This is a genomic window from Rhodoferax sp., assembly GCF_028715765.1.
Lineage (GTDB): Bacteria > Pseudomonadota > Gammaproteobacteria > Burkholderiales > Burkholderiaceae_C > Rhodoferax.
Genome location: NZ_JAQURE010000006.1, coordinates 57,429 through 111,801, shown reverse-complemented (window position 1 = coordinate 111,801; position 54,373 = coordinate 57,429). Strand labels below are relative to the sequence as shown.

At 56.8% G+C, this 54,373-nt stretch carries 47 protein-coding genes (1 of these 47 running past the window's edge); 10 read left to right on the top strand and 37 right to left on the bottom strand.

The features are described from left to right. Positions 1 to 109: 109 nt before the first annotated feature. The 3 genes from PHT20_RS04035 to PHT20_RS04025 all read left to right on the top strand — a co-directional run bounded on the left by PHT20_RS04035 (position 110) and on the right by PHT20_RS04025 (position 6,037). Entirely contained in the window at positions 110 to 3,610 is a 3,501-nt protein-coding gene (locus tag PHT20_RS04035) for an ATP-binding protein (RefSeq protein ID WP_301019538.1), read from the top strand. Positions 3,611 to 3,645: 35 nt separating this feature from the next. After that, positions 3,646 to 4,626, top strand: coding sequence for a response regulator transcription factor (locus PHT20_RS04030; RefSeq protein ID WP_300088040.1), 981 nt, complete (start codon positions 3,646 to 3,648; stop codon positions 4,624 to 4,626). A 142-nt stretch (positions 4,627 to 4,768) separates the two neighbouring features. Continuing rightward, the gene (locus PHT20_RS04025; RefSeq protein WP_301019537.1) at positions 4,769 to 6,037 is read left to right on the top strand and encodes an HD domain-containing protein; all 1,269 of its coding nucleotides are present in this window, start codon (positions 4,769 to 4,771) and stop codon (positions 6,035 to 6,037) included. A 21-nt stretch (positions 6,038 to 6,058) separates the two neighbouring features. Here PHT20_RS04025 and PHT20_RS04020 read toward each other — a convergent pair whose 3' ends face one another. Beyond that, positions 6,059 to 6,343, bottom strand: a complete 285-nt coding sequence (locus tag PHT20_RS04020; RefSeq protein WP_300087903.1) for an STAS domain-containing protein — start codon at positions 6,341 to 6,343, stop codon at positions 6,059 to 6,061. An 83-nt stretch (positions 6,344 to 6,426) separates the two neighbouring features. Here PHT20_RS04020 and PHT20_RS04015 point away from each other — a divergent pair, with 83 nt between their 5' ends. Continuing rightward, on the top strand, positions 6,427 to 6,855 hold the full coding sequence (locus PHT20_RS04015; RefSeq protein WP_300087905.1) for an ATP-binding protein: 429 nt from the start codon (positions 6,427 to 6,429) through the stop codon (positions 6,853 to 6,855). Here PHT20_RS04015 and PHT20_RS04010 read toward each other — a convergent pair. The 23 genes from PHT20_RS04010 to purL all read right to left on the bottom strand — a co-directional run bounded on the left by PHT20_RS04010 (position 6,852) and on the right by purL (position 33,540). Beyond that, positions 6,852 to 7,811, bottom strand: coding sequence for an MBL fold metallo-hydrolase (locus PHT20_RS04010; protein ID WP_300087907.1), 960 nt, complete (start codon positions 7,809 to 7,811; stop codon positions 6,852 to 6,854). The two genes, PHT20_RS04015 and PHT20_RS04010, sit on opposite strands and share 4 nt — an antisense overlap. A gap of 22 nt (positions 7,812 to 7,833) precedes the next feature. Further along, positions 7,834 to 8,490: a polar amino acid ABC transporter permease gene (locus PHT20_RS04005; RefSeq protein WP_300087909.1), complete on the bottom strand. Its 657-nt coding sequence runs from the start codon at positions 8,488 to 8,490 to the stop codon at positions 7,834 to 7,836. Beyond that, a complete protein-coding gene (locus PHT20_RS04000) occupies positions 8,487 to 10,118 on the bottom strand; it encodes a transporter substrate-binding domain-containing protein (protein WP_301019536.1) in 1,632 nt (543 codons plus the stop codon). The genes PHT20_RS04005 and PHT20_RS04000 overlap by 4 nt, the downstream gene beginning before the upstream one ends. Beyond that, the gene (locus PHT20_RS03995; protein ID WP_300088636.1) at positions 10,115 to 10,978 is read right to left on the bottom strand and encodes a class I SAM-dependent methyltransferase; all 864 of its coding nucleotides are present in this window, start codon (positions 10,976 to 10,978) and stop codon (positions 10,115 to 10,117) included. The genes PHT20_RS04000 and PHT20_RS03995 overlap by 4 nt, the downstream gene beginning before the upstream one ends. 17 nt (positions 10,979 to 10,995) lie before the next feature. Beyond that, complete coding sequence (locus PHT20_RS03990; protein ID WP_301019535.1) at positions 10,996 to 11,913, bottom strand: transporter substrate-binding domain-containing protein; 918 nt, start codon at positions 11,911 to 11,913, stop codon at positions 10,996 to 10,998. A gap of 5 nt (positions 11,914 to 11,918) precedes the next feature. After that, positions 11,919 to 13,862, bottom strand: a complete 1,944-nt coding sequence (locus PHT20_RS03985) for a SpoIIE family protein phosphatase (protein ID WP_301019534.1) — start codon at positions 13,860 to 13,862, stop codon at positions 11,919 to 11,921. Between the two features lie 258 nt (positions 13,863 to 14,120). Continuing rightward, the gene (locus PHT20_RS03980; RefSeq protein WP_301019533.1) at positions 14,121 to 14,906 is read right to left on the bottom strand and encodes an RNA methyltransferase; all 786 of its coding nucleotides are present in this window, start codon (positions 14,904 to 14,906) and stop codon (positions 14,121 to 14,123) included. Further along, positions 14,903 to 15,508 carry a ribonuclease HII gene (rnhB, locus tag PHT20_RS03975; protein WP_300083302.1) on the bottom strand — a complete coding sequence of 202 codons (606 nt, stop codon included), beginning with the start codon at positions 15,506 to 15,508 and terminating at the stop codon, positions 14,903 to 14,905. Before rnhB ends, PHT20_RS03980 begins: the two co-directional genes overlap by 4 nt. A gap of 73 nt (positions 15,509 to 15,581) precedes the next feature. Further along, positions 15,582 to 16,730 (bottom strand): lipid-A-disaccharide synthase, encoded by a 1,149-nt coding sequence (gene lpxB, locus PHT20_RS03970; RefSeq protein WP_300083292.1) that lies wholly within the window; start codon positions 16,728 to 16,730, stop codon positions 15,582 to 15,584. A 16-nt stretch (positions 16,731 to 16,746) separates the two neighbouring features. After that, positions 16,747 to 17,541, bottom strand: a complete 795-nt coding sequence (lpxA, locus tag PHT20_RS03965) for an acyl-ACP--UDP-N-acetylglucosamine O-acyltransferase (protein WP_300083290.1) — start codon at positions 17,539 to 17,541, stop codon at positions 16,747 to 16,749. 10 nt (positions 17,542 to 17,551) lie between these two features. Then, the gene (fabZ, locus tag PHT20_RS03960) at positions 17,552 to 17,989 is read right to left on the bottom strand and encodes a 3-hydroxyacyl-ACP dehydratase FabZ (RefSeq protein WP_300083288.1); all 438 of its coding nucleotides are present in this window, start codon (positions 17,987 to 17,989) and stop codon (positions 17,552 to 17,554) included. 16 nt (positions 17,990 to 18,005) lie between these two features. Next, entirely contained in the window at positions 18,006 to 19,007 is a 1,002-nt protein-coding gene (lpxD, locus tag PHT20_RS03955; RefSeq protein ID WP_300083286.1) for a UDP-3-O-(3-hydroxymyristoyl)glucosamine N-acyltransferase, read from the bottom strand. 30 nt (positions 19,008 to 19,037) lie between these two features. Beyond that, positions 19,038 to 19,547, bottom strand: a complete 510-nt coding sequence (locus PHT20_RS03950; protein ID WP_300083284.1) for an OmpH family outer membrane protein — start codon at positions 19,545 to 19,547, stop codon at positions 19,038 to 19,040. Further along, on the bottom strand, positions 19,547 to 21,847 hold the full coding sequence (gene bamA / locus PHT20_RS03945) for an outer membrane protein assembly factor BamA (RefSeq protein WP_301019532.1): 2,301 nt from the start codon (positions 21,845 to 21,847) through the stop codon (positions 19,547 to 19,549). Before bamA ends, PHT20_RS03950 begins: the two co-directional genes overlap by 1 nt. Positions 21,848 to 21,890: 43 nt before the next feature. Then, positions 21,891 to 23,255: an RIP metalloprotease RseP gene (gene rseP / locus PHT20_RS03940; protein WP_301019531.1), complete on the bottom strand. Its 1,365-nt coding sequence runs from the start codon at positions 23,253 to 23,255 to the stop codon at positions 21,891 to 21,893. Between the two features lie 19 nt (positions 23,256 to 23,274). Then, positions 23,275 to 24,486, bottom strand: a complete 1,212-nt coding sequence (dxr, locus tag PHT20_RS03935) for a 1-deoxy-D-xylulose-5-phosphate reductoisomerase (RefSeq protein ID WP_301019530.1) — start codon at positions 24,484 to 24,486, stop codon at positions 23,275 to 23,277. A 7-nt stretch (positions 24,487 to 24,493) separates the two neighbouring features. Beyond that, positions 24,494 to 25,339 (bottom strand): phosphatidate cytidylyltransferase, encoded by an 846-nt coding sequence (locus tag PHT20_RS03930; protein WP_301019529.1) that lies wholly within the window; start codon positions 25,337 to 25,339, stop codon positions 24,494 to 24,496. A gap of 7 nt (positions 25,340 to 25,346) precedes the next feature. Then, positions 25,347 to 26,075 carry a polyprenyl diphosphate synthase gene (uppS, locus tag PHT20_RS03925; protein ID WP_301019528.1) on the bottom strand — a complete coding sequence of 243 codons (729 nt, stop codon included), beginning with the start codon at positions 26,073 to 26,075 and terminating at the stop codon, positions 25,347 to 25,349. A gap of 6 nt (positions 26,076 to 26,081) precedes the next feature. Next, positions 26,082 to 26,642, bottom strand: a complete 561-nt coding sequence (gene frr, locus PHT20_RS03920) for a ribosome recycling factor (RefSeq protein ID WP_301019527.1) — start codon at positions 26,640 to 26,642, stop codon at positions 26,082 to 26,084. A gap of 39 nt (positions 26,643 to 26,681) precedes the next feature. After that, a complete protein-coding gene (gene pyrH / locus PHT20_RS03915) occupies positions 26,682 to 27,404 on the bottom strand; it encodes a UMP kinase (protein WP_301019526.1) in 723 nt (240 codons plus the stop codon). Between the two features lie 54 nt (positions 27,405 to 27,458). Further along, entirely contained in the window at positions 27,459 to 28,382 is a 924-nt protein-coding gene (gene tsf / locus PHT20_RS03910; RefSeq protein ID WP_301019525.1) for a translation elongation factor Ts, read from the bottom strand. A 90-nt stretch (positions 28,383 to 28,472) separates the two neighbouring features. Next, positions 28,473 to 29,225, bottom strand: a complete 753-nt coding sequence (rpsB, locus tag PHT20_RS03905; RefSeq protein ID WP_301019524.1) for a 30S ribosomal protein S2 — start codon at positions 29,223 to 29,225, stop codon at positions 28,473 to 28,475. 169 nt (positions 29,226 to 29,394) lie between these two features. Then, complete coding sequence (gene purL, locus PHT20_RS03900) at positions 29,395 to 33,540, bottom strand: phosphoribosylformylglycinamidine synthase (RefSeq protein ID WP_301019523.1); 4,146 nt, start codon at positions 33,538 to 33,540, stop codon at positions 29,395 to 29,397. A 185-nt stretch (positions 33,541 to 33,725) separates the two neighbouring features. Between purL and PHT20_RS03895 the strand changes: the two genes are divergently transcribed. Continuing rightward, positions 33,726 to 34,004 (top strand): hypothetical protein, encoded by a 279-nt coding sequence (locus tag PHT20_RS03895; protein ID WP_301019522.1) that lies wholly within the window; start codon positions 33,726 to 33,728, stop codon positions 34,002 to 34,004. Positions 34,005 to 34,043: 39 nt separating this feature from the next. On the opposite strand, the gene PHT20_RS03890 is transcribed toward PHT20_RS03895, so the two are convergent. The 3 genes from PHT20_RS03890 to PHT20_RS03880 are packed head-to-tail and all read right to left on the bottom strand — an operon-like array spanning position 34,044 to position 36,507. After that, entirely contained in the window at positions 34,044 to 35,471 is a 1,428-nt protein-coding gene (locus tag PHT20_RS03890) for an ATP-binding protein (RefSeq protein ID WP_301019521.1), read from the bottom strand. Continuing rightward, complete coding sequence (locus PHT20_RS03885) at positions 35,468 to 36,130, bottom strand: response regulator transcription factor (RefSeq protein ID WP_301019520.1); 663 nt, start codon at positions 36,128 to 36,130, stop codon at positions 35,468 to 35,470. Before PHT20_RS03885 ends, PHT20_RS03890 begins: the two co-directional genes overlap by 4 nt. A gap of 29 nt (positions 36,131 to 36,159) precedes the next feature. Beyond that, positions 36,160 to 36,507: a PepSY domain-containing protein gene (locus tag PHT20_RS03880; protein ID WP_301019519.1), complete on the bottom strand. Its 348-nt coding sequence runs from the start codon at positions 36,505 to 36,507 to the stop codon at positions 36,160 to 36,162. Positions 36,508 to 36,658: 151 nt separating this feature from the next. Here PHT20_RS03880 and PHT20_RS03875 point away from each other — a divergent pair, with 151 nt between their 5' ends. The 5 genes from PHT20_RS03875 (at position 36,659) to PHT20_RS03855 (ending at position 42,273) form a co-directional block, all read left to right on the top strand. After that, positions 36,659 to 37,150: a diheme cytochrome c gene (locus tag PHT20_RS03875; protein ID WP_301019518.1), complete on the top strand. Its 492-nt coding sequence runs from the start codon at positions 36,659 to 36,661 to the stop codon at positions 37,148 to 37,150. Between the two features lie 72 nt (positions 37,151 to 37,222). Beyond that, positions 37,223 to 37,360 carry a hypothetical protein gene (locus PHT20_RS03870; RefSeq protein WP_301019517.1) on the top strand — a complete coding sequence of 46 codons (138 nt, stop codon included), beginning with the start codon at positions 37,223 to 37,225 and terminating at the stop codon, positions 37,358 to 37,360. 19 nt (positions 37,361 to 37,379) lie between these two features. Beyond that, positions 37,380 to 38,687 (top strand): ferric reductase-like transmembrane domain-containing protein, encoded by a 1,308-nt coding sequence (locus tag PHT20_RS03865; RefSeq protein ID WP_301019516.1) that lies wholly within the window; start codon positions 37,380 to 37,382, stop codon positions 38,685 to 38,687. A 140-nt stretch (positions 38,688 to 38,827) separates the two neighbouring features. After that, entirely contained in the window at positions 38,828 to 39,637 is an 810-nt protein-coding gene (gene map, locus PHT20_RS03860; protein ID WP_300083250.1) for a type I methionyl aminopeptidase, read from the top strand. A gap of 44 nt (positions 39,638 to 39,681) precedes the next feature. Continuing rightward, positions 39,682 to 42,273: a [protein-PII] uridylyltransferase gene (locus tag PHT20_RS03855; protein WP_301019515.1), complete on the top strand. Its 2,592-nt coding sequence runs from the start codon at positions 39,682 to 39,684 to the stop codon at positions 42,271 to 42,273. A 146-nt stretch (positions 42,274 to 42,419) separates the two neighbouring features. On the opposite strand, the gene PHT20_RS03850 is transcribed toward PHT20_RS03855, so the two are convergent. The 10 genes from PHT20_RS03850 to hemN all read right to left on the bottom strand — a co-directional run. Then, on the bottom strand, positions 42,420 to 43,733 hold the full coding sequence (locus PHT20_RS03850; protein WP_301019514.1) for a hydroxyacid-oxoacid transhydrogenase: 1,314 nt from the start codon (positions 43,731 to 43,733) through the stop codon (positions 42,420 to 42,422). A 14-nt stretch (positions 43,734 to 43,747) separates the two neighbouring features. After that, positions 43,748 to 44,305: a peptide deformylase gene (gene def, locus PHT20_RS03845; protein WP_301019513.1), complete on the bottom strand. Its 558-nt coding sequence runs from the start codon at positions 44,303 to 44,305 to the stop codon at positions 43,748 to 43,750. Further along, positions 44,302 to 44,829, bottom strand: coding sequence for a GNAT family N-acetyltransferase (locus PHT20_RS03840; protein ID WP_300083242.1), 528 nt, complete (start codon positions 44,827 to 44,829; stop codon positions 44,302 to 44,304). The genes def and PHT20_RS03840 overlap by 4 nt, the downstream gene beginning before the upstream one ends. Continuing rightward, positions 44,826 to 45,104 carry a DUF1778 domain-containing protein gene (locus PHT20_RS03835; RefSeq protein ID WP_300083240.1) on the bottom strand — a complete coding sequence of 93 codons (279 nt, stop codon included), beginning with the start codon at positions 45,102 to 45,104 and terminating at the stop codon, positions 44,826 to 44,828. The genes PHT20_RS03840 and PHT20_RS03835 overlap by 4 nt, the downstream gene beginning before the upstream one ends. Positions 45,105 to 45,156: 52 nt before the next feature. Next, on the bottom strand, positions 45,157 to 47,412 hold the full coding sequence (gene ligA, locus PHT20_RS03830) for an NAD-dependent DNA ligase LigA (RefSeq protein WP_301019512.1): 2,256 nt from the start codon (positions 47,410 to 47,412) through the stop codon (positions 45,157 to 45,159). Positions 47,413 to 47,421: 9 nt separating this feature from the next. Next, positions 47,422 to 48,450 (bottom strand): cell division protein ZipA C-terminal FtsZ-binding domain-containing protein, encoded by a 1,029-nt coding sequence (locus PHT20_RS03825; protein ID WP_301019511.1) that lies wholly within the window; start codon positions 48,448 to 48,450, stop codon positions 47,422 to 47,424. Between the two features lie 3 nt (positions 48,451 to 48,453). Next, positions 48,454 to 51,966 carry a chromosome segregation protein SMC gene (gene smc, locus PHT20_RS03820; RefSeq protein WP_301019510.1) on the bottom strand — a complete coding sequence of 1,171 codons (3,513 nt, stop codon included), beginning with the start codon at positions 51,964 to 51,966 and terminating at the stop codon, positions 48,454 to 48,456. 151 nt (positions 51,967 to 52,117) lie between these two features. Beyond that, positions 52,118 to 53,128, bottom strand: coding sequence for a tRNA dihydrouridine(20/20a) synthase DusA (gene dusA / locus PHT20_RS03815; RefSeq protein ID WP_301019509.1), 1,011 nt, complete (start codon positions 53,126 to 53,128; stop codon positions 52,118 to 52,120). A 40-nt stretch (positions 53,129 to 53,168) separates the two neighbouring features. Further along, the gene (locus tag PHT20_RS03810; RefSeq protein ID WP_301019508.1) at positions 53,169 to 53,846 is read right to left on the bottom strand and encodes a sulfite exporter TauE/SafE family protein; all 678 of its coding nucleotides are present in this window, start codon (positions 53,844 to 53,846) and stop codon (positions 53,169 to 53,171) included. A 9-nt stretch (positions 53,847 to 53,855) separates the two neighbouring features. Further along, a protein-coding gene (hemN, locus tag PHT20_RS03805) for an oxygen-independent coproporphyrinogen III oxidase (protein WP_301019507.1) crosses the window boundary here: on the bottom strand, positions 53,856 to 54,373 show its end. 880 nt of this gene lie beyond the right edge of the window; the window shows 518 of its 1,398 coding nt (coding positions 881-1,398); the start codon falls outside the window, past its right edge; the stop codon is at positions 53,856 to 53,858.

Sequence of the window (54,373 nt, the reverse complement as noted above, 5' to 3'; positions counted from 1 at the left end):
GAGGCCGAGCGCATGGTGATCAAAACCTGGTTTGAAACCGGCGCCAAGACCGACTGAGCCTTTGCCATGCCCTGGCGTGGCGTGGCATGAATACTGCAGTACCCAGGGGGTGAACACTGCAGCCCTTCCCCACCCACCCACGCTGCCTGAGCCTGGCGCGCCACAGCGCATCACGCTGGTGCGGCGCGACTACAACGCCTGGGTGGCTGCCGAAACGCTTGAAGACTACGCCCTGCGGTTCACGCCACAGGGTTTTCGAAAGTGGTCTGAATGGCGTGTAGCACAGACAGCGCTTGGGGGTGCTGCTGCGTTTTTGATACTAGAGGCGGTGGGTGCCACGCTGCTGGTGCAGTACGGGTTTGTCAACGCGTTTTGGGCGATATTGGCCACCGGGCTGATCATTTTTCTGGCTGGACTGCCCATCAGTATTTACGCCGCCCGCTACGGCGTCGACATGGATTTGTTGACGCGCGGTGCCGGCTTTGGCTACATGGGCTCGACCATCACCTCGCTGATTTACGCCTCATTCACCTTCATCTTTTTTGCCCTGGAGGCGGCAGTGATGGCCTACGCGCTGGAGCTGGCTTTAGGCATTCCGCCGACGTGGGGCTATTTGCTGTGCGCCTTGGTGGTGATGCCGCTGGTCACGCACGGGGTCTCTACCATCAGCCGACTGCAGGTGTGGACACAGCCGCTGTGGCTGCTGATGTGGTTGCTGCCGTTTGGCTTTGTGCTGGCCAAAGACCCGACCGCTTTTGCGGGGGTGATGCACTATGTTGGTGACAAGGCAAACTCACAAGCCTTTAGCTTGCCCTTGTTTGGTGCTGCACTGACGGTGGGGGTGGCCTTGATGACGCAAATGGGCGAGCAAGCGGACTACTTGCGTTTTATGCCCGCCCTGGCCCCTGCTAACCGGCGCCGCTGGTGGCTTGGCGTGCTGGTGGGGGGGCCTGGGTGGGTGGTGTTGGGTGTGCTGAAAATGTTGGGTGGTGCGCTGCTGGCTTACCTGGCCATCAGCCATGCGGTGCCGCCAGACCGGGCGCTCGACCCCAACCAGATGTATTTGGCCGCTTATGAGTATGTGTTTTCTGATGACAGCTGGGCGGTGGCGGCCACGGCGCTGTTTGTGGTGGTGTCGCAGCTCAAGATCAATGTCACCAACGCTTACGCCGGGTCGCTGGCCTGGAGCAATTTTTTCTCGCGCCTGACGCACAGTCACCCGGGGCGCGTGGTGTGGGTGGTGTTTAACACCTTGATTGCCTTTATGTTGATGGAAATGAACGTGTTTGCCGCCTTGGGCGACGTGCTGGGGCTGTATTCCAACATTGCCATTGCCTGGATGATGACGGTGGTGGCTGATTTGGTGATCAACAAACCGCTGGGGTTGAGCCCCAAAGGCATCGAGTTCAAACGCGCCCACCTGTACGACATCAACCCGGTGGGAGTGGGGTCGATGGCACTGGCATCGGTGTTGTCCATCACCGCGCACTTGGGTGCTTTTGGGCCGCTGGCTCAAGCCTTTTCAGTGCTGATGGCTATGGGCACGGCCTTGCTGGCCACCCCGCTGCTGGCTTGGGCCACCCGGGGCAAGTATTACTTGGCGCGGCCAGGTACCAACGACTTGCCCCAGGGCTTGCACACCTGCGTGATTTGCCAGCGCGATTACGAGAGCCCCGACATGGCGCACTGCCCGGCCTACCAGGGTCACATTTGCTCGCTGTGCTGCACGCTTGATGCGCGCTGTGGCGACCTGTGCAAACCCCACGCCAATCTGGGCGAGCAATGGCAGGGGCTGCTGCGCGGGCTGCTGCCGCAGCGCAGTTGGGTCCATCTGGACAAAGGGCTGGGTGATTTTTTGCTGCTGATGTTGGTCATCACCCCACTGCTGGCGGCCGTGTTTGGGCTGCTTTACCACCAGGAAAAACACGCCTTGACCGAGTCGATTTTCGATCTGGCCATGCGGCAAACCGCCATGAGTGCCCTGCAAGCCGGCTTTTGGAAAGCCTATGTGGCGCTGCTGTTGATTGGCGGGCTGGTGGCTTGGTGGGTGGTGCTGGCGCAGCACAGCCGCAAAGTGGCACAAAACGAGTCCAATCGGCAAACCCAGCTGTTGCTGCGAGAGATTGAGTTGCACCGCAAAACCGATGAAGCCTTGCAGTCCGCCAAGCGCGTGGCAGAGCAAGCCCGCCTGGCCGCGGACCTGGCCAACCAAGCCAAAAGCCGCTACATCAGCGCCATCAGCCACGAGCTGCGCACCCCTCTGAACAGCATTTTGGGCTACGCCCAACTGATGGGCGAAGACGCCAGCATTCCAGACCACCGCAAGCAAGCCGTGGCGGTGATCAAACGCGGCGGCGAACATCTGCTCTCGCTGATTGAAGGCACGCTGGATTTGGCGCACATTGAGGCCGGGCGGCTGAACCTGAACGTGAAACCCATGGCGTTTGCCGAGCTGGTCAACGACATTGCCAGCCTGTTTGAGCTGGAGGCGCTGGCCAAAGGCCTGTCATTCAGGTGCGAGGTCAGCGGCCAACTGCCACCGGTGGTGCGCGCCGATGAAAAGCGGGTACGGCAAATTTTGATCAACCTGCTGGGCAACGCCATCAAATTCACAGCGCAAGGCCATGTGTGCCTGCGCGTGCGCTATGCCCGGGAAATGGCGTTCGTTGAAGTCGAAGACACCGGGCCGGGGCTGACAGCCCAAGAGCTTGAACGAATTTTTGAGCCCTTTGTGCGCACCGCCAAAGCAGCTGCCACCGCAGGGGCTGGCATGGGCTTGACCATTGCCAAGATGCTGACGGATTTGATGGGCGGTGAGATGTCGGTCACCAGCACGCCGGGTAAGGGTTCGGTCTTTCAGGCCAAGCTGTTTTTACCAGAACTGCACCTGCCCGCCGCCAGCACTTTGTGGGCCAGCGGCACCCAACCGCAACACCGCATTTACCTGCGTCGTGCCCGGGTGGCCTATGCCGGTGAGCGCAAGCGCATTTTGGTGGTGGACAACGAGGCGGCCGACCGCGAGCTGATGCAGCAGGTGCTGCAACCCATTGGCTTTGAGGTGCGCACCGCCGCCAGCGGCCACGACTGCCTGGACTTGCTGGTGAGCGGCTATGTGCCCGATGTGATTTTGCTGGATCTGGCCATGCCCGGCATTGACGGCTGGGAAACCCTGCGCCGCATTCGCGAGCTGCAAACCCACATGACCAGCCTGCAGCCGGCCATGGCCATTGTCTCGGCCAATGCGTTTGAACGCAGCCAAAGCCACACCGAGGGTGTGCCGGCAGAAGACTTCATTTTGAAACCGGTTCGCCACAGCGACCTGCTTGACTGGCTTGAGCTGCGCCTGCATCTGAGCTGGCTCGACGCAGGGACGCAATCAGCCAAACCCTTGACCAAACCCGCCTTGGTGTACCCACCTGCTTCAGAGCTTCAGCCACTGCTGGATCAGGTCAATCTGGGGTTTTACCGTGGCATGCTCAATGAGCTCAGTCGCCTGCGAGCCGCAGACCCCAGCTACGCGCCATTTGTGACCCACATGCAAACACTGTCCAAACAATTTCAATTTGAAGCCATGCGTGACGAATTGAACCAAGTGATGCTGTCCGTCTGAACCCATTGCCCACTTTGCCCAACCTGCTCTCGCCCATGACCCCTGCCCTGACGCACTTGAACACCTCCCTGGATCGAGCCAACAGCAGCTTGGTGCTGATTGTGGACGACGTGCCAGACAACCTGAGCCTGCTGCACGACGCGCTTGAAGAATCTGGCTACACCGTGCTGGTGGCACTCAATGGCCCGGCGGCGTTGCAAACTGCCCTCAAAACCTTGCCCGACATGGTGCTGCTCGATGCCATGATGCCCGGCATGGATGGCTTTGAGGTGGCGCGTGCTCTCAAAGCAGAGGCGGCCACGGCACACATACCCATCATTTTCATGACAGGCCTGACCGAGACCGAGCACCTGGTGGCCGCCCTGGAGGCCGGTGGCATTGACTACATCACCAAACCCATCAAACCCAAGGAAGTGCTGGCACGCATGGCGGTGCATGTGCAAGGCGCGCGTGAAAAGCGTCAGGCACGCAATGCGCTGGACGCATTTGGCTACGCCAGCATCACCGTGCGCGTGGCGGATGGCCGACTGATGTGGCAAACCCCGCTGGCGCGTGACTTGCTGCAAAAATATTACGGCACCGACGCCCCCACCACCCCGATCCCGGTGCTGCAATGGCTGCGCCGCCATGTGACGCTGGGGGTCATTGGCATTGAGCCACCACGACTGAGCCTTGAGCAGGGCAGCACACGCCTGACGTTTCGCCTGCACCAGCAAATTGGCGACGCTGACGGTGGCGGCGACTGGCTCATCATCATGCAAGAGGTATCAGACCAAAGCGTGATTGAAGCCATTGCCCTGAGTTTCAAGCTCACCCCCAAAGAAGCCGAAGTGCTGTACTGGGTGGTCAAGGGCAAAACCAACCGCGACATTGGCGACATTCTGGGCAGCAGCCCCATGACCGTGAAGAAACACCTGGAGCGCATTTTTGCCAAGCTCGGCGTAGAAAACCGCACCGCTGCAGCCAGCATGGTGATGCGCTGCATTCGCCAACTGCAACCGCAGTTTGAGGGGTAAACCAGGCCAAAACCTCACTGACTTGGCCTGCGCATACAGGACTGCCAAGCGTTACTAAAGCAACTTACACAGCGACAGCTTTGATTGACAATGCAGATGTGTTTGACACTTTGCATTTTTAACTTTTGCCTTTGGAGTCTTGATGAATACCCTTGAATCTCAGCCCCATTTCACCGCTGATTCAGCGTTTTCACAACTGGTGCCAGCCCTGTACCAGGCACCTTGGCCAAGCGACGACATGCTGGAGAAGCTGCCTTTTGGACACGATTTAGCCGGTTTGGTTGACCACGACCGCGACCCCAAAGACAACCGCGACACACCCGGTCATGTGCGTGCCGTTGTCAAAAAAGCGCTGCAAATCAATGAGAACGGGTTGGGTGCCGTGGTGCCAACCGACAGCGATGAACTGCTTTATGAAATGGCCGAGTTGGAGTGCGATTACTTGGCCATTTACGAGTCGCCAGAGATGACGGCAAAGGGATGGTCAGCGGAAGCTGCCAAAGGCTACATTGCGGTGTGCGCGCTCTACCACGACATTGGCAAGGTGATTCAGCGCGACCGCCACCCCACCATTGGCTATTACCACCTGCAATACAGCGCCGAGCAGCCGGCGCTGCGCGGCATGTTTCGCACTGAACTGGACTACTGGCTGTTTTTGCACATCATCCGGTTTCATGATGTGTTTGGCGTGGTCAGCACCGGAGAGGGCTCGCTCTCGGCGTTGGTAGACCTGATCCCCATGCGTGAAATGTCTGAGGCCGAGCGCTTGGGCATATTGCACCTGTTTTTGCGCATCAACCTGGCTGACATCGCTGGCACTGTCCCGGTGCGTGAATCCAAAATTCGCAACATGATGAGTGACCTGCGCCGCGCAGCAGCTGCCATGCCAGCAGGTGGCAAAGGCACGCAACCCACCGAAGGTTTGGCGTTCAGAGAAGCTTTGATTGCAGCAGACATCAGCGTTGGCCGGGCTGTGGCACGCATCGGGCGCATGCTGGCTGAACCCGGTTTGCCAGAGTACCAAGATGTTGGGCTGGACATAGTGATTGAGCGTGAGCTGATGGCCATACAAGGCTCCAATGTGCGCCAATTTGCCAACACCTTCTCTCATGTGTGCAAGCTTGACTACCTGTTGCGCTTTGTGCGTGCCTTGCAAAACAATGCCAAAGAACAAGGCAAACCGGTACGCACTGTCGTGAATGCGTTTGTGGCTTTGTTGTGCCGGGTGGTGAACGAGTATGGTGACCTCACCTACCGATTGGGTGGTGACAGAAGGCGCATCGGCATTGCCCTGAAGGGCTGGACACGCGAACCCGGCACCACAACCAAGCTGTGCAACATGCTCTTTGACGACACTCACTTGGCCTTGCAGTGGGCCACCGAAGAAGCTACGGCCTGGTTTTACGACTGATTGTTTAGATGGCTCAGTCGCTCAAACTTGCACCGTGATGATGCGGTCAAATCCACTGATCTTGATGACCTCCAAGACCGTGGGTTTGAGCAACTGCACCACCAATTTGCCGCCTTTGGCTTTGGCCGCCTTGGCAACCACCAACAACACGCGCAGGCCAGCGCTGCTGATGTAGTCCAACTCCGACATGTCCATGGTGATGCTGTGAACATCGTCCATCAACAGCGCCATCAGGCTTTTTTCCACGGCACTGGCAGTTAAAGTGTCTAGCCGTCCAATGGCTTTGTAAGTGGCGATGGTGGTCATTTAAGCTCCTTTTCAACAATATGATTGTGATCTTATAGTAGCTTGCAGTCACTGCGGTATTCAAGCCAAGACCATTTCAACTTATGTCAGAGCAACTCACGCTTCAATGCAAAGCCACAGCCACAGAGTTGGCACAACTTCTTAACCAAGTGACAGGCTTGGGTCTGCGTCAAGGCTGGTCAGCGCAGGCAGTGGCTCAGGTGCAATTGGTCGTGGAGGAACTGGTGGTCAACATCATGAATTACGGCTCACAAAGTGGTGCTGAGACCCTGATTGAATTGACGCTGGTGCAAGAAGGCCAACACCTGCACCTGACACTTTCAGACAACGGCATGGCATTTGATCCTCTGCAAGTCAAAGCACCCGACTTGAGCACTGATCTGGATCAGCGACCGGTGGGCGGCTTGGGGATTTATTTGGTGACCCAACTGGTTGACGAGTTGAGCTACCAACGCGTCGGCTCATGGAATCGGCTTCAGATTCGCCAAACCCTCTTTGAGCATGGTGCTTAAAGTGTGATTTCAAGCCCGTCATAAGCGGTGCTGACCTCAAGCGCCGCACCAGTGCGGTAAATGGCTTCAAGCTGCCGTGTTTGTGCCAGAACTTCAGCAAGTTTGGCATCGTCATAAGCCGGTTCATGGTGAAACATGCACAGTCGCCGGGCGTTGGCGGCTTGGCAGAGCTCAATGCCCATCAAGTTGCTGGAATGGCCCCAGTCAGCACGCACCGAGATGGCATCAGCCAGCGAATACATGGCATCAAACACCACCAAATCTGCCTCTGAGAAAAATTTAACATACTCATCCAGCGAAGACGGGTCGTCTAACTTGTGCTCTGAATCGGTGGAATACACCATGGCTTTGCCATGTCGCTCGAAACGCCAGCCGTATGAATCGCCTGAGTGCAGTTGCAACAATGCCTGCACAGAAAAACCCGCAATGTCGTAACGCTGACCTGGCTGCAACACATCAAATTCAATGTTTGCACTTAACGCTTCAAATGGCACCGGGAAACATGGTGCAGACTGCTGGGTGCGAAAAGCCTGCTCTGCGTGGGCATGGCAGGTGTGAATAACGATGCGGTTGCCGGGAATGTAGACCGGTGTAAAAAAGGGGAAGCCCATGATGTGATCCCAGTGAACATGGGACATGAACACATGGTAAGTTTGCGGCACATGCGGTGGGAACCGTTTCAGGTAGTCACCCGCCAGTGGTCTGGCACCGGTGCCAAAATCCAAAAAAACATGTGCTGCCCCCTCTGACTCAAGCTGTACACAACTTGAGTGCCCGCCAAAAGTGCCTGAGATTTCAAACGGCAACTGGGTGCTTATGAAGGTCTCAACATCTTCTTGGCGGTTCAAACCATGGGTGACTGCCAATTGGAGAGCCGACACCAACTTGGCACGGGACTGTGCGGCGGTCAGTGAGATGGGTATTGAGCCACGAGTGCCCCAAAATCGAACTTTCATAGCGTGTATTTCATCTTATGAATCAACTGGTTTTGTGCGTGAACCGTGCAGCCAAATAGCTTCTGTAGCGCTGCATCAGCATGGTCAATGGGTAACAAAACAAAAAGAAACACAAACACGCGTACAGGTAAACCGGCAACATCAAACGGGTGTTGCCGGTGGCGTTGATGACTGTGTTGCAACGGCTCACCAGCTCACTGACGCCAATGATGGACGCGGTACTGGAAGCAATCACAATGATGAGCATGTAACTGGTCCAGTTGGGCAAAAAGAGCAAAGCGGCGCTGTGATCACCCATACGCCAAGATTTCAAGGCGTTGGTGAGGTTGTCAGAGGTAAAGCCGATCACCGCTATGGCCAAAGCCAAAGAGGCGTTCAACCAGCCAGGAAACCCCAGCAGCAGGGTTGTCCCCGGCAGCACAAATTCACTTGGCAACATGAAAGCCAGATAAAACTGGAACACGATGGTTGGCACATTGCGCGTGAATTCAGTCAACAGCAGGCTGAGTTTCACCCATGCTTTGCGCTCAGAGAGCCGTAACAAAGCCAGCCCCCAGCCCAAGCTGGTGCCCACCAACATGGCCAACAACGCTATCAAAATATTCAGGCCAAAACCGGTCAATAAAAATGGCGTCCAAACCCACAGTTCGCGCCAAACGGCTGCATCAAACAGTGTCATTTGACACTCCCAAGCAGTTTTTTCTCCAGAGCGCCAAGTAAACGAAATGTCACAAAAATCAAAATCAAGAAGGTCAACAACAGCACATTCATCATCAGCGTGACGTTGCCGTTGTCGGTCATGATGGTGGTCACGGCTGACAAAAGCTCAGGCACAGCCACCGCAGAGGCCATCATGGTGGCCTTTGACACATTGACCAATGCAGCAGTCACATGACCACTGCTCATGGCAATGACATCGCGCAGATTGGAGGCTTTCAGGTAAAAATCCGCCCGCTGCTGACGCTGCACCTCGGCCGCAAACAACAAGGCCGTCATCACACTTGAGCCGGTGTAGTAAGACAAACAGCCAACCACCACAGCAAAAGGTGACAAGCTGATGCCATAAGAAGCCATCAACGTGGACCCCACTCCAAACAACACCAGGTACATCACCAGCAAAGGGGGCGTCATGCGCCCAACCACACTGGCCATGCGGATAGTGCGGCTGATGCCCCAAAGTCTGGCCTCAGACACCATGGCACCCAGCACGCCAAAGCCCAAACTGGCCACCACACACAACACCATCAGCAGCACTGTGGTTGCCAAGCCCTTTAAAAAACGCTCGCGGTCGTAGTCGTCATAGACCAACGTCAAATCCATGCCCGTGTGTTCTTTGACCCAAAGGCCAAGGCGGCGCAAACCGCTGACATCCGCCGAGTTCAAAAACACCGGGTTGCGGCACAAACTTGGCCACTGCCCAGCGCTGTCGCGCTGACAAAGGCTATTGCCTGCTGAATCTTGCTTGGTCCACAGCGCATGTGCTTCAGCCAGAAATTTGGATGGCAACAAGCCCCATGCTTTTTCACGCTCAATGGCAAACCCGGTGCGATGCCAATCGGCGACCGCATCGCCCAGCACGCGTTCAAAGTCTGTGCCCTGCTCACGCTTGGCAATGGCAATAGCCCAAGGGGTGCCCAGCACCGGTGGTAAAGGTGCCTTGTAGCCCGACCACTCAGGCAAACGCAGGTCGCCTTGAATGGCGGTGTTGTCAAACAGGTAGCCAATGCACCGCTTGTCTTTGACCGCCAGCTTGGCGTCTCGAGCTGAGTTGAACATTTGCAAATCCAGCAAATAGCGCTGTGCCATCACCCGATTGAAATAGCTGCCTTGGGTGGCGCACACTTTCTTACCCCGGGTCTCGGTCCAGTCAGCGATGTATTGGTCTGGAGCCATGAACAGTGTCACACCAGACGAGTAGTAGTTAGGCTCAATCATGGTGACCATCTTGCGCCGGTCTTGCGTGTCTCCGGTGGTGGCCAGCACCATGTCAATGCTGCCTTCCTCCAGCTTTTGCAAGCGGTTGGCACCCGAAACACCCACCTTGACCAAAGTCACACCGAGTCGCTTGGCAATGTCCTGCGCCAAGTCGTGCTCAAAGCCTTCGGGCTGGCCAGCCGCATTGAGTTGACCAAAAGGTGGGTAGTCGGTTTTCACACCCACAATCAATTGACCACGCTGTTTGATCATGGCCCATCTTTCGCTGGCGCGTACGGGCTCTTGTGGCGCGGCCTGCACCACAGCTGCCAGCAACCAGCTGCACAGCATCAGCAGCGTTGCTATGCGGTGTCTCAATGTCTGTGAATTCATATGCGCTTTGCCACTGCTCGGATGCCGTAGCCAAAAAAAGCCGGCAAATAATGTGAAAGCTTGGCATCCAAAGCGCCAAGCCAGGCATGCTGGGTAATCAGCCATTCGGGGAAGATACTTTCTGCTTCCACCTGTGTGACCTCGAAGCCCGCAGCCAAAAGCTCAAGCTGCAAGGCCCGAACGGTAAAAAGATGGTAAAAAAACTGATGCTCCACACCTGCAAGCTTTCGGTTAAAGACAATGTTGCCAGGCTCTGCCTGCAAACCTTTGGCCTGCCCAGTCCAGCGCATCCAAGCTGCTTTGGCCAATTCAAAAGGTCTGCGCCGCCACAGGTTTGGCACAGTCAGCAGCAGTTTGCCGTCGTCAGGCATCAGTTTTCTCAGTTGAAGCAATGTCTTTTGCCGAGCTTGTTGACCCCCTACATGGCTTAAGACGCCAAACAACATCAAGACCATGTCATAGCTGCCACTGTGGTCTAACACTGCACTTTCCCCATGCAGGAGCCGCACACGCGCTTGCCCATTCAATGGCTCAAGATGACTTTTAAATTCGGCCAATGCAGTTTCAGAAATGTCGTAGCCCGTCAGTTTGGCTTGCGTCATGTGCAGCAAAGCCAAGGCATAACGGCCATTACCACAACCAAAATCCAGAATGTCTTGCGCTTGACCCGCCCCGTGTTTCAGCAAAAAATGCAGCGTGGCCTGATTCGGTTGGGGGTATCTTTTGACATAGTCATGGCTGGCGAAATAATGGTCATACAAGGCCTTCATGGCCTGATTCACCTGCCGACTGCTGGCATCCACGTCAAGCTGTGTGGGCTGTGGAGCATTGTTCGATGCAGGTGGAGTTTCAAAGCGCATGATTGAAGATATAAGGTCTACAAACATTCTAGGGGCGTGGTGGTTGTGACTTGATCGCCACAATACCAAACGCCACTGGCCTTGCGCTGCCAAATCTGCTCTTTCTCTTTCAAGTAAGCGGTGGGCGGAACGCCCCATTGGGTCTCTAACTCACGCAGCAGCCCACCGCGATGCCAACTTGCGACCAGTTTGGATAGTCTTGCTTCAAACCTGCTGCCACGCTCGGTGGGCGCAAGCGCCATCGACCATGGCACGTTGTACAAGGTGTCTAAAGGCATTTCAAAGTCTTGCGCCCACATTGGGTTTTGCAGCATGGCCACAATCGCAATGTCGTCATGCAGAAGCGCCTCACAACGCCCGTCGCGCAGGGCTGCAAACGTCAACTCATTGCCATACAACGCAATCAGATCCGTGCCATAAGTGACTGTGACCAACCGGTTATAGAAAGCCCCCCGCCGACCACAAACTCGTCGGTTTCTGAGCTCGCTCCATTGCTTGAACCCTTGTGACTTGCGTGCCAGTAAATTGACCCCCGAAGAATAGTAATGCGGCTGAACCAGCGTCATGCTGATGCGTCGCTGAGGGGTATCGGACAAAGTGGCGATCAACATGTCAACCCGGCCACTGACCACGGCCTCTTCACGCTCTGAAGTTTGCACCCCCACCAGTTGCAACTTCACACCCAGCTCTTGTGCCACCAAGCGCGCTAAATCTGGCTCAAACCCCTTGATCTGTCCGCTGGCCGGGTCCAGCATGCCCCACAGTGGCACATCTTTCTTAACCCCCACAATCAGCTCGCCACGCGCCATGATGCGGTCAAGGACATCTGCATGGACAGAAGTTGCCAACACCAGGCTCAGCAAGAGCCAGCCCATCATGTCTTTGAATAAGCGGCTGGGCAGAACTTTCGATTGAAACAAAAAAGTTGTGTGCATGGTGATTACACCTCGGCTGTGGCACGCGCCACGTCGTCAGTGCCATAGTGCAGCGCCACACAAGTGATGTCATCAGATTGCGGCGCACCGGCAACAAATTCGTCCACGGCATGAACTACCTGGTGTACTGCGGCTTGGGCTGTCAACGCAGACTCAGCGGCAAACACACCTGGCAAGCGTTCTTGGGTGAATTCTTCGCTGCTCAAGTTAAAGGCCTCGGTGACCCCGTCGGTATAAACCACCAACACATCGCCAGGTTGGAGTTGAACCTGATGCTGTGCAAACACTATGCCGTCTGCCACACCCAGGGCAATGCCGTCTGTGGTGGGCAAAAACTCACTGGTTCCAACCGCATGCGTGAGTAGCGGCGGTGGATGGCCGGCATTCACATAGGTCAGTAACCCAAGCTCAGGGTCAAACTCGGCATAGAACACGGTCACAAACATGCAAGTGTCGTTGTCCTCACACAAGGCATCGTTCACTTTGGCAAGCGTCAAGCCAGGGGTATGGGTATGTTGAATGGCAGTGGCTCTCAGCAAGGTTTTTGACACCATGCCAAACAAGGCTGCAGGCACGCCTTTGCCGCTCACATCAGCCACCACAAAACCAAATTTACCGCCATGGAGTTGAAAGTGGTCATAAAAGTCGCCACCCACTTCTTTGGCCGACCGCATGGTGCCCCACAACTCAAACTTGCTGCTGCTAGGCCAATGGCGGGGCAGAATAGCCTGCTGCATGTTGGCTGCAATATCGAGCTCTTGCCGCAATGACATCAGCTGCAGAGACTCGCGAAATGCTTTGGAAATGGTCTCAAACCAGGGTCGCCAGGCAAAAGGCACCACGGGCATGGGTAAAGGTTTGAATTCAGATTCTGCTGCCAAGTGCTGCACCAGCTTGGTGGCAGGCCCGACAAACTCACGCGCAGTCACCAGGTACATGACGATGATCAAACTGCTCAACCCAAGAAACATGACCAACATGGCACCGCCGTACTCTGTGAGCAACTTCACCCAAATCACCCGACTGGGCACCACATAGATCAGTTGCCAAGGCGCAGAAACAAAACTGTGTTTGATCAGCAGGTGGCCAGCCACCTCAAAAGGCTGATGCTCTGGCAAGTCACGAAGCGAGCCCAAAGCTGCAACCACCTCAGCAGGCAGCAGTTGGTTGATGGATTTGGTGGTTTGCTGATCCATGGCAGACTTCGCCAAGTCAGGGTGCGCCAACACCGTGCCAAAGGCATCCACCAGCAGCACAGTGCCAGGCTGGTAGCCAAAGTCTGCATTGATGCGGTTCAAATAATCCAAACTGGTTTCAATGCTGACAATGCCCCGGAAGTCATCTTTGCTGTAAATAGGCGCTCCCGCTGGCACCAGCAGCCCCACATCTTTGCCGCCAAAGTGAACCGGCCCCCAATATTTTTCACGATTGGGGTTGTGTTCGGGCTTGCCCAGCTGCCACAGTGGGCTTTCGTACCAACTTTGGTTAAATTGGCGTTTCGACGAACTTTGCCATGGCGACAAGGTGGCAAAGTTTTCTACCGAAACAAATGACGCCTCAGCCGCACTAGGCAAATTAAAAACAATAGAGAAAAATGTCTGATTCAGGCCAAGCGCCATATTGACATCTTGGTAAAACAACGAGGTGCGCCCAGTGAGCGACCCCAGCCCGGTCAGGTTACCGCCCAAATCACGGTCAGGCATGGCATCCAGATTAAAACCGTCAGCACCACTGCGCTCTCGAAGGTAGGGAAACAAGGCATGTGCACTGGCGGGCGTGCGCCCAACCGCATCGTCATGGGCATGCGCTGTTGTGCGCAAAGACTCCAAGTAATCCATCGATGAGCGCAAGATGAACTCAATGAACTGACTGTGCCGCGCCACGTGTCCCTGAATGCTGGCCAACTCTTGCGTGTGTTTGACGTTGATTTGCTGCAAAAAAAAACCCAAGAACCAGCACCATGATCGCCAAAAAGGCAGCGCCCACCACACGATTGAAGTTTTTAAAAAAATTAACACCAGCGGCTGGTTTGCTGTCTGACTCTGTCATCTGGGTGTCCAAATCATCGCCAATTGTTAGTTGTTACGCACAGTCCTTTGGGCTGTGCTTTTAAGAAGACTCGAAAGCCAATGCAAGCGGCAAGTTTGGCATCGTACAGTGCACAGACAGCTCAAGCAATCAGGGCATCTACTGACTTGTCTGGTTCATCAGGTCAAAGCGGCAGTCGCACTGGCATGAAGACAAATCGCGCAGGCAGTGGCCACGTTGAGCGACTCTTCGCCACCCGGCTGAGCGATGCGCACATGCATGCTGGCGAGCGACTCAAGCGCTGCACTGACCCCCTGCCCTTCATGCCCCAGCGCCCATGCACAGGGCATAGGCAGCTCTCTTTTTGCAAGTGACTGGTGTAAAAAATCACCCCGGTGCGAGCTGGTGACCAGCAGCGGCACGCCTAAGCGCTGCACGCTCTCCAACTCGGCCGACTCGATCAATTGCAAGCCCCAATGCGCGCCCATGCCAGCGCGAAGCACCTTGGGGCTCCACAGCGCAGCGGTGCCCTTGAGCGCCACAATTTGCTTGAAACCAAATGCCGCGGCGCTGCGCAAAATGGCACCCACATTGCCAGCGTCTTGCAGCCGGTCTAGCACCACGCTGGCCACACCAGCTTGCAGCGCCGGCGGCGCTGCCAAGTCAAACAAAAAACCCATCTTGGCGGGCGACTCCAAGGCACTGATGGCATCAAACAGCGGGTCTGAAATAACTACGTTTTTTGTAGCTATCTGCGCATATTTTACGGGCGCTAGAGGCCAAAAAAACTCTGAAAACACGGCCACTTGTGGCCGCACCCCACGCGCTTTGGCGGCACGCACCAAATGGTCTCCCTCGGCCCACACCTGGTGTTGCTTGCGGTATTCAGTGCTGCCATGTGAGAGCTTGATCAGCGCCTTGAGCCAGGCGTTGTCACGCGAACTGATGAACAAAGGCTCACTCATGCGCGCCCTTGTGCCAACACCTCGGTCACCGGCCGAAAGGTGGTGCGGTGCTCAGGGCACGCGCCCAAGTTTTGCAACGCAGCCAGGTGCACCGCGGTGCCGTAGCCCTTGTGCTGGGCAAAACCGTAGCCAGGGTATTGCGTGTCAACCGTCTCACACCAGCGGTCACGTGTGACTTTGGCCAAAATGGACGCGGCAGAAATGGCTGCCACCAGGGCATCACCTTTGACGATGGCTTGCGCACGCATGGGCAGCACGGGCAAGCGGTTGCCGTCAACCAACACCAGCTTGGGCGGCAAACGCAAACCTTCAACGGCGCGGCGCATGGCCAGTAATGTGGCTTGCAAGATATTCAAGCGGTCAATTTCTTGCACGCTGGCTTGCGCCACGCTGCAACACAAGGCTTTGGCACGAATTTCGTCAAACAATTGTTCGCGTTTGCGCACGGTCAGTTTTTTGGAATCTGCCAAGCCTTCAATCGGGTTCAAGTCATCCAAAATCACCGCGGCGGCCACCACCGGTCCGGCCAACGGCCCGCGACCGGCCTCATCCACGCCGGCAATCAGGCCATTCACCCCCCATTGCAGCGCCAAATGAGCCATGCTGGGCTGGGGCGCAGAGCGGCGTTTGGGCTTGGCAGCCCTGGGTTTGACTTTGGCCGGAGGTGCCACGGGCTTAAGGGTTAACGAGGTGCGCAATGGCATGAGCGGCAAGGGTTGGGGTGTCACGCTGCAACTCTTGGTGCAACGCGGTGAACCTATGTTCTAAAGCTGTTATTTTCTCAGGCTCTGTGCTGGCGGCTTGCAGCCATTGCAAAACTTCTTGCGCAAGGGCTTCAGGTGTGGCTGCGTCTTGCAGCAGTTCTGGCACCACAAAGTCGCGGCACAAAATGTTGGGCAGACCCACCCAGGGCTGTAATTTTTTGCGCTTCATGATGTGCCATGACACAGCGCCCATGCGGTAGGCAATGACCATGGGGCGCTTGAACAAGGCCGCCTCCAGGGTGGCGGTGCCGCTGGCGATCAGGGTCACATCACAAGCGGCTAAGGCCGTGTGCGACTGCCCCTCAATGATCTGCAAATGCTGCTGCATGCCACTGAAATAAGCCGCTTTCTCCACTTCAATTCTTAGAAACGGTACCGCAGGCACAATGAATTTTATAGCTGGTTGCGCTTTATTCATAAGCGCTGCAGCCCTAAAAAAGCATGAAGCCAAGTGACGAATTTCTGAGCTGCGACTGCCCGGCAAAATGGCCACCACCTGATCTGTGGCCGCCAGACCCAGCGCCGCGCGAGCCGCAGACTTGTCGGGCTGCATGGGAATGACCTGCGCCAACGGGTGCCCCACATAGGTGGCGGCAATGCCGCTGCGCGCCAACAATTCAGGCTCAAACGGAAAAATGCACAGCACATGGTCAACGCTGCGTTTGATTTTCTCCACCCGCTCCGGGCGCCACGCCCACACTGAGGGGCAGACAAAATGCACGGTTTTGATGCCGTGCGCCTTCAAGTCGGCTTCCAGGTCAAGGTTAAAGTCAGGCGCATCGACACCAATGAACACATCCGGCGGCTGTTGCAACAAACGCTGTTTCAGCTGACGGCGAATGCCCACGATTTCGCGGTAACGGATCAACAGCTCCCAGCCAAAGCCGTGCACCGAGAGCTTCTCGTGTGGCCACCAGGCATCAAACCCCCGGCGTGCCATGTGCGGGCCACCGATGCCAGCAGTGTGCAACACGGGCCACTGACGATTGAGCCCATCAAGCAACAAGCCAGCCAGCAAGTCACCTGAAGCTTCTCCCGCAACCAGTGCAGCAAAGGTCATAAAGCCATCGGTTTGGCTACCGAACAATGCCGCGCTGGGGCGATGTTTGATCTAGAAAAGAGAGCATCAGCTGCACATCTGGCGTGCTCTCTGGACTATTTTCATCAAGTTCTGCAATGCGCGCACGGGCACTTTGCAGGGTCAAATCGTCACGGTATAAGGCTTTGTGCATGCCTTTGATGGCTCTGATGCGCTCGGGGGAAAAACCCCGGCGACGCAGCCCTTCAAAATTCATCGAGCGGGCAGCAGCAGGCTGGCCTTGGCACATGACAAACGGGGGCAAATCGGCAAACAACAAGGTACACATGGCCGTCATGCTGTGGGCACCAATCTTGACAAACTGGTGCACCACGGTAAACCCACCCAAAATGGCCCAGTCACCCACATGCACATGACCGGCCAATTGAGAATTGTTGGCAAAAATGGTTTGGTTGCCCACTTGGCAATCATGCGCCAGGTGCACATAGGCCATCAGCCAGTTGTCATCACCCACACGGGTCACGCCCACGTCGCCCGGCGAGCCGATGTTGAAGGTGCAAAACTCGCGAATCGTGTTGCGGTTGCCAATGACCAGCTCGCACGGCTCACCTGCGTATTTTTTATCCTGCGGAATGGCGCCCAACGATGAGAACTGAAAAATCCGGTTGTCGCAGCCAATGGTGGTGTGGCCTTCAATCACCACATGCGGCGCAATCGTGGTGCCTGCACCCACTTTGACGTGTGGTCCGATGATGCTGTAAGCCCCTACGGTGACCGAGCTGTCAAGCTCTGCCGTGGGCGCCACCAGAGCCGTGGGATGAATGGCGGTCAAGGGCGCGTCCTCAAGCTATTTTGCGAATGGCGCAGGTCAGCTCGGCTTCCACAGCCACTTCATCCGCCACCAGGGCACGCGCCTGAAACTTGAAAATGCCCGCTTTCATGCGCAACAAGGCCACTTCCAAGATCAATTGGTCACCCGGCTCCACGGGGCGCTTGAAACGCACCCCTTCCATACCCGCAAAGTAGTACACCGTGTCGTCAGTCGCGGCCGAGTCCATGGCATCAAAAGCCAGCAAAGCGGCCGCTTGCGCCAAGGCTTCAAGCATCAACACCCCTGGCATGACGGGACGGTAAGGAAAGTGACCTTGGAAAAAAGGCTCGTTGATAGTGACGTTTTTCAGCGCCTTGATGGTCTTGCCTTTGTCAATCTCCAACACCCGGTCAACCAGCAAAAATGGATAACGATGCGGCAGTTTGGTGAGAATTTTGTAGATGTCCATGGATTTTTTTCCTTTGTTATGAGTGCGTGTCTGACACGGCGGCTGGGTTGAGCAAAGCCACCTGGTGTTCCAACGCCCTAATGCGGTCGCGCAAACTGGCCAATTGCTTGACCGAAGCTGCATTTTTTTCCCAAGATGCGTTGTCATCAATTGGGAACATCCCGGTGTAATGACCAGGCTTGTGAATGGAGCGGGTGGCCACCGAGGCGGCAGAAATGTGCACCCCCTCGGCCAGGGTCAAATGCCCCAACACCACCGCGCCACCGCCCACCGTGCAGTGCGCGCCAATGTGAGCGCTGCCAGCCACCCCGGCGCAACCCGCCATGGCGGTGTGTGCGCCCACGTGCACGTTGTGACCAATTTGCACCAGGTTATCGAGCTTGACGCCATCTTCAATCACGGTGTCTTGCAAGGCGCCCCGATCCACACAGGTGTTGGCACCCAATTCAACGTCGTTGCCGATGCGCACGGCACCCAACTGCTCAATTTTTTCCCAACGACCGGCAGCGGGTGCAAAACCAAAACCATCCGCACCAATGACCACACCCGAATGCAACACACAGCGTTCACCCACCACACAGTGTTCCGAGACCGTGACGCGCGATTTCAGCACGGTATGGGCACCAATGACCGCACCTGCTTCAACCACGCAGAGCGCACCAATGCGTGCGCTGGGGTGCACGCTGGCCGTGGGGTCAATCACGGCACTGGGATGACAGTTGGGCTGATCAGCCGTAGGCAAGTGCTTTTTCCAGAGTTGTGTGACACGGGCAAAGTAAAGGTAGGGCTCATCGGTCACGATGCACGCGCCGCGCGCCATGGCTTGCGCTGCCATGGCCGTGTGAACAATCACGCACGCGGCCTGGCTGGAAGCCAGTTGCTGTTGGTATTTGGGGTGACTTAAAAAACTCAATTGCCTTGAAGTAGCCACCTCTAGCGGCGCCAAGCCTTCTATGCAGAGGTTTGCGTCCCCATGCAACTGTCCGCCCAGGGCAGCCACAATGTCAGACAAACGCATGACCGCTGCTGTACCTCTGCAGCGCTGCACTTACTTGGCAACGGAATTGAGGGTTTTGATCACTTTGTCAGTGATGTCGTGCTTGGGATTGACATACACCGCGTCTTGAAAAATAAAGTCATATTTTTCAGCCACTGCAATTTCTTTGATGGCTTTGTTGGCGCGTTGAATGACCAGTTGCAATTCTTCGTTTTTGCGTGAATTCAAGTCTTCTTGAAATTCACGGCGTTTGCGTTGAAAGTCACGGTCTTGCTCAAGCAACAGCTTTTGCTTGGCTTGGCGTTGTGTCTCAGGCAAGGTGGGCGCTTCACGCTCAAACTTGTCGGCCATGCTTTTGATGCTGGCGCCTTGATCTACCAAGTCTTTTTCACGCTTGGAAAACTCCTGCTCCAACTTGGTTTGCGCCGCCTTGGCTGTGCTGGCTTCTTTGAGCACCCGGTCGGTACTGACAAAGCCCAAACGAACTTCTTGTGCCTGTGCTGCAGTCAGACAAAAGCCAACAGTGGCAGCGGTGCACAAACGACGTAATAAATGATTCATCAGAAACTGGTCCCAATTTGAAATTGCATGCTTTGAATTCTATCGCCGTCTAACTTGCGCAACGGCTTGGCAAACGCCAAGCGCAGAGGTCCCACCGGAGAAATCCAGCTGATCCCTACGCCCATGGATGACCTGAGGTTGTTGGCGTTGGCATTGATGGCCAAGCCACCATCTGGGCCGCCCACCATACCGACGTCAAAGAAGCCATACATGCGCAGTGTTCGGTCGTTCCCTGCGCCAGGGAACGGCGTCAAAACTTCCATATTGACATTCAACTTGCGTGAGCCACCAATGACCGTGCCACTGGTATCTTTGGGCCCCAAGCTGCCTTGTTCAAAACCACGAACGGAGCCCAGCCCACCGCCATAAAAGCTCTTGAATACGGGAAATGACCGTCCACCCGCTGCTGCGCCCATGCCCACTTCAGCATTGAGCGCCGCCGTGTATTGTTTGCTCAAAGGCACATATTGTTGAAATTGGTAAGTGGTGCGCAGGTATTTGGCATCGCCTGCGAAAGACCACTCGGCGTTAACGCGTTGGTACCTGCCTTGGGTGGGTGCCAGTGAGCTGTCGCGGCTGTCACGTGCCCAGCCCGCTGTGACCGGGATGGATGAGCTGGTGTAACCGTATTCGTTGGCATAGGTTTGGTACGAGGTGGGCAGCAAGGTGCCTGGCACGATGGTGGTGCGCTCTACCCCTGCACCAAAGTAAACCGTGTCAATTTCAGTGAAGGGCACACCAAAACGCACCCCTGCGCCCGAGGTCACCAACTGGTAGTAGTTTTGGTCTTGGTAGGGGCTGCTGGTCTTGTGATAGAGGTCATAGGTGCGAGACACACCATCTTCTGTGAAATAAGGGTCGGTGGTGTTGAACACAATCACCCGGTTGACTTTGCTGGTATTGACCTGCACGCCCAGTGAATTGCCTGAACCAAAAGCGTTATCTTGCTTCAAGCCAAACGACAAACCCAAACCGTCACCGCTTGAAAAACCTGCCCCCAAGCTCAAACTGCCGGTGGGTTTTTCTGTGACGTTGATGGTCAGGTCAACCAGGTCGGGCGAGCCTGCCACTTCTTGGGTTTCAATGGCGACATCGCCAAAGTAACCCAAGCGATCGACCCGGTCGCGCGACAAACGGATTTTTTCGGCGTCGTACCAAGCCGCTTCAAGTTGGCGGAATTCACGCCGCACGACCACATCACGTGTTCGGGTGTTGCCAGCCACATTGATGTTGCGCACGTAGGCGCGTCTTGACGGGTTGGCTTGAAGCACCAAGGCGACGCGGTTGTTGACGCGATCAATCTCGGGTTTGGACTCCACCCGGGCAAAGGCGTAACCAAAATTGCCAAAGTAGTCGGTGAATGCCTTGGTGGTTTTGGCAACTTGATCCGCGTTGTAGGCTTCGCCTGGTCGAATCGCCACCAAGGATTTGAATTCGTCGTCTTTGCCCAAATAATTACCTTCCAGTTTGACGCCAGAGACCACAAATTTCTGACCTTCAGAAATGTTGATGGTGATGCCAATGTCGGTTTTGTTGGGCAAGATGCTGACCTGTGTGGAGTCCACCTTGAACTCAAGGTAGCCACGTGTCAGGTAGTAAGAGCGCAGGGTTTCAATGTCAGCATTGAGTTTGGCACGCGAATACCGGTTGGATTTTGTGTACCAACTCATCCAGCCGCCAGTATCAAGGTCAAACAGCTTGCGCAGGGTGGATTCGTCAAACACCTGGTTGCCCACAATGCGAATTTCGCTGATTTTGGCCGGGTCGCCCTCGGTCACGGTAAAGGTCAAGTTCACCCGGTTGCGCTCAATGGGGGTCACCGTGGTCACCACTTCAGCCGCGTACAGGCTGCGGTTGATGTATTGGCGTTTGAGCTCTTGCTCGGCGCGATCGAGTTGCGCCTTGTCAAAGGGGCGGCCATCGGCCAGTCCCACGTCACGCAACGACTTGGTCAACACGTCTTTGTCAAACTCTTTGGTTCCGACAAATTCAACATTCGCCACCGTGGGGCGCTCTTGCACCACAACCACCAACACATCGCCATTGACTTCAATGCGCACGTCTTTGAACAAGCCCAAGGAAAACAAAGAGCGAATGGCCGCTGAGCCTTTGTCGTCGTTATAGGTGTCACCCACCCGCACGGGCATGGAGACAAACACGGTGCCAGGCTCTACACGTTGCAAGCCTTCAATGCGAATGTCCCGAACCGTGAATGGGTCAACCGCCCAGGCTGATTGAGCCACCAAAGTGAACGCGACCAACCTGGAGAGTGTCTTGAAATGAAATCGATCAAATTGCATGTTTTAAAACCATTAAAAGAGCCAGCACAACCCAAGGCCGAACTCAAGAAGCAAATAAACGGGAAATATCGTTGAACATGGCAATGGACATCATGATCATCAACACAGCAATGCCAAACTGCTGCAAACGCATCATCCAGGCCTCAGACACCGGCTTGCTGGTGACTCCCTCCCAAAGATAATACATCAGGTGTCCACCATCCAAAACCGGCAAAGGCAGCAGGTTCAGCACCCCTAAACTGACGCTGATCAAAGCCAAAAAAATCAGGTATTGGGTGAGCCCCAGGCTGGCTGATTTGCCCGCGTAATCGGCAATGGTCAAGGGGCCACTGATGTTTTTCACCGAGGCTTGCCCGGTCAGCATCTTGCCCATCATTTTGAGCGTCAACACTGAAACATCCCAAGTTTTAACCACCGCTTGGCTCACGCCATCCCACAACCCATAACTGACCATGACCATCTCAGGGTTAGCACCCACATAGGCACTGATTCGGCCAATGGACACACCCGCCTCTTGCACCAGAGCAGGTTGTACCTGCAAACTGATCTGCTGGCCTTGGCGCAGAACTTGCCAGGTTTGCGGGGCATTGGTACCTTGTGTTCCTGACTGACGAATCCATTGACGCAGTTGCTGACCATCCACCACGGCTTGCGCATTGACCGAGAGCACTTCGTCGCCCTCTTGCAAACCAGCGCGCTCTGCGGCACCGTCAGCCATGATTTTTCCGATCAAAGGTCGGCTAAAAGGCCCCACAATACCAATGTGCGCGAACATGGCAAGGTCAAGCTCGGGCTGTGCCAACCCTGAGAGAGGCAGCGTCACCTCACGCTCTATTGAAGAGCCAGCGCGTTGCACGACCAACTGAAGGTCTTGCGCTTGCAAACTAGCGCGCGTCAGTTGCCAGCGCAGCGCTTCAAAAGATGCCACATCCTGAGCTTCTTGCCCCGCCATACCGGCTCTTAACACGCGCTCGCCGCCCACAATACCGGCCTGACTGGCCAAGGTTTGTGCCGCTGGGTGGCTCAACACGGGCGCTGCAGACTCCACCCCCAACCAATTCACACAAGCATAAAGAACGACAGCCAAACCCAGGTTGGCCAAAGGCCCGGCCGCCACAATGGCTGCGCGACGACCAAGTGACTGGGTGTTAAATGCCAAGTGCCGCAACTCGGGTGCAACGGGCGCTTCACGCTCGTCGAGCATCTTGACATAGCCCCCAATCGGAAAAAGAGACAAGACAAACTCAGTGTCTGAGTTTTTGATTTTCCATTGGTAGATGGGCTTGCCAAAGCCCAAAGAAAACCGCAACACCCGCACGCCACAGGCCAACGCCATGCGGTAGTGGCCATATTCATGAATGGCAATCAGCAACGCAATGGCCACAATGAAAGCAGGCAAGGTCAGCATGTTGAGCCCTGTGCTTTGGTTAGTGGCTCAAGCCCATTACCACGGCGCTGGCAACGCTACGAGACTGCTGATCCAGAGCCAGCAAATCTTCCAAAGACTGTGGTGGACTCGGAATCAATGAAGCCAGCGTTTGAAGATTCACCGCATGGATTTGATCAAATCGAATGCGTTTAGACAAAAAAGCCTCGACTGCAATCTCATTGGCGGCATTCAAGACTGCGGTACTCCCAGGCACAGCATCTAACACCGCCCAGGCCAATGCCAATCCTGGAAACCGCTCAGGGTGACCATGGTCTTGCACCGACTCAAAAGACAAATCCGCCATGGTTTTAAAGTCCAACGCGTTAGCACCCGAGTTCATGCGTTGAGGCCACGACAAACCGTATGCAATAGGCACTTTCATGTCAGGCGTGCCCAGTTGTGCCAACACAGAATGGTCTTGGTATTGCACCATGGAGTGAATCACACTTTGCGGATGAATCACCACGTCAATTTGGCTGGGTTTGACACCAAAAAGGTAGCGCGCCTCAATCACTTCAAGCGCCTTGTTCATCATGGTGGCTGAATCCACCGAGATTTTCCTGCCCATCACCCAATTGGGATGCGCGCAAGCTTGTTCGGGCGTGATGCTGTGAAAGGTGGCGGGGTCTCGGCGGCGAAAAGGACCACCCGAGGCCGTCAAGATGATTTTGTCAATTTGCGCTGGCCAAGTGGTGGCATCGTCTGGCAGAGATTGAAAAACAGCAGAGTGTTCACTGTCAATGGGCAGCAATTTGGCACCACCCAAGGCCACAGCTTGCAGAAAATAATCACCACCCACCACCAATGCTTCTTTATTGGCAAGCAACAAACGTTTGCCAGCGCGCGCTGCTGCCAAACACGAAGCCAGACCCGCAGCACCCACAATGGCTGCCATGACCATATCGACCTCAGGATGCTGTGCCATCTCTGTCAAAGATTCAGCACCCGCAAGGACTTGAGTCGTGAGACCCAACGCTTTGCATTTTTCCGCCAAAACTTTGCTGTGTGCAGCGCTGGCCATGACGGCATAGCGAGGCTTGAAGTGAACACATTGCGCCAACAATTTGTCAACTTGAGTCGAAGCACTTAAAGCAAAAACTTCAAATTGATGGGGATGAAGTGCCAACACCTCCAGGGTGCTGACCCCGATGGATCCGGTCGAACCCAAAATCGCAACGCGTGATCGGCGCAAACTGTTTTTATCAGGCATAACAACCTTAAAGGGAATACAACATCATGGCGAGAGGCAGCGTGGGCAGCAACGCATCCACCCGGTCAAGCACGCCGCCGTGGCCTGGTAGCAAACCGCTGCTGTCCTTGATGCCTGCACTGCGCTTGACCAAAGACTCAATCAAATCGCCGACCACGCTCATGGCCGCCATAAAAACCACTGACAGCCACAAAAGCATGCCGCCTTTTTGAAACATATGGGTATAAAAACCAAGCACCTGTGCATGTGACCTTGCGTCATAGACCACCCATAACCATGCCATCAGCGCCACCCCCAGCATGCCGCCCCAAACGCCTTCCCAGCTTTTACCGGGGCTGATACTGGCAGCCAACTTGCTGCGCGTGAAGCGCCCGCCTAGGGCACGACCTGCAAAATAAGCACCAATATCGGCCATCCAGACCAAAGCCAAAATCGACAACAAAAAGTTGACGCCAATCACTTTGGCTTGACCAATGGCCAACCAAGTCAAAGACAAAGCCAACACACCACCCATCCAACGCAAAGGTTTGGCGTGTTGCTTCCAGGCATTAACACCAGAGCGCAAAATCCAGGCACCGCCCAGCACCCAAGCCATCCCCACCCACAACCAGAGTTGTGGCATGTGTTCAGTCAACCAACCCTGCTGCCACATCAAACCACACAACCCACAACACACCACCCCCGCCAACCATGACATGCCTTGCCCGTAGCCATTGGCTCTGCCCCACTCCCACGCTGCGGCCGCGATAAACACCAACGCCAGCAAACAAAACGGCCAGGGTTCACTGTAAAAGAGCGTCGGCAAAAGAATAGCCAGTAAAACCAAGGCGGTGATGATGCGTTGCTTGAGCATGGCCGCTTCAGTGATCAGACGCGAGCAACACGTCCGGCTTGACTTGATCAGAGGTTTTGCCAAAGCGGCGCTCACGTGCGGCGAAAGCGCTGATGGCAGCCTCCAGTGCCACTTCATCAAAATCTGGCCACAAGGTGTCGGTAAAGACAAACTCTGAATAAGCCGATTGCCAAAGCAAAAAATTACTGATGCGCAGTTCGCCGCCAGTGCGAATCACCAAATCGGGATCAGGTACATGCGCCAACGCCATGGCCTGATTCAAACTGGCTTCGGTAACAGGCACACCTTGTGCGCCGAGCTTGGCTGCCGCCTGCACAATGTCCCAACGCCCGCCGTAGTTGAAACACACGTTCAACACCAATCGTTGGTTGGATGCAGTGGCGACTTCAGACTGCTCAATGCCACGCAGCACTTTGTCAGACAGGCCTTGGCGTTCACCAATGAAGCGCAGTTGCACACCGTCTGCCTTGAGTTGCGGCACCTCGCGCGCCAGGGCAAAGGCAAACAAATCCATGATGCCAGAGACTTCATCGGTGGGGCGCTGCCAGTTCTCTGACGAGAAAGCAAACACGGTCAGCACCCGCACCCCGCGCGCATCACAGGCCTTGGCACAGCGCTTGAGCGAATTCACACCCTGTTTATGGCCAGCGATTCTTGGCAAGAAACGCTTGTTGGCCCAACGGCCATTGCCATCCATCACGATGGCAATGTGATGCGGCACAGTTTGTGCAGTCATGACCGCTTAAACCGCCATGATGTCTTGCTCTTTGCCGGCCACCAGTTGATCGATGGCCGCAATGTGCTTGTCGGTGACCTTTTGAATGTCGGTTTCGCAGCGTTTTTGCTCGTCTTCTGAAGCCAATTTGTCTTTGACCAATTTCTTCACAGACTCGTTGGCATCACGGCGCAAATTGCGCACAGCCACCTTGGCAGCTTCACCCTCGTTGCGAACCAATTTGGTCAACTCTTTGCGCCGCTCCTCAGACATCAGCGGCATGGGCACACGAATCAAATCGCCCATGGACGAGGGGTTGACACCCAGATCGCTGTCGCGAATCGCTTTTTCAATTTTGGCGCCCATGCCTTTTTCCCAAGGCTGCACGCTGATGGTGCGAGAGTCCAAGAGTGACACATTGGCCACCTGGCTGATGGGAACCATGGAGCCGTAATAGTCCACGTGCACCGTGTCAAGAATGCCAGGGTTGGCACGCCCAGTGCGGATTTTGGTCAGGTTGTGCTTGAAAGACTCAATGGACAAATCCATTTTGGCTTCGGCATTTTTTCTAATGTCAGTGATTGGCATACATTCCCTTTACACAAATATCAAATCATTTTGACAAGCTCAAGCGTAAACCAAAGTACCTTCGTCCTCGCCCATGACCACACGCTTGAGCGCGCCATGTTTGAAAATTGAAAACACCTTGACCGGGAGCTTTTGGTCGCGGCATAACGCAAACGCAGTGGCATCCATGATGCCCAGGTTTTGCGAGATCGCATCATCAAATGAAATCTTGCTGTAACGCGTTGCGTGTACGTCTTTTTTAGGATCTGCCGTGTAGACGCCATCCACCTTGGTGGCTTTCAACACAATTTCTGCACCAATTTCAGCACCACGCAGAGCGGCCGCTGTGTCGGTTGTAAAAAATGGGTTGCCAGTGCCCGCTGCAAAGATCACGACCTTGCCTTCTTCGAGGTACTGCAAAGCTTTGGGACGCACATAGGGTTCTACCACTTGCTCGATGGCAATGGCAGACATCACCCGCGCGGTCAAACCCGCTTTGTTCATGGTGTCACCCAAGGCCAAAGAGTTCATCACCGTGGCCAACATGCCCATGTAATCTGCCGTGGCGCGATCCATGCCAACCGATCCACCAGCTACGCCGCGGAAAATGTTGCCGCCGCCAATCACCACAGCCACCTCAACACCCAATTTGGTCACCGCAACCACCTCGTCCACCATGCGAACAATGGTGTCACGATTGATACCAAATTGGTCATCCCCCATCAAAGCCTCACCCGACAACTTCAACAAAATACGCTTGTAAGCGGGCTGAGAAGAGGACATGGAATGCTCCTAAAGATGAGAATGAAGGGGGTGTTGAAAGGCGTTGAACTGAACTCAGGCAGCTTGTTGCGCTGCTGCCACCTGGGCTGCAACTTCTGCAGCAAAGTCATCGACTTTTTTCTCAATGCCTTCACCCACCACATAGAGCGTGAACGACTTGACGGTGGTGGCTGCAGCCTTGAGCATTTGCTCAACCGTTTGCTTGTCATTTTTGACAAACGATTGGTTGAACAGTGACACTTCTTTGAGGAATTTCTGTACCCCGCCATCAATGCGCTTGGCCACAATTTCTGCAGATTGCACTGGCTTGCCCGCAGCAGTTGCCACAGCCGCATCTTCAGCCGCTTTGGCTGCTGCCACCGAGCGCTCGCGCTCAACCAGTTCGGCCGGCACGTCATTGCTGGTCAAAGCCACAGGCTTCATGGCGGCCACATGCATGGCCACGTCTTTGGCGGCAGTGGCATCACCTTCAAACTCAACCACCACACCGATGCGCGTGCCGTGCAGGTAGGAAGCGAGTTTGGCTCCAGAGGCGAAGCGTTTGAAGCGGCGAAAGCTCATGTTCTCACCGATCTTGCCAATCAAGCCTTTGCGCACATCTTCCAGGGTGGGGCCAAAGCCGTCTTGCTCGTAGGCCAAGGCGCCCAATGCAGCCACGTCAGCCGGGTCATTTTTGGCAACCAAGGCCACTGCGGCGTTGGCGAGTGCCAGGAAACTGTCGTTCTTGGTCACAAAGTCAGTTTCGCAATTGACTTCCAACATGGCGCCCACATCACCTTCAATGGCAGCCACCACCACGCCTTCGGCGGTGATACGGCCAGCAGCCTTACCCGCTTTGCTACCCAATTTGACACGCAGCAGCTCTTCGGCTTTGGCCATGTCGCCATCGGCTTCCGTCAGGGCGCGTTTGCATTCCATCATGGGGGCATCGGTTTTGCCACGAAGTTCAGCCACCATGCTTGCGGTAATTGCAGCCATTTTTATTCTCCAGATTCAATCGATTAAGTTAAAAATTTGATTAAAAAAAAGGGGCACACAAGCCCCCTTTTTTCAGGGTGAAAGAACAACTCAGGCAACTGCCTCGTTCACTTCCACAAATTCATCAGTACTCTCAGCTGCCACAGCTTTGACCACATCGTCCATCGCGTTGGCACGGCCTTCGATGATGGCATCTGCAATGCCACGGGCATACAAGGTCACGGCTTTGGATGAATCATCATTGCCAGGAATGACGTAATCAACACCTTCAGGCGAGTGGTTGGTATCGACCACAGCCACCAGCGGAATACCCAGTTTGCGGGCTTCTGCAACAGCAATTTTGTGGTAGCCCACATCGATCATGAAAATGGCATCAGGCAACACGGTCATGTCTTGAATGCCGCCAATGTCTTTTTCAAGCTTTTCCAGCTCACGAGCAAACATCAGCTGCTCTTTCTTGCTCATACTGTCCAAACCAGCTTCTTGCTGGGTTTTCATGTCTTTGAGGCGTTTGATCGAGGTTTTGACCGTTTTGAAATTGGTCAACATGCCACCCAACCAACGTTGATCCACATAGGGAACGCCAGCGCGCTGTGCTTCTTGGGCAATGGTTTCACGGGCTTGGCGCTTGGTGCCAACCATCAACACCGTGCCACGGTTGGCTGAAATTTGCTTCACAAACTTGGCAGCTTCCTGGAACATCGGCAATGATTTTTCCAGGTTGATGATGTGAATTTTGTTGCGATGGCCAAAAATGAAAGGGGCCATCTTGGGATTCCAGAAGCGTGTTTGGTGGCCAAAATGAACACCTGCTTCTAACATTTCGCGCATGGTAATTGCCATGGTTTACTCCAAAGGTTTAGTCTTAAATCCAGTTCGTGATGCGATGTCAAACGCTATATTCAGCGCTGACACCACACACCTTGTTCAAACTGGTTTGCGATTTTTGCCTGAGACCTGTCACCAAGCCTCAAGCCTGTCGAGTATAGCATTCAGGCCAGACCCCACCCATTCAACCCACCCAGCGCCTGGCATTGCGCCACAGCTGCAGCCATGGGCTGTGCGCCGCCACATCTTGGCTCGTCCAGCTCATCTGCACATTGCGGAACACCCGCTCGGGGTGCGGCATCATGGCGGTGAAGCGGCCATCTGGCGTGGTCACTGCGGTCAAACCACCCGGACTGCCATTGGGGTTAAACGGATAAGCCTCGGTGGCTGCGCCATGGTTGTCGGTGTAGCGCAAAGCGGCCATGACACGATCAACATGACCGCGCTGATGGAAATTGGCAAAACCCTCACCATGCGACACCACCACCGGCAGACGCATACCAGCCAGACCCTTGAAAAACAGCGACGGCGAGGCCAGCACTTCCACCATGCTCAGGCGCGCCTCAAACCGCTCACTCTGGTTGGCGGTGAAGCGCGGCCAATCGGCAGCACCGGGAATGATGTCAGCCAGCTCGGCAAACATCTGGCAACCATTGCACACACCCAAGCCAAACGTGTCTGGCCTGGCAAAAAATGCCTTGAACTGCGCTGCCAACGCGGGGTTGAAGGTGATGGAGCGCGCCCAACCGATGCCAGCGCCCAGCGTGTCGCCATAACTGAACCCGCCACAAGCCACCAGGCCTTTGAAATCAGCCAAATCGGCACGACCACTTTGTAGGTCGGTCATGTGCACGTCAAACGCTTCAAAACCAGCCTCGGTGAAGGCGTAGGCCATTTCCACATGGGAATTGACCCCCTGCTCGCGCAGCACTGCCACCTTCGGGCGGGTCAGCAACAAGCCGGGTGCTGATACAGATTCAATAGCTACCTGCGCTTGATTGATAAGCGCTAGAGCCTCATTTGGCATATGAATGTGCAGGCCAGGATCAGTCGATTCGCCAGCGCTGGCGTGTTCGGCATCGGCACAGGCCGGGTTGTCGCGGCGCTGGCAAATCTGCCAGCTCACGCTGTCCCACACCTGATGCAAGTCAGGCAGCTTGGCACTGAAGATGGACTTGGCATCGCGCCACACTTGCACCTCACCCACACCGGCGCTGATGCTTGACGCTGCCGGGCGCGTGGTGCCCACCACATGGCTGTAGGCGCTCAGGCCGTGGGTGCGCAGCACCTGCATCACCGCACTTCGATCCACCGTGCGCACTTGAATCAGAGCTCCCAGTTCTTCAGAGAACAAGGCTTTGAGGGTCAGCTCCTCGCGCCGGCCACTGACTTGACTGGCCCAGTTTTTGGCATCGCCACAATCCATCCGGCTGTCAGAGATGCCGTCACCTTCTAGCACCAGCATGTCCACATTCAGCGCCACACCCACGTGGCCAGCAAACGCCATCTCACACGCAGCAGCAAACAAGCCGCCATCACTGCGGTCGTGGTAGGCCAAGAGCTGGCCGCTGGTACGCAGCAAGTTGATCGCGTTGACCAGGCTCACCAGGTCTTGCGGATGGTCTAAATCAGGCACGGTGTCACCCATTTGGCCGAGCGTTTGCGCCAAGATGCTGCCGCCCATGCGGTTTTGACCCCGACCCAGGTCGATCAAAATCAACGAGGTGTCGTCCGTCGCATTGAGTTGCGGTGTCAAGGTGCCACGCACATCGGCCAAGGTGGCAAAGGCGGTGACGATCAGTGACACTGGTGAAGTGACTTTTTTATCCGCACCCTGCTCGTCTTTCCACTGGGTACGCATGGAGAGCGAATCTTTGCCCACCGGGATGCTGATGCCCAAAGCCGGGCACAGCTCCAGCCCGACAGCTTTCACGGTGTCATACAGCGCAGCATCTTCGCCCAATTCGCCGCAGGCGGCCATCCAGTTGGCAGACAGTTTGACGCGGTCTAGCTCAAACGGCGCAGCCAGCAGGTTGGTGATGCTTTCCGCCACCGCCATGCGGCCACTGGCGGCAGCATTCACTGTGGCCAGCGGTGTGCGCTCGCCAATGGCCATGGCTTCACCGGCAAAACCTTTGAAATCTGCCAGCGTTACAGCGCAGTCGGCCACCGGCACTTGCCAGGGACCCACCATCTGGTCGCGGTGCGTGAGGCCACCCACAGCGCGGTCACCAATGGTGATCAAAAACCGTTTAGAGGCCACCGTGGGGTGCGCCAGCACGTCAATGGCGGCTTGCTGGAGCGCAACGCCGGTCAGGTTGATGGGGGCGAATTCGCGCTTGACGGTGGTCACATCGCGCTGCATTTTGGGTGGTTTACCCAGCAAGACGTTCATCGGCATGTGCACGGGAAGTTCAGCTTCGGGTTGCACGACCAGGCCTTTAGCCAAATCCACATCACCCACCACCAGTTGACGCGCTTCGGTAGCCACGCCCACCACGGCAAACGGGCAGCGCTCGCGTTCGCACAAGGCCTTGAAGCCGTCCAGCGACTGCGGCGCAATCGCCAACACATAGCGCTCCTGACTTTCGTTAGACCAGATTTCTTTGGGCGCCAGGCCGCTTTCTTCCAGCGGCACGCGGCGCAGGTCAAACAGCGCACCACGTTGCGCATCGTTGGTTAGCTCGGGAAAGGCGTTGCTTAAACCACCCGCGCCCACGTCGTGAATCGCCAAGATGGGGTTTTGATTACCCTGCAACCAGCATTGGTTGATGACCTCTTGCGCCCGGCGCTCAATCTCGGGGTTGCCACGCTGCACCGAATCAAAGTCCAGATGCGCAGCATTCGCCCCGGTGGTCATGGAGCTGGCCGCACCGCCACCCATGCCAATGCGCATGCCGGGGCCACCAAGTTGAATCAGCAACGTGCCCGCCGGAAACTGGATTTTGTGCGTCTGCGTGGCATCTATCACGCCCAAGCCACCGGCCAGCATGATGGGCTTGTGGTAGCCGCGCTGCTCGGTTTGCGCCTGCGCCGCGCCGCTGGCATCCTTGACCTGGTAGCTTAAAGATTGCTCGTACTCGCGAAAGTAACCCAGTAAATTAGGCCGACCAAACTCATTGTTGAACGCCGCGCCACCCAACGGGCCTTCCAGCATGATCTGCAACGGGCTGGCAATGTGCCCCGGCTTGCCATAAATGGGGGTCAGAGTCGAATTATTTTCATCTTTTGGTTTTGACAAATGAATTGGAATCTGACCCCAATTAATTTTTGACACACTGAAACCGGTCAGGCCGGCTTTGGGTTTGGAGCCGCGGCCAGTGGCGCCTTCATCACGAATTTCGCCGCCTGCCCCCGTGGCCGCACCTGGGAAAGGCGAGATCGCGGTGGGGTGGTTATGGGTTTCCACCTTCATCAAAATGTGCTGCAAAGCAGATTCTTTTTGATAGCTAGCTATGCTTATTCCATAAGCACTAGAGGCTGATTTGGCACTGAACCTTTCGACCTGTGCACCCGCCATCACCGAGGCGTTGTCAGAGTACGCCACCAGCATGTGCTGCGGATTGGTTTGGTGCGTGTGCCGAATCATGCCAAACAGCGTGTGGGGCTGCGCCACGCCGTCGATGGTGAACTCGGCATTGAAGATTTTGTGGCGGCAGTGCTCGCTGTTGGCCTGGGCGAACATCATCAGCTCCACATCGGTCGGGTTGCGCTGCAGCTGCGTGAAGGCGTTGACCAAATAGTCAATTTCATCGGCCGCCAGTGCCAGGCCAAACTCGGAGTTGGCTGCCAGCAGCGCAGTTTTGCCGCCGCCGAGCACATCCACATGCGCCATGGGGGCGGCGTCCAGATGGGCAAACAGGTGGTGCACCGCCGCGCGGTCAAACAGCGCGCTCTCGGTCATGCGGTCATGCAACAGGTCGGCCACTTGGGACAATTGCTCGGCGCTCAAGCTGGGTTTGCTGAGCAAGCCACTTTTCAGGCTGATGCGGTATTCCACCACCCGCTCCACACGTTGCACCGCCAGGCCACAGTTGTGGGCAATGTCGCTGGCCTTGGACGCCCAAGGCGACACCGTGCCCAAGCGTGGCGATACCACCACCAATGTGCCTTCGTCCGAGCCGGTGTAAGGGTCACCATAGGTCAGCAAGGCCGCCAGTTTGGCTTGCAATTCAGGCGCGGGCGGCGTAGTGCAGGCCACCCAGTGCACGTAGCGGGCGGCGATGCCGTTGATTTTGTCGTGCACCGCTTGCAGCTTGGGCAAAAGTTGTTGAACACGAAAAGCGCTGAGAGCGCTGCCGCCCTCGAAGGTAGAAATGTGCAAGGTCACTTTGGGAGCCTGGTAGGGGGAGAAATGGAGGGGTGGAGTGTCACGCGGAGGGCATCAACAAGGCGGTTGCCACCCATGGCCAAAAATTTTACCAGCCGGTCAGCCGGGTTAAAGTGCCAGCCTTGCCAATCATCCACTGCGTTAACCGCCTTCACACCCCCTGCGCGCCTATGGATTCAAGCCCCATGACTGTTGCCGCCAACCGCCACAAAGCCCTGGTGTTCAGCCAGTTTGTCGACCACCTGGCGCAGATCTGCGCCCACCGCATCGGCCCAACCCGCCCAGTGACGATTTACCGGCTGGAGGTGCAAGACACCATCGAAGAAAAAATTGTTGACATGCACAAAACCAAACGTGCCCTGGGCAACAGCTTGCTCGAAGGCAGCAACCTGGCCGCCAAAATGACCGCAGAAGACATGCTGGCGCTGCTGCAAACCGAGTGGCAAGCCCAAAACACTACTTAATCAATAGCTATTCACGCTTATTTCATAAGCGCTATAGGCCTATTTGTTATATGAATTTGGAGCAACAGAGCTGCTCGGCAGCACCAGTTGCACCCGCAAACCCTGCTGAGGTGACTCTGCCAGTGTGATTTGCCCGTTGTACAGGTGGGTCAGGTCGTCCACAATGGCAAGTCCCAGACCAGAGCCGGGGGTTTGCTGGTCTGCCCGCACGCCTCTTTGCAGCACAGCCAGGCGTTGCGCTGGGGCAATGCCTGGGCCATCATCATCTACCGTGATCGTCAACCCGTCTTCCTGGCTTTGCACGCTGACACGCACAGCAGCCTTGGCCCACTTGCACGCGTTATCGAGCACATTGCCCAGCATTTCTTGCAAATCTTGTGCTTCGCCCCGAAAACTGACATCCGCATCAAAGGGGTCGCATGACAAGGTGAGTTGTCGCTCAGCATGGATGTGGCTCATCACGCGCAGCAATCCGTCCAGCACCGGCTTGAGTGTGGTTTTGACACCTGGCAAACGGCTGCTGGCGGCCGCCTGCGCTCGCGCCAGGTGGTAGCTCACCTGCTGGCGCGCCAGAGCCACCTGTTCATCCACCAACTGCGACAAGGCCGCAGGTTCCAGCCGAGGGTCTTGCGTGGCATTGGCCAACACGCTCAAGGGTGTTTTCAAAGCATGCGCCAGGTTGCCTGCGTGCGTGCGCGCGCGCGCAACCACTTCGGCGTTTTGCGCCAACACCTTGTTGAAGTCGTCAACCAAGGGCATGATTTCATTGGGGAATTGGCCTTTAAGCGTGTGCGACTGGCCACTGCGCACCTGCCCCAGAGCTTGGCGCAAGCTGCGCAAAGGCGTCAAGCCCACCCACACTTGCACCCCTGCTGCCATCACCAACCCCGCCGCCAGCACCCCCAACGCCCACCATAGCGTGCGGCTGAACTGCGCCACGGGCTCCAACATCAAACGCTCGTTGGCCGCAGCCACCAGCCGAAAGGTCACTGGCGCCTGATTGGGCACTTCGTCCAGGCGCACCTGGCGCTGCGCCCAGCCCAGCATTTGGTCTTGTGGACCGGGCACACGGCCATAACCCAGGTTGCCTGCGCTATTGGGCAGGGTTGGCACAGCCAGCACATGATCCCAAAGGGAACGTGAGCGCAGTTGCCCGGCTTGCTCTGATGTGCCTTGAGCGGCATCTGCCAGACGGTCAATTTGCCAGTAATAGCCAGAATAGGGGCGTGTCAGGCGTGCATCGCTCAAGGGCATGGCCAACTGTGGGTGGCCTTGCGCATCCAGCGTGAGCTGGGTGGTGAGTTGATCCAGGTGCACCACCAGTTCGCTCTGAAACTGGTCTGCCACATGTTTTTGAAACAAACTTGCCAAGCCCCAGCCCGCCAGCACAATGGTGGCCGCAATCCAAACCAGCGTGCCAACCAACAACCGGACGCGCAGCGAACTGCGCCAGTGCGCCAGTTTCATGCGGGCGCAGCCAGCCGGTAGCCCAAACCGCGCACGGTCTCAATCATGCCCATGGGAAGTTTTTTGCGCAGTCGAGCCACAAAGACCTCAACGGTGTTGGAGTCGCGGTCAAAGTCCTGGGCGTAAATGTGCTCAATCAAGGCACTGCGCGAGACCACTTTGTCACGGTGGTGCATCAGGTAAGCCAAGACACGGTATTCGTGGCTGGTCAAGGTGAGGGTTTGACCGTCGAGCGTGACCCGGCTCAGGCGCGTGTCGAGTGTGAGGCCTGCACAGGTGAGCTCGGCACTGGCATGGCCACCCGCGCGGCGAATCAGTGCCCGTAGGCGCGCCAGCAGTTCTTCCATGTGAAAGGGTTTGCTCAAGTAATCGTCGGCACCGGCATCGATGCCGGCCACTTTTTCGTGCCATCCGTCGCGGGCGGTCAAAATCAGCACCGGCATCACGCGCGCGCTCAAGCGCCATTGACGCAGCACAGACAGGCCGTCAAGCTGGGGCAGCCCCAAGTCCAAAATCACTGCGTCATACGGCTCGGTGTCGCCCAGATGGAGCGCATCAATGCCGTTGCTGGCCACATCCACCACATAGCCTGCGGCTCTGGCAGCTTGCGCCAACTGGCTTTGCAAGGTGGGTTCATCTTCAACAATCAAGATTCGCATGTCAGTCATTGGCCGGGTGTGCCGGGGCGTTAATCTTTGGTTTTTCGGCTGATGAGGCGGCCGGTGCGGGCATCAATTTTGAGTTTGACCCGCTCACCGCCTTGGCGCAACACCTTGATTTTGTAAGTCCAGCTCACAGCACCGTGGTTATTGTCGCGGTCCAGCTCCACATCGAGCACCTCACCAGGCACTTCTTTGTGCACCCGCTCAAGAATTTTGTGCAGCGGCAGCACTTCACCCGCCTCCAGCGCCTGGCGGGCACGGTCATGGTCATGGTCACTGTCAGTATGGCCATGACCGCTTGCCATCAGCAGCACAGCCGCACACAGCAGCCGAACGAAGCGGTGCGTGGGGCGTGACAAGGGTTTAGGGGTCATGGGCTGGTGTGGTTTGACAGTCAAAGGCTGAATTTATAGCGCAACCAACCTGAACGCCAGATGACCGGCAAATTCACCTTGTGTTCAGTTGCGCATGTGCATAGTCCCACCACCTCATCCATGTTTTTGCCCCAAAAGAGAGGAATTCACCATGCATTTGCCCTACCGCTCTATCGCTTTAAGCCTTGTTTTTATGGGTTTCTTTGCCATTGTGATTGACCGCGCGCAAGCCGGTGGTGGCCATTTTTTTGCGCCCGCCAGCGCACCTGAAACCCAAAAGGAGTGTGGCAGTTGCCACCTGGTGTATGCGCCGTCCATGCTGCCCGCGAGCTCGTGGACACGCATGATGGCCGACCTGTCTAACCACTTTGGCGAAGATGCCAGCATCGACGCCAACACGGCGCGCATCATCACCACCAACCTGGTGGCACAAGCGGCCGACAACGGTGGGCAAAACTTCAGCGCCAAACTGATGCGTGATGTGTCGCTGTCCCAAGCCCCCTTGCGCATCACCGAATTGCCCGCCTGGCTGGACAAGCACCGCAAGGTGCCAGACTGGGAATGGCAGCACAAAGATGTGCAAAGCAAAAGCAATTGCACCGCCTGCCACAGCACCGCCGCAAAGGGCTACTACGACGAATGACCCCTGACACAGCCAGCGCAGCAAATTCCCTTAAAGCCCCTATCCACAACAACCTCCATCGAACCCCAAGCCATGAAAAGTTCCAACTTCACCCACTTGTTCAGCCTGACCACCCTTTTGACCGCGCTCATGCTGGCCAGCACCTCGCCCACTTTGATGCAAGACGCACCCTGCCCCCTGGCAAGCGCCTGCACGGCGCAAATTGCCTAAGTTTTTTTGGAGCGTTGACATGACAACCCTCATCTTTGGTCTGCTTTCCTTGGTGACCCTGGCCTGGGGCTGGGACTTCTTTCACAGCCCAAGCCTTGCCCCAACCAGCCCAGTCTGGTTAGCGCGCCAAGAGCTGATGTACATCAGTGGGTTGCTGTCAGTGGCGCTGATGTCACTGGTGATGTTTTTGGCCACCCGTCCAGCTTGGCTGGAGCGCCCGCTGGGGGGTATGGATCGGGTTTACCGCGCGCACAAGTGGGCGGGTATCTTGGCAGTGGCATTTGCCGCCACACACTGGCTGGTTGAGATGTCCAGTGACATGCTCAAAGCCTGGGTGGGGCGTGAAGGCCGCCCGACCAAAGAGAGATTTGACGGTTTGCTGGAAGTCATGCGCAAACTGGGCGAAGACCTGGGCGAATGGGCCATTTACGCTGTGTTGGCCATGTTACTGATCACGCTCTGGAAGAAATTCCCCTACAAAGCTTGGAGCATATTGCACCGCAGCATGCCCGTGCTGTACTTGATGCTGGCTTTTCACACCGTGATGCTGATGCCCACCGACTATTGGCGTCAACCCGTGGGGGTGTTGATGGCGCTGCTGCTGGGCGCAGGCATTTATGGCGCGGTGCAGTCGCTGCGCGACAGCATTGGCCAAAGCAAGCAGGCAAAAGGCAGCGTGGTCGCCATTGGTCACCCAGCACCCGACATCAGCACCATCCATTGCCAGCTTGATGACCGTTGGACAGGTCACCGCCCCGGACAATTTGCTTTTGTCACACTGGATGACAAAGAGGGCGCGCACCCCTTCACCATTGCCAGCGCCGACCGGGGTGACCAAAGCATCAGTTTCGAGATCAAAGCTTTGGGTGACTACACCCGTGGGCTGGCCAAACGCATTCATGTGGGACAAAGTGTGCGGGTTGAAGGCCCCTATGGCCGCTTTGATGTGTCGCGCTGCGACCCAAACAACCAGCAAATCTGGATTGCCGGTGGCATTGGCGTGACCCCTTTCATCGCCTGGCTGGAATCCTTTCAAGCCCAGCCCAATACCGCCCCAGTAGCTGACCTGCACTACTGCACCCGTGACCAAACCACCGACGCCTTTGTGCCACGCTTGCAAGCGCTGTGCGCCACACTGCCCGCGGTCAAGCTGCACATTCACGGCAGCCAACAAGGTGCCAACCTGAATGCCCAAGCTCTGGGCGTAACCCCAGATGCCGAAATTTGGTACTGTGGCCCTGCTGGTTTGGGCAACAGCCTGCGCGCCGGACTTAAAGCGCTGGGCTTGTTGCCACGCTTTCACCAAGAAGCGTTTGAAATGCGATAAAAACCTTGTGGCCGCACATGCAACCCACAGTCCGCAACCTGGACATGGGCAAATCACGGACAGGGCGCGCCGCTGAGGGTGTTCTCAGCACTTACCCTGCCCATCTCGCTGGTGTTGCCCCAATGGGATAATCCCACGCCATGACTATCACCATCAAAGACTCCGCTGGCATTGCCGGCATGCGCGTGGCTGGCCGCTTGGCCGCAGAACTGCTGGACTACCTGGCTCCCTTCGTCAAACCCGGCATCACCACCAATGAACTTGACCGCCTGGCTGAAGAACACACCACGAAAGTATTGGGCGCCATTTCAGCCCCGCTGAACTACGCCCCGGGCGGCCACGACCCCTACCCCAAGTCGATCTGCACCTCGATCAATCACCAGGTCTGTCACGGCATTCCAAACGACAAGCCACTGAAAAAAGGCGACATCATCAACGTCGACGTGACCGTGATCAAAGACGGCTGGCACGGTGACTCAAGCCGCATGTACCAGGTGGGCGAGGTGTCGGTGGCGGCCAAACGCCTGTGCCATTTGACCTACGAGGCCATGTGGAAAGGCATCATGAAGGTGCGCGCAGGGGCGTACCTGGGCGACATTGGTCATGCCATTCAGGTGTTTGCCGAAGGCCAAGGCTTGAGCGTGGTGCGAGAGTTTTGCGGCCACGGCATTGGGCAAAAATTTCATGAAGACCCCCAGGTGCTGCATTACGGCAAACCTGGCACGCTGGAGCGGCTGGAAGCGGGCATGACCATCACCATTGAGCCCATGCTCAACATTGGTCGCAAAGACATCAAAGAGCTGGGCGACGGCTGGACCATCGTCACCAAAGACCATTCGCTCTCAGCCCAGTGGGAGCACACCGTGCTGGTCACGCCCAATGGCTATGAAGTGCTGACGCTCTCTGACCACAGCCCCGCCATTCCAGCGTTTGTGACGCCTTCGGCTTAAATCTTCTTGCACCCTCTTCGGTGCTCAACCCAGCAGGTTTTGTCATGACTGAACTCAGCACCTTGCGCACCCAATACCGCGCTGACAAAGCCGCCCTGCTGGCCGCTCTGGCGGGCACCGGCGCATCCACCCGCGGTGTGCACCGCACCCTCACCCAACTGGCCAGTTTGGCCGACGGGTTACTCAAAACTTTGTGGCAGCGCGCCGGGTTTACTTCTGAATTTGTGCTTGCTGCAGTGGGCGGTTTTGGCCGACGCGAGTTGTTTCCGCACTCGGATGTCGACGTGTTGCTGCTGCTGCCAGAGCACCAGTGCCCTGAAGAAAATGCGGCGCTCAAAACCCAAATTGAAGGCTTCATAGGCAGTTGTTGGGACGCGGGGCTTGAAATTGGCTCCAGTGTGCGCACCGTCAGCGACTGTCTGGATGAAGCTGCCAAAGATGTCACGGTGCAGACCTCGTTGCTTGAAGCGCGCCTGATCACCGGCAGCCAGGCCTTGTTTCGCCGCTTTCAAAAAGACTTTTTCAAAGCCCTTGACCCGCACGCTTTTTTTACCGCCAAAACGCTGGAGATGCAGCAGCGCCATTCCAAGCATGAAGACACACTTTACGCACTGGAGCCCAATTGCAAAGAGTCCCCCGGCGGCCTGCGCGACCTGCAAGTGATCTTGTGGGTGGCCAAAGCGGCAGGCTTTGGCCACAACTGGTCTGATCTGGCCAAAAATGGCCTGGCCACTGCGTTTGAAGTCAAGCAAATCAAGCGCAACGAGGCCATGCTGCACCTGATCCGCGCCCGCCTGCACCAGATCAGCGGCCGGCGTGAAGACCGGCTGGTGTTTGACTTGCAAGCTGCGGTAGCCAAATCGTTTGGCTACGTGCCCCCTGATGCCAACGTCGACCCCCGGGCGTTTGTGCGCCCCAGCGAGGCGCTGATGCGCCACTACTACTGGGCCGCCAAAGCGGTGACCCAACTCAACCAAATTTTGCTGCTCAACATTGAAGAGCGGCTCAACCCCTCTGACCACTCGCCCTACCCGTTGAGTGACAAATTTTTGTACAAAGCCGGCATGGTCGAGGTGGCCAGTGACGACCTGTACCAACGTGACCCGCACGCTATTTTGGAAACCTTTTTGGTGTTTCAAAGCCATGTGGGGCTCAAAGGCCTGTCAGCGCGCACGCTGCGTGCGCTGTACAACGCCCGCCACTTGATGGACGGCAAGTTTCGCCGTGACCCCGTCAACCGCCACACGTTTTTGCAAATTTTGCAGCAGCCCAGCGGCTTGACGCATGCCATGCGGCTGATGAACCAGACCTCGGTGCTGGGGCGTTACCTGTGGATTTTTCGCAAAATCGTCGGGCAAATGCAGCACGACCTGTTTCATGTGTACACGGTTGACCAGCACATCTTGATGGTGCTGCGCAACATGCGGCGGTTTTTCATTGCCGAGCATGCGCATGAATACCCGTTTTGCTCGCAGCTGGCCGGTGGCTGGGACAAACCCTGGCAGCTCTACATTGCGGCACTATTTCATGACATTGCCAAAGGCCGCGGTGGCGACCATTCTGTGCTGGGCGCGCAAGAGGTGCTGCGTTTTTGCAAACAGCACGGCATCGCCGCTGAAGATGCCAAGCTGATTGCCTTTGTGGTGCGCGAGCACCTGACCATGAGCCGCATCGCGCAAAAGTCTGACCTCAGCGACCCCGATGTCATCACTGCCTTTGCCAAGCAAGTGGGCAGCGAGCGCTATTTGACCGCGCTGTACCTGTTTACCGTGGCTGATGTGCGCGGCACCAGCCCCAAAGTGTGGAACGCCTGGAAAGGCAAGCTGCTGGAAGACTTGTACCGCTCAACCTCGCGCGCACTGGGGGGCCATGCCCCCGATGTGCACACCGCCGTGCAAGAACGCCAACGCGACGCGCTGATTGAACTGGCGCTGTATGCCCAACCTTTTGAGTCACACAAAGCACTCTGGGCCACGCTGGATGTGGGCTATTTCATGCGCCACGATGCGGTAGAAATTGCTTGGCACACGCGCAAACTGTCACGCCATCTGACCAGCAAAGACCCCATGGTGTATGCGCGCCCCTCGCCTGTGGGCGAAGGGTTGCAGGTGATGGTGTACGCCCATGACCAAGAAGACCTGTTTGCCCGTATTTGTGGCTACTTTGACCAAAGTGGCTTCAGCATTCAGGACGCCCGCATCCACACCACCCAAAACGGCTATGCGCTCGACACCTTTCAGGTGATTTCAACCAACCTGACCGAGCACTACCGTGAACTCATCAACATGATTGAGTCTGAGCTGACCCGTGTCATCGCCCAAGTGGAACCCCTGCCCCCGCCCAGCCGCGGCCGGGTGTCGCGCCGGGTGAAAAGCTTTCCAATCACGCCCCGGGTCAGCCTCAAGCCCGATGAAAAAGCCCAGCGCTGGCTGCTCAACATCTCTGCCAGTGACCGCGTGGGCTTGCTCTACAGCGTGGCACGGGTGCTGGCCAAGCACAAAATCGACCTGAACCTTGCCAAAATCAACACCCTGGGCGAGCGCGTGGAAGACACGTTTTTGATCCAGGGCGCGGCGCTGCAGCACAACCGAGACCAAATCGAGATCGAGACCGAGCTGCTTGACGCACTGGCTTGATGTTATAAGCCTTTTAGGCCTCTATAGCTTATAGAATAAGCTTAGGCAGCTATTTTTTATGTAGCATTTATTAAGCCAATGATGAAACTAATCTCTTGCCTGGCACTGCAATCAAGGTGTTTTTTTGATCGGCTGGGTCACCTGCGCTACCAATAGCGCATGGCATCGCGGTACAACTGGCTCAGGTCGGTTTCGGTCACGGCACGCGGGGCATTGGTCAGCAGCCGCTGCTGCGCCCAGGCACCTTTGGTCAGACCGGGCACATCCGCCGCGCCATAACCAACCCCACCCACGCCGTTCGGAATGCCGGTGGCTTGCATCAGTGCGATCAGCTTTTGCGCCACAACCTCTCCGGCATCGTCTGGCTGCGCATCGCGCGTATCCGCGCCCAGGCACATCGCGCCATGCAAATGCCGCTCGGGGCAGGCACAGGCGGTGAAACGGAAAACAGAGGGCGCGTTGACGATCACGCTCATGCCGTGCGGCACCATCGGTTCATGCAAGGGATAGCCCTCGGGCTGAAAGTCGCGCACCAGCCCAGCCACCGAATACGCCATACCGTGCGGCACATGCACGCCCGAATTGCCAAAGGCAATACCAGCCAGCGTGGCGGCGTACATCAGCTGGTCACGCGCCTCATGGTCACTGGCATCGTTCACTGCGCGCACCAGGTACAGACCCAGCAACTTCAAAGCCGCCTCACAGCCCAGGTCACTCCACGGGTTGGCTCCCTGGCTCATCGGGCGCAAGGCCGCTTTGCCGGGTGCCAGGCGCTGCGTGAAGGGCTTGGCGGTGTACGACTCCAGCGCGTGCGACAGCACGTCAAAACCGCTGGAAGCCACCACGTTTTTTGGCAAGGTGTAGGTGGTGGCGGGGTCGATCAGCGCCATCGACGGGCGCAGCCGCTTGGAGGCAATGCCGGTTTTGACCTGGTGCGAGAGCAAGTCAAAAATGGTGATGCCGGTGCATTCCGACCCCGTGCCACAGGTGGTGGGGCAAGCAATGTGCGGTTTCAGTGGCCCCGGCACAGCTTTGCCCGCACCAATGGGCGCGTTGACATAGTCCAGAAAATCGCCAGTGGGCCAGGTGGCATACAGGTTGGCAGCCTTGCAGGTGTCAATGACCGAGCCGCCACCGACCGACACGTAGCCGTCAAATTTGCCCTCTGCGGCAAAACGGGCTGCGGCCTTGAAGGATTGGTCGGTGGGTTCAACCTGAACCGCATCAAACAGCACCACGTCCATGCCCGCCGCCAGCAGGGATGCCCGCACTTGCGCCACGCAGGGCAGCTGCGCCAGCGTGGCATCGGTGAACAGCGCCACACGGTGCATGCCCAGCGCCTTGGCGTGTTCGCCCGCCTCGGCCAGCACACCGTGACCAAAGCTGATGCTGGAGATGTCCACCGAGAAGACATGTTCATGTCCTTCTGTGACCGCAAAATAGTTGTGACAGCAGGACATAAGCAAACTCCGCGTTAATCGTCGGGTGAATCGGCCAACTCCGGGAACAGCACCGAAGTAAAGCCAAACTGGGAGAAATCACGCACCCGCATCGGGTACAGCTTGCCGATCAGGTGGTCACATTCATGCTGCACCACGCGCGCGTGAAAGCCTTCCACCGTGAGGTCAATGGGGTCACCAAAGGGGTCAAACCCGGTGTAACGGATGCGCCAAAAACGTGGCACTTTGCCGCGCAAACCGGGCACAGACAGGCAACCTTCCCAATCTTCTTCCTCGCGCACGAGCCCACCGTCTACCTCTGGCAGCGGTGTAATCACCGGGTTGACCAGCACCGTGCGCGGCACGATAGGCGCCTCTGGGTAACGCGGGTTGGGGGCGTTGGTGCCAAACACCACCACCTGCAAATCAACGCCGATTTGCGGTGCCGCCAGCCCGGCACCGTCGGCCGCGCGCATGGTGTCAAGCAAGTCGGTGATGAGCAGGTGCAGATCGTCAGTATCAAACCGCGTCACCGGTTGGGCCATGCGCAGCAGGCGCGGGTCGCCCATTTTGAGGATGGTTTTGACGCTCATGGTGGGGGCGAAGTTTTTAACGCACTGGCGACCAGTTGCAGTGGCAACAACAGTGTCAAAGGCGCATCCAGCAAGGACAGTGCACCGTAACTGGCATACCAATCAGCAACAGCCGGTGTTTTGGCATCAATCAGCAACACCGTGCCACCCACTTCTTGCGCCACCCGCAAGCACCTTCGGCCTGCCGCCAGCAGCAACTGTCCACCCAGCCCCTGACCCTGCAGGCTTGCGTGCACCGCCAATCTGCCCAAGCGAAAAGCTCCAATGTCATAGTGACCTAGCCCTTTTTTGAGCAACTCTGGCGTACGCGCATATTCAACGCTGGCGGGGCTGAGACTGTAATAACCCAGGACGGGATGGTTGCCGTTGTCAGCAACTGCCAGAAATGTTTTCACAGCACCCCGTTCATGGCTTTGCCGGGCATGAGACTGCAAAAAAACATTGAGCTCGGTTTGGCCACAATCAAAAGCCTGTCGATCATGCTGTTTGGCAATCGGCTCTTCATGCCACGCGGGCAGCTTCATGGCTGAACCGGTAAAGCCAGTGCGGCTGCCTGCAAACGGGCATTTGGTGTGCCCGGGTTCTCCAACAAAGACAGTACACGCAGGCTGTCACGGTCTGAAAGTTGCACCCGCTCTGCCTGGTCGATCACCGCATCGGCAGCGCGCAACACATTGCGCAAAATAAAGTTGGTCAGATCGGTGTGCTCTAGAGCACAAGCACGCATCAAGCGGGCTTTGTCAGCACTGCGAATCCGCAAAGCGACGCGACTGTTGCTTTCTAAGGCGACTCGGGACATGACAGACTCCATATTTGTACGTTTCCAAAGTGTACATCATGTTGTCTCGTTGTCAAACCGCAGCATCATCCAAGATGGGTGGGATAGGGGAAGGCAGCATGAGACGCAACGCCGCCTCATCCAGCACCGGCACACCCAGCTCACGCGCCTTGTCGAGCTTGCTGCCGGCCTCTGCCCCTGCCACCACATAGCTGGTTTTTTTGCTGACCGAGCCAGCCACTTTGCCACCTGCGGCCTCAATCAGTGCCTTGGCTTCTTCGCGCCCCAGGCTTGGTAGCGTGCCGGTCAAGACAAAGGTTTTGCCGCTCAGGGGTGTGGGCGCGCGCTGTGCGGGTTCGCCTTCAGGCCAGGTGATGCCACAGGCACGCAGTTGCTCCACCACTTCGCGGTTATGCGGCTGGTCAAAAAAAGTGCGGATGCTCTGAGCCACGATGGAGCCCACATCGGCCACTTCCAGCAATTGCGCTTCAGACGCATCCATGATGGCATCGAGTTGGCCAAAATGGCGTGCCAATTCTTTGGCCGTGGCCTCGCCGACGTGGCGTATGCCCAAGCCAAAGAGGAAACGGGGCAAGGTGGTTTGCTTTGATTTTTGTAGCGAATCAAGCAGATTCTGAGCGGATAAGACCGCCATTCTGTCTAAATTCTTCAGGGTGGATAAAGCCAGGTCTTGCTGCTTGTCTGCATCCAGCTCGGCGGCAAGTTGCTCTTGACTGATAGCCAACAACTCAGCCTGCGCACGCCAGCCCAGCCGGTACAAGTCTGGCAAAGTGCGAACCACATCACGCTCTACCAACTGATCGACCAGTTTTTCACCCAAGCCTTCTACCTCTACAGCACGGCGCTGGGCAAAGTGCATAAAAGCCTGCTTGCGCTGGGCGCTGCAAAACAGACCACCAGTGCAGCGGTAGTCGGCTTCGCCTTCTTCACGCAGCGCGACACTGCCACACACCGGGCAGGTGTGCGGCATGGTGAAGACCGCGCCACGCTCGGGCAAGGGTAACGCGCCAGAGCCGGCAGTGTCTGGCGACAGCACCACGCTGACCACCTCCGGAATCACATCACCGGCGCGGCGCACCACCACGGTGTCGCCCACGCGCACGTCTTTGCGGCGCGCTTCGTCTTCGTTGTGCAAGGTGGCGTTGGTCACGGTCACGCCACCGACAAACACCGGAGCGAGCTTGGCCACGGGGGTGAGCTTGCCGGTGCGCCCCACCTGCACGTCGATGGCCAACACGGTGGTCAGCATTTCTTGCGCAGGAAACTTGTGCGCCACGGCCCAACGCGGCTCGCGCGTGACAAAACCCAGCTGGCGCTGCAGCGCCAGGCTGTTGACCTTGTAAACCACACCGTCAATGTCATACCCCAGGCCGTCACGCTGCTGCCCAATGGTTTGATAAAACGATACCAATTCAATAGCATCTTGTGCTTGTTTGACAAGGTCGCAAACCGGAAAACCCCATGATTTCAAGGTTTGCAGCAGCTCCAGGTGCGATGCCCATGGCGGTCTGCCCTGCGCTGCGGATGTGATCTCACCCAGTCCGTAGGCAAAAAAGCTCAAGGGGCGCTGTGCGGCAATGGCCGGGTCTAGCTGGCGCACAGCGCCGGCGGCGGCATTGCGCGGGTTGACAAAGGTTTTCTCACCCTTGGCCCCGGCAGCGATTTTTTGCCGCTGGCGTTCGTTCAGGGTTTCAAAGTCGTCGCGGCGCATGTAGACCTCGCCGCGCACCTCCAGCACCGGCGGCACACCTGCGGGCAATTTCAGCGGAATCTGGCCAATGGTGCGGATGTTTTGCGTCACGTCTTCGCCAGTTTCACCGTCGCCCCGGGTGGCAGCTTGCACCAGCACGCCCTGCTCATAACGCAAATTCATGGCCAGGCCGTCAAACTTGGGCTCGGCCACGTAGTCCACGGCAGGGTCAGCGTCGGTCAGCCCCAGCTCGCGGCGAATGCGGGCATCAAAGTTTTCTGCGCCACTGGCAGTGGTGTCGGTTTCGGTGCGAATGCTGAGCATGGGCACGGCGTGGCGCACCTGGGCAAAGGCCGCCAAAGGCTTGCCACCTACGCGCTGGGTGGGGGAGTCGGGGGTCAGCAGCGCGGGGTATCGGGTCTCCAGGTCTTGCAGCGCTTTGAATAAGCGGTCGTATTCGGCATCGGGCACGCTGGGGTCGTCTAGCACGTAATAACGGTGGGCGTGGGCGTGCAAAGTGGCGCGCAAGGCCGCTGCCTGCGCCGCAACTGGGGGGGCGGTCACCTCGGATGCGTCTAAAACGTCTTTGGCCGTGGCAAACAAATCGGGCGAAGTCATGGCATATTTTTAGGAAAAAAGGCGCCGCGCCAACACCGAGCCTGCTGCCAGCTCACGCTGTGCCAAGGTGTCGTAAAGGTGCGCCAACTCGTAACCAATCACGTCCAGAGCTTCGGCGGGCAAGGCCATGCCGTTGTCGTCGGTCACCACACCGTCCATGTCTTTGGCCAATGTGACGGCTGCCTCGCGCATGCGCTCAAAGGCACGTTCACCGCGGTCAACTTGGGACACGTCCAATGACAAGGTGACCTCGCGCAAGGCAGATTGGGCGGGGTCTTCAGACAAGGCGGCCTGGCTGTCAAACGACAAGCTCAACACCGGTGGCAAGCCCCCCATGCTGGAAGGCACCACCATGCGCCCAGCCATGACACCTGGCACAAAGCCCAGTTTGGCGGCCATTTGCTGGATGTAGCTGGCGCTCCAGGCGGCGCGGCGCGCGCGCAACACAAAGCTGAGCTGGGCATCGTGGTCGCTGGCAAACTGGTCTAGCTCACGCGCACGCGCAATTTCTTGGCGCATGTCTGGAAAATCGGGCGAGCCCCCCACCAGGTCGCAAAAAGTCTGGGTGGCCATGACAAATTCTGAAAACTCGATGTCATTGAGCGCGCCGCTGCGGTTGGCCAGCTGGATGCCCGCTTGCAACTGGCTGTAGCGTTGCCCCACCTGAGGAAATTCCCATTGCAACTGGCCATGAACCAAGCCTTCAATGGCGAAGGGCTTGCTACCCACCCGGCGTGTGGGTGGCATGGCCGCCAACAGGGCTTCACCGCTGACGGCAGTGTCCAGGGCAATCGGGGCAATGACATCGATCAAGGCATCCAGGCCTGGTTTTTTCTCTGGTGTGGGCAGGGCAAACTCAAGGTCATCTGCCACCGTGTCATTCAGGGTGGGCTCAAGGTTGGTGGGCACCTGATCGGCCTCGGACGGGGCAATTACCCGCCGCGCGCGGTTGCGCCACGCCAACCACAAGACTTGCAACAAAATGCCCAGCAGCAACAGCGCGCCGGTGATGATCAAACCCCATTGAAATTGGCTCATTGCTTACACCTTGGTCATTGAAAGCGCGGCATCCATGTCGACCGCCACAATCCGAGAAACACCTTGCTCTTGCATGGTGACACCGATGAGTTGTTTGGCCATTTCCATGGCAATTTTGTTGTGGCTTATGAATAAAAACTGGGTCTCGGTGCTCATGCTGGCCACCAGTTTGGCATAGCGCTCGGTGTTGGCATCATCCAGCGGTGCGTCCACCTCGTCAAGCAAGCAAAACGGTGCCGGGTTGAGTTGAAAAATGGCAAACACCAGCGCAATCGCCGTCAGCGCTTTTTCGCCGCCGGAAAGCAGCGCAATGCTTTGGTTTTTTTTGCCAGGTGGCTGGGCAATGACCTGCACGCCAGAGTCAAGGATTTCTTCCCCGGTGATGACCAAGCGTGCATTGCCACCGCCAAAGAGTTCGGGGAACATCTTGCCAAAATGGGCGTTGACTTGGTTAAAGGTGCCAGAGAGCAGTTCGCGGGTATCGCCATCAATTTTTCGGATGGCGTCTTCCAGCGTGGTCATGGCTTCGACCAGGTCTGCGTTTTGGGCGTCTAAAAACGTTTTGCGCTCGCGGGCAGAGGCCAGCTCGTCAAGCGCAGCCAAGTTGACGGCCCCCAAGGCGGCGATGTCACGGTTGACTCGGTCAATTTCACTTTGCAAGCCCTGCAGGCGCACTGCGCCATTGGCCACCGAGGCGGCCAGTGCCTCCAGATCGGCCTTGGCATCGGCCAGCAGTTGCTGGTATTGCTCATAGCCCAGGCGCGCCGCTTGCTCTTTGAGCTGGAATTCAGTGATGCGTGCACGCAAGGGGTCAAGCTCACGCTCAAGCTGCAGGCGACGCTCGTCACTGGCGCGCAACTTGGCGGTCAGGTCATCGTAAAGGCTGCGCTGCGCACCCAGGTGTTTTTCACGCTCAAGTTTGGTGGCCAGGGCTTGCTGCAAGCCACCTTGTGCGGCCGCGTCGTTAAGGCGGGCCAATTCGTCTTGAGCCCTTTGTGCTTCAGCACTGAGGTTGCTGACCTGTTGCGCTGCAGTATCTAGCGCACGAGAAAGTTCGCCGCGACGCGCAGTCAAGCTGCGCAGGGCAAACGTGGCCTCTTGCGCTTGGCGCTCCAGCGTGCGCTGTTGTTCGCGGCATTGCGCCAACTTGCGCTCGGCCAGGATCACGTGGTCTTCCAGCTGGGCGTGGCGCTCTTGGGTTTCAGCCAACTGCAGGTCAAGGTCTTCAAACTGGGCTTCGGCTTGCGCACGGCTTTCTTGCAGACTGGTCTGTTGGTCTTGCACTTCAGCCAAATCTGCATCAAGTTGGGCGCTGCGGTGGCGCGCTTGGTCGGCCAGCTGGGTCAGGCGCAACGTTTCAACTTGCAGGCCATGGCTTTGGTTTTGCAGCGCTTGCGCCTCGCGTCGCGCCGCGGCCAGTTGTTGTGAATGGTCGGCAAAAGCGGCGTCAGCACGGCTGAGCGCAGCGCGCGCGTCTTGCGCCAACAGCACTTGGGCGCGTTGCTGTTTGTCCAGGTTTTCAATTTCCTGGGCACGTGCCAACAGGCCGGCTTGCTCAGAGTCTGGGGCATAAAAACTGACACTGTGACGGCTGACCGCATGCCCCGACTTGACGTAGATGGTGTCACCCGCCTGCAACTGCGACCGCATCGCCAGCGCAGAGGTCAGATCAGTGGCGGTGTAGCAGCCTTGCAGCCAGTCTGCAAGCACGGCGTGTTGGTTGGCATCGTGACAGTGCAGCAGTTCCATCAAACGTGGCAGGCCGTGGCTGGGCGAGGCAGACGCTGCCCCCGCAGGGGTGTAAAAAGCCAGTTTGGCCGGTGGAGCGTCTTGGGCAAAAGCGCTCATCAACTCCAGACGGCTGACTTCAAGGGCAGCCAAACGCTCGCGCAAAGCGCCTTCAAGGGCGTTTTCCCAACCGGGCTCGATGTGCAAACGCGTCCACAGGCCTTGCAAATGATCCAGCCCATGGCGCTGCAACCAGGGTTGCAATTTGCCGTCGGTCTGCACTTTGGCTTGCAGGGTTTTCAGAGCCTCATGCCGGGCTGTCAGGTCTGCCAACAGGGTTGATTCGGTATTCACCAGCGTTTGCTGGCTGCGGCGCTGAGCCTCAAGCTCGGCCAGGCTGTCTTGCAACGTCACCACGCGGGCTTGGGCCTCGGTGGTGGCTTCAATGGCTTGGTCTAGCTGGTATTGCTGTGCCAACAGGTGCTGCTCATCGGGTGCGGTCAGCGCATTTTTGTCGCTGTGCAGCCGTTCATGGCGCAGGCTCAATTGGCGAAACTGATCGTCCATGTGGCGCTGCTGAGCAGCTAAAACCCCCAGCTGTTGTTGCACCTGAGTCACGCTGTTGCGCTGCTGGTTGGCCACCAGTTGGGCTTGTCGCAAGGCATCTTCCAAATCAGGCAAAGCCTGCGCTTGCTCTTCAACCTGGGCGTTGAGCAGCTCGGTTTTTTCTTCGCCCAGAAGTTCGAGCTCAGCCAAGTTTTCAAGGTCAGTTTGAGCGTCTTCACTGCGTGTTTGCCATTGTGTGGTTTGTTCTTGAAGGGTCTTCAGGCGCAGCTCTACGCGCTGGCGGCTCTCGACCACATACCGAATTTCAGCCTCCAGACGTCCGACTTCGGTGCTGGCTTCATAAAGCAAGCCTTGGGCTTGGTTGACCTGGTCACCCGCGGCGTAGTGCGCTTGACGCACGGTTTCAAGTTCAGATTCAATCTGGCGCAAATCGGCCATGCGGCTTTCAAGGGCGTTCACAGCGCCAAGGGAATCAGCATGCACACGCGCCTGGTCGTTTTGCGCCTCTGCACACTTCAAAAACCAAAGCTGATGCTGTTTAAGTGTGACTGAAGCGTGAAAGGTGTTGTACTTTTGAGCCACCTCGGCTTGTTTTTCAAGCTTTTCAAGGTTGCTGTTGAGCTCACGCAGAATGTCTTCGACCCGGGTCAGGTTCTCACGGGTATCAGACAGGCGGTTTTCGGTTTCACGGCGACGCTCTTTGTATTTGGAAACCCCGGCAGCCTCTTCCAGAAACAACCTTAGTTCTTCAGGGCGACTTTCTATGATGCGGCTGATGGTGCCTTGGCCAATGATGGCGTAGGCGCGTGGGCCAAGCCCTGTGCCCAGGAACACGTCTTGCACATCGCGGCGGCGAACCGCCTGGTTGTTGATGAAGTAGCTGCTGTTGCCATCACGGGTGAGCACCCGTTTGACGGCAATTTCACCAAACTGGCTCCACTGACCACCGGCACGATGGTCGTCGTTGTCAAACACCAGCTCCACACTGGCGCGGCTGGCAGGTTTGCGGGTGGTGGTGCCGTTGAAGATCACGTCTTGCATGGACTCGCCACGCAACTCTGAGGCTTTGCTTTCCCCTAGAACCCAGCGCACGGCATCCATGATGTTGGATTTGCCACAGCCGTTGGGGCCCACCACGCCGACCAACTGTCCGGGCAATAAAAAATTGGTGGGTTCGGCAAATGATTTGAACCCGGAAAGCTTGATGGAATTGAGTCGCACAGAGAGCTATGACAAAAACAAGTGGAATACCCAGAATAGAGATGATTCCAAAAATGACAATGAAACCCAGATTTTGAAGACTTGCCAAATGGCTGCTTGATGATAACTTGCAGCCTCGTTGCGCTCTAATGGCGCAAGTCATCAGCGCATGTCAGGGTTGCGCGTGCGCCATGGCCATCACTTGGGCAGGTGGTAAATTTTTGAGTTTGTGATCACTCCACACCTGCCGCCAATGCCTAGACCCCGGCAAACCATGACGCAAACCCAGCATGTGTCGTGCAATGTGAGGCCACGGCGTGCCCTGCGCAGCCTGCTCCTGCTGCATGTAAGCCACCATGCGTTGTTCAACCCATTCGCGGGTCAACGAGTTTGGTGGTGCAAGGTCATCGCGCGTGCCGGTGGATGCAAAAAATTCGGTATCCCATGACGCCATGCACCAAGGGTTGTGATATGCCTCGCGCCCGACCATGACACCATCGACTTGCGCCAAGTGGTGATGAATTTGCGCACTGTCCTTGATACCGCCGTTGAGCACAATCACCACATCCGGAAAGTCTTGTTTGAGTTGGTAGGCCACCTCGTAGCGCAAGGGTGGTATTTCGCGGTTGTCTTTGGGGCTCAAGCCCTTTAACCAGGCATTTCGGGCATGCACAATGAATGTGCGGCAGCCGGCTTGATTCACTTCACCCACAAAATCACGCACAAAACTGTAGCTTTCAGCTCGATCCAGACCAATGCGGTGCTTGACCGTGACCGGCATACTGACGGTGTCGCACATGGCTTTGACCGCATCAGCCACCAAACGTGACTCACGCATCAAGCAAGCACCAAACGCCCCGCGCTGCACACGCTCACTGGGGCAACCACAATTGAGATTCACTTCGTCGTAACCCCATTGCTGCGCCAGCTTGGCGCATTGAGCCAGATCAGCAGCTTCACTGCCGCCAAGTTGCAGCGCAACCGGGTGCTCTTCTGCGTTAAATGCCAAATGCCGAGCCACATCACCATGAATGAGTGCACCGGTGGTGACCATTTCTGTGTAAAGCAGGGCGTGGCGGGTGATGAGACGGTGGAAATAGCGGCAGTGACGATCAGTCCATTCGAGCATGGGAGCCACTGCAAGCCGCCAACGCTGATTGTTTTGGAGGTGCAAACTTGTCATGCGTGCGATTATCCAGCCGGCGCACCAGCCAAAGAAGCGCTCAGGAGGTGGCGCACCAAGGCGCAGTGTCGTGCGCGTAGGCCATGTACAGCGCCCACACCGAACTCACTGCCAAGGCCAGCCCAGCCAATCGAACGCCCCAATCGCCCGAGCCATTGCCTTTGAGTCGCAACCAAAGCCAGGGGCCAAGCATCATGGAGACGCTGGTGCCTAAAGCAAACAAGGCCATGACCAATGCACCGTCGAAAGGGTGCCCGGTCAAACCAGCCACCAACAGCGCTGAATAGAGCAAACCGCATGGAAGAAATGTCCACAGCACGCCAATGACCATGGGCGCGCCCCTGCCCCGCCCCATGGCCAAGCTTTTGGCGCCACTCCAAATTTTTCGTCCGGCCTGTTCCATCCAAACGGGCTGCTGGGCTTTGATCATCAAAACCAGACCAAGCATGAACATGGCCACGTGAAACATGCTCCAAACCGGCCGCAAGGCAGTAGATTGCACGGTCAACCACCCCAAACCTTGCATGGAAGCAGCAGCCACAGCACCCAGGCCGGCATAGCCGAGCATGCGTCCCAACTGAAATGTCCACATGGCTGAGGTTTTAGCCGCCCCAGCGGCTTGACCAATGCCAGCACACGCTGCACCGCACATGGCAATGCAATGCGGACCACCGGCCAAGCCCATCAAAAGTGCCGTGGTGGCAAGGGTTGTTTGCATACCCTTGGCTTATAGAATTTTGGAGAACCTGGCACGGGTACGGTCAGTTTGAAAATATTGGTCAAACACCATGGCAACAGCCCGCACAAAAAACCAGCCTTTGGCCGTGACCTGGATGCCACTGGCATCAAGCTCAATCAAACCCTCTTTCACTTGATCTTGCAAAACACCCATTTCTTTGGCGAAATAAGTTTTGAAATTGACCAGATAAGCAAGCTCAATGGACTTAAAAGACACTCGCCCTTGGCACATCAAAGCCATGATGACGGCTCTACGAACCAAATCATCACGCGTCAATGCCAAACCCTTTACCACCGGAAACAAACCTTGATCCAAGTAGTCGTAATAATCTTCAAGTGTTTTGGCATTTTGGCTGTAGGTGGCACCCACACGGCCAATGGATGAAACGCCCAACCCAATCATGTCGCAATCTGGCTGGGTGCTGTAACCCTGAAAATTTCGGTGTAAACGCCCTTGGCGTTTGGCAACTGCCAAAGAATCATTTGGCAACGCAAAATGATCCATGC

Bases quoted from the DNA above. Each gene is read 5' to 3' on its own strand.
- dusA (WP_301019509.1), bottom strand. From the start codon at position 53,128: ATGACAAGTTTGCACCTCCAAAACAATCAGCGTTGGCGGCTTGCAGTG.
- PHT20_RS03990 (WP_301019535.1), bottom strand. From the start codon at position 11,913: ATGCACACAACTTTTTTGTTTCAATCGAAAGTTCTGCCCAGCCGCTTA.
- PHT20_RS03950 (WP_300083284.1), bottom strand. From the start codon at position 19,547: ATGAATCATTTATTACGTCGTTTGTGCACCGCTGCCACTGTTGGCTTT.
- PHT20_RS03895 (WP_301019522.1), top strand. From the start codon at position 33,726: ATGACTGTTGCCGCCAACCGCCACAAAGCCCTGGTGTTCAGCCAGTTT.
- bamA (WP_301019532.1), bottom strand. From the start codon at position 21,847: ATGCAATTTGATCGATTTCATTTCAAGACACTCTCCAGGTTGGTCGCG.
- lpxB (WP_300083292.1), bottom strand. From the start codon at position 16,730: ATGACCTTTGCTGCACTGGTTGCGGGAGAAGCTTCAGGTGACTTGCTG.
- fabZ (WP_300083288.1), bottom strand. From the start codon at position 17,989: ATGGACATCTACAAAATTCTCACCAAACTGCCGCATCGTTATCCATTT.
- PHT20_RS03980 (WP_301019533.1), bottom strand. From the start codon at position 14,906: ATGAGTGAGCCTTTGTTCATCAGTTCGCGTGACAACGCCTGGCTCAAG.
- PHT20_RS03855 (WP_301019515.1), top strand. From the start codon at position 39,682: ATGACTGAACTCAGCACCTTGCGCACCCAATACCGCGCTGACAAAGCC.
- PHT20_RS03870 (WP_301019517.1), top strand. From the start codon at position 37,223: ATGAAAAGTTCCAACTTCACCCACTTGTTCAGCCTGACCACCCTTTTG.
- PHT20_RS03835 (WP_300083240.1), bottom strand. From the start codon at position 45,104: ATGTCCCGAGTCGCCTTAGAAAGCAACAGTCGCGTCGCTTTGCGGATT.
- PHT20_RS03875 (WP_301019518.1), top strand. From the start codon at position 36,659: ATGCATTTGCCCTACCGCTCTATCGCTTTAAGCCTTGTTTTTATGGGT.
- PHT20_RS04010 (WP_300087907.1), bottom strand. From the start codon at position 7,811: ATGAAAGTTCGATTTTGGGGCACTCGTGGCTCAATACCCATCTCACTG.
- PHT20_RS03890 (WP_301019521.1), bottom strand. From the start codon at position 35,471: ATGAAACTGGCGCACTGGCGCAGTTCGCTGCGCGTCCGGTTGTTGGTT.
- PHT20_RS03880 (WP_301019519.1), bottom strand. From the start codon at position 36,507: ATGACCCCTAAACCCTTGTCACGCCCCACGCACCGCTTCGTTCGGCTG.
- ligA (WP_301019512.1), bottom strand. From the start codon at position 47,412: ATGACTTCGCCCGATTTGTTTGCCACGGCCAAAGACGTTTTAGACGCA.
- PHT20_RS03930 (WP_301019529.1), bottom strand. From the start codon at position 25,339: ATGCTCAAGCAACGCATCATCACCGCCTTGGTTTTACTGGCTATTCTT.
- PHT20_RS03840 (WP_300083242.1), bottom strand. From the start codon at position 44,829: ATGAAGCTGCCCGCGTGGCATGAAGAGCCGATTGCCAAACAGCATGAT.
- tsf (WP_301019525.1), bottom strand. From the start codon at position 28,382: ATGGCTGCAATTACCGCAAGCATGGTGGCTGAACTTCGTGGCAAAACC.
- lpxD (WP_300083286.1), bottom strand. From the start codon at position 19,007: ATGCGTTTGTCTGACATTGTGGCTGCCCTGGGCGGACAGTTGCATGGG.
- PHT20_RS03825 (WP_301019511.1), bottom strand. From the start codon at position 48,450: ATGAGCCAATTTCAATGGGGTTTGATCATCACCGGCGCGCTGTTGCTG.
- PHT20_RS04025 (WP_301019537.1), top strand. From the start codon at position 4,769: ATGAATACCCTTGAATCTCAGCCCCATTTCACCGCTGATTCAGCGTTT.
- rseP (WP_301019531.1), bottom strand. From the start codon at position 23,255: ATGCTGACCTTGCCTGCTTTCATTGTGGCCATTGCGTTGCTGATTGCC.
- PHT20_RS03865 (WP_301019516.1), top strand. From the start codon at position 37,380: ATGACAACCCTCATCTTTGGTCTGCTTTCCTTGGTGACCCTGGCCTGG.
- frr (WP_301019527.1), bottom strand. From the start codon at position 26,642: ATGCCAATCACTGACATTAGAAAAAATGCCGAAGCCAAAATGGATTTG.
- dxr (WP_301019530.1), bottom strand. From the start codon at position 24,486: ATGCCTGATAAAAACAGTTTGCGCCGATCACGCGTTGCGATTTTGGGT.
- rnhB (WP_300083302.1), bottom strand. From the start codon at position 15,508: ATGGCTCATTTGGCGCTGCAATGGGGGGTGAATGGCCTGATTGCCGGC.
- uppS (WP_301019528.1), bottom strand. From the start codon at position 26,075: ATGACTGCACAAACTGTGCCGCATCACATTGCCATCGTGATGGATGGC.
- PHT20_RS04030 (WP_300088040.1), top strand. From the start codon at position 3,646: ATGACCCCTGCCCTGACGCACTTGAACACCTCCCTGGATCGAGCCAAC.
- PHT20_RS03885 (WP_301019520.1), bottom strand. From the start codon at position 36,130: ATGCGAATCTTGATTGTTGAAGATGAACCCACCTTGCAAAGCCAGTTG.
- PHT20_RS04020 (WP_300087903.1), bottom strand. From the start codon at position 6,343: ATGACCACCATCGCCACTTACAAAGCCATTGGACGGCTAGACACTTTA.
- PHT20_RS04005 (WP_300087909.1), bottom strand. From the start codon at position 8,490: ATGACACTGTTTGATGCAGCCGTTTGGCGCGAACTGTGGGTTTGGACG.
- PHT20_RS04000 (WP_301019536.1), bottom strand. From the start codon at position 10,118: ATGAATTCACAGACATTGAGACACCGCATAGCAACGCTGCTGATGCTG.
- PHT20_RS03850 (WP_301019514.1), bottom strand. From the start codon at position 43,733: ATGTCCTGCTGTCACAACTATTTTGCGGTCACAGAAGGACATGAACAT.
- rpsB (WP_301019524.1), bottom strand. From the start codon at position 29,225: ATGGCAATTACCATGCGCGAAATGTTAGAAGCAGGTGTTCATTTTGGC.
- pyrH (WP_301019526.1), bottom strand. From the start codon at position 27,404: ATGTCCTCTTCTCAGCCCGCTTACAAGCGTATTTTGTTGAAGTTGTCG.
- PHT20_RS04015 (WP_300087905.1), top strand. From the start codon at position 6,427: ATGTCAGAGCAACTCACGCTTCAATGCAAAGCCACAGCCACAGAGTTG.
- PHT20_RS03810 (WP_301019508.1), bottom strand. From the start codon at position 53,846: ATGCAAACAACCCTTGCCACCACGGCACTTTTGATGGGCTTGGCCGGT.
- map (WP_300083250.1), top strand. From the start codon at position 38,828: ATGACTATCACCATCAAAGACTCCGCTGGCATTGCCGGCATGCGCGTG.
- def (WP_301019513.1), bottom strand. From the start codon at position 44,305: ATGAGCGTCAAAACCATCCTCAAAATGGGCGACCCGCGCCTGCTGCGC.
- PHT20_RS03995 (WP_300088636.1), bottom strand. From the start codon at position 10,978: ATGCGCTTTGAAACTCCACCTGCATCGAACAATGCTCCACAGCCCACA.